Here is a 44,437-nt window from a genome sequence, read left to right as displayed (position 1 = left end):
AAGACTTAATCTAAAAGGAAAGAGTCCGGTACAGTACCGAACTCTTTCATATAATAATATTGTTTAATTTTGTCTAAACTTTGGGGTGCAGTCTACTTCGAGAAATTGAGCGACCGGATTTTTTTATGTCATTTGGAGAGGGTAGCTTCTAGTGCCTTAGCCACCATTTGTAAAACCTTATTTACCAAAAGAGATAATCGTAATGCCATTCTTAACAAAAAAATGTTGACAAAGGTTCCGAAATCACGATTTTATTATTCTTCAATCGTTCTGAAAGTAAGATTCACTCTTGGGGTTTTCACTTTGGTGGTTGGCGGAAGTCTGTGCAGCCAGTTTTCCTGTGTTGTCCCTTTCATGATCAAAAGACTTCCGTTTTCGAGGAATATTTCCACTTTCTCTTTGGTGGTTTTATGTTTAAATAAAAACTTTCTTTCTGCACCGAAAGTCAGGGATGCAATGGCTCCGTGTTTTTTAAGATCCTTTTCTCCGTCGCTGTGGTAGGCCATTCCTTCGCTTCCGTCATGGTATAAATTGAGAAGGCAGGAATTGTATGTTTCTCCGGAAACTTCCTCACACTTTTTCTTCAGTTCGAGTAATTCCGGAGTCCAGAATTTTGCATATTTTGTCCGTTTTGAATAGGTATATTCAAAGGCTTTTTCTCCGAACCAGGCTACTTTTCTCTTCGTTAAAATTAATTTTCCAAAGATCACTGCTTCATCATTTTCCCATGGGATTTGATTGAGTAGATAATCATAAAAGAAATCTGATCTTTCTTTGTTAAATACTGTTCCGTAATAATGGACTGTTCCGTCATTCGGAAGAATATTCAAAGGATATTCTGATATTTCTTCAAACAGGTTATTCATGATTTTGAGTTTGTAAAAAGTATGAATGAGTCATTAGATTTTATAATTACAGTTTTATTTAAACCACAAAAGTCGCAAAAGTTTTTAACACTTAAGTTTTTTAAGTTATTATTAAAACGTTGAATAAAGCGCACTTAAGTTTTTTTGAAAATCAGAGATTTTATTCAGTACTCATCTTTCTAAATATATGTATTTTCTGTTTTATAAATAAAAAACATCCAATCAGCCTTTAGCCAAAACTTAAATCTGATATTCATATAAACGAAAGCTAAAAAACTCCAGGTTATATTTTGTGAACTTTTTTACTTAAAAATATTCAACTTTTAAAATAAAACGTAACGCTTTTGTGACTTTTGTGGTTTAAATAATAATTAAAGCAAAATAGAATTTTCAGAGTAAATATGGGAACTTTCCCAGCCTACCATTAGCTGCTTCCTTTCACTTCCCCATCGGTAGCCACCCAGATTTCCTGTAGATTGTATCACCCGGTGACAGGGAATAAGAAAAGCAACAGGATTACTTCCAATCGCTGTTCCCACCGCTCTGGACGCTTTCGGATTTCCAACCTTTTGTGCCAGACTGCCATAGGTAGAGAGCTTTCCCATTGGGATAGAAAGCAGACTTTCCCAAACTTTAAGCTGGAAATCTGTTCCTTTTAAATGAAGTTTAATCATGCTGAGTTTCGTCCAGTCTTTATCAAATATAGAGAGTGCATTTTTTTGAAGAGTATCCTGTCTTTCAAAAAAAGAAGCATTGGGAAAAGTATGTATTAAATTTCCCAATGCTGTTTGTTTATCGTCTTCAAAAGCCATGTAGCAGATCCCTTTTTCAGTAGATGCTGCCATTACAGATCCAAAAGGACTGTTGGAAAAACTGTAGTTGATGTTCAGGCTTTTTCCGCCGTTTTTATATTCCGCCGGAGACATTCCTTCAATGTTCACAAAGAGGTCATGAAGCCTGCTTGTGCTGGAAAGTCCCGTCTCGTAGGCGGTATCAGATAAAGTTGCTTTGTCTTCCTTCAGTAAATTTTTAGCATGTTCAAGACTGATGAACTGTAAAAATTTCTTCGGACTTGTTCCTGCCCATTCCGTGAATATCTTCTGAAAGTGAGCCGGACTTAAGTGAATATTCTCTGCCACTTCCTCCAAACCTGGCTGAAGCCTGAAATTGTCCTGGATATACGCTATCGCTTTGGCAATTCTGTTGTAATCGATCTGACTTTGTGCGGACATACTATTTCTTTTTTACCTCACAAATTTCCGAAGAATACAGGGCAGAAAAAATCTGATTCTTGCGGAATTTTAGTTGTTGTTGTTATAAATATGGTTGTAAGCAAGCATTTTGTAGTATAACTTAGCCGCTAAGAAAGCAGTTGGCTTCGCCATCGGAGAATCCATTAATTCTACGATATCAAAGGCTACCACATTACATTTTTCAAATACTTTTCTCAATAATTCCAATGTAGGATACCACTGAAGACCGCCTGGCTCAGGCGTCCCTGTAGATGGAGCAATAGAAGGATCGAAAGCATCAAGGTCAATCGTGATATACACATTTCCTGAAACTTTTTCCAAAACATCATTCACCCAGTTGTCATTGTTTGCGATCTCATGGGCGAAAAACACTCTTCCTTCCGGCAGATATTCCGCTTCTTCAGCATCCATAGAACGGATTCCCACCTGAACTAAGTTATGCTTCTGATTCGCTTCAAAAACCGCACAGGCATGGTTAGAAGTAGAACCATGGAATTCAGGACGTAAGTCGGTGTGGGCATCCAGCTGAAGAACAGTAAGGTTTTCAAACTTCTCTCCTACGGCACGGATAGAACCGATAGATACAGAATGTTCTCCTCCAAAAAGGGTAAATACTTTTCCTTCGTTGTTCAAAAGCTCTTTTGTTTTTTGGTATACCGCTTCTGTCATTGCTTCAGGGCTTGAGTTTTCAGAAATTTCTCCTGCCAGATATACTCCGTCAAGGAAAGGCTCCGTTCCTGTTTCAATATCATAAAGCTCCATATTTTCGGAAGCATCAAGGAATAATTCCGGGCCTTTATCAGCTCCTTTTCCCCAAGTTGAAGTTCCATCGTAAGGAACGGTTACCAGCATTACTTTAGAGTTCTCTAACGTTGCATTTTCTTCAGGAATTCCTGCGTATGTTCTCATGTTTTATTTAAAAATTTAAATGATTTAAAGATTGAAATATTCGGGGCAAAGATACGAAATACTGTTTGAGTTGAATTATGAGTTATGAGTTATTAATTATTAGTTATTAGTTTCGGGGTGCAGGATCCGGGTTTGTGAGTTTGAGAGTAAGAGGGTTTGAGGCTTTTAGAGTTTCAAACTGATTGTCAGTTGCTGGTTAGTAGTAATTAAGCTGATGAATTATCATCTGATGTCTTGTGTCTGAAATCTAAAATCTTGATTCTTGACTCCCCTCCTCTTTCCCCTTTCAAACCAATTCCCTACTTTTGTAAAAAACAAAATATGCCTTTAAAAGCTGTTCTTTTCGATATGGACGGGGTTATTGTAGATACGGAACCACTTCACAGAAAAGCTTATTTTAAAACGTTTAACGAACTGGAAATTAGTGTTTCTGAAGAATTATACACCTCTTTTACCGGAGCTTCCACAAAAAGAGTGGCTGAAACGCTGATCCAGAAATATAATTTAGCCCATTCCTACGAAGACATTGCCGCGATCAAAAGAGCTCATTTTAAAGATTATTTTGATAATGATGATGAGTTTGATCTTATTCCGGGAGTAAGAGAATTGATCAAACATTACCATGAGAACGGAATTAAGCTTATTCTCGCTTCCTCGGCGACGATGGTTACCATCAACATGGTTTTTGAAAAGTTTGGTCTTGAGCAGTATTTCAGTGGAAAAATTAGCGGTGCAGCTTTGAAAGAGTCGAAACCTCATCCGGAGGTATTTCTTTTAGCATCAGAAATGGCAGAAGAGCCTGTTACAAACTGTATGGTGATTGAAGACTCTACGAACGGAATTCTGGCGGCAAGCAGAGCAGAAATTTTCTGTGCTGCCTACAGAAGTCCACATTCAAAAAATCAGGATTATACCTTAGCGGACATTGTCGTTTCAGATTATGAAGAACTGGAACTGGATAAGCTTTCAAAATATTTTTAAATGAAAAAAGCTCTCAAAATTTGAGAGCTTTTATCTTTATATTTTGGTCTTATCATCTGAAGCGAAGAGAAGAGAAGATTCTTAATGGTTCTTAATCCTTAATAAAAAACTTAATGGTTAAAAATTAAAACATTAAGAGACAATTGAGTTGTTAAGATCATTAAGTTGAGATGGCTTTGTCACTTCGTTCCTCGTAATGACAGTAGTTTTATTTGTACCCTAAGATTTTCAAAATATCTTCCGGTTCCTGTTTCTCACGGAAAACTTCATACTGAAGCTCACCGTTTTCATCTTTCTGGATCAGGACGTGTCTTGGCTGAGGCATCAGACAGTGGTGAACACCTCCGTACCCTCCAATTGTTTCCTGGTACGCTCCAGTATGGAAAAATCCGATATACAGAGGTTTTGTATCACTGAAAACAGGCAGATAAATGGCATTTGTATGCTGTTCAGAATTATAATAATCGTCAGAATCACAGGTCAGTCCACCCAGGAACACCCTTTCATAGGTATCTTCCCATCTGTTCAATGGAAGCATAATGAAGTGTCTGGAGATTGCCCATGTATCAGGAAGTGTAGTCATGAATGAAGAATCAATCATATTCCACTTTTCTCTGTCGTTCTGACGTTTCTGAGAAATGATCTTGTAAAGGTTTGCCCCACTTTCTCCAACCGTAAAACTTCCGAATTCCGTATAAATATTAGGTTCTTCCACTCCTTCCTCTTCACAGAACTTTTTGATCTGAGAAACGATTTCTTCAACCATATACTGATAGTCGTACTCGAAGTTTAAAGAAGTTTTGATAGGGAAACCTCCACCAATGTTCAGTGAATCCACTTCCGGAGCAATTTTCTTCAAACGTGCATATACGCGAAGACATTTGTACAATTCATTCCAGTAATACGCAGTGTCTTTGATCCCGGTATTAATGAAGAAATGAAGCATTTTCAGTCTCGCATTCGGGTGCTCCGCGATCTTCTGGCTGTAATAAGGAATAATATCTCTATATCCGATCCCTAACCTTGAGGTATAGAATTCAAATTTAGGTTCTTCCTCTGAAGCAATTCTGATCCCGATATCGAATGTGGTATCAATACTTTCTGTAAGCTTATCCAGCTCACGGTAGTTATCCAGGATCGGGGTAATATTTTCAAAACCACTGTTAATCATCTCGGAAATTTTCGCCAGATAATCGTCAGTCTTGAATCCATTACAGATGACCTCAATATTTTTATCTACTTTACCTTTCCCATATAGAGATTTGACAATATCCATGTCGTATGCTGAAGAAGTTTCGATAGAAATATCATTCTTTAGAGCTTCTTCAAGCACAAAATTGAAATGACTGGATTTTGTACAGTAGCAGTAGGTATAATTCTTTTTATATTCGGCTTTCTCAAAAGCTTCCCTAAACCAGCTTTTCGCCTTTTGGATATTTTGAGAAATTCTTGGCAGGTAGCTAATTTTTAGCGGGGTGCCAAATTTTTCAACGACTTCCATTAAAGGAACATCGTGAAATAACAAATTGTTCTCAGAAACATTAAATTCCTCTGTAGGAAAATACAATGTCTGATCAATAAGTTCCGAGTACTTTATTTTCATTTCTTGACAAGTGAATTACGAAATGCAAAATTGCTAAAAAAGTTTGATTTTTAAGCGTTAAATTTATTATAAATTTAAAAATGACATCCTGTAAAAACCTCTACAGATTATTGATTCGTGAACTTCTTAACATATTCCTCCCTCATATTTTGTGAAATACCCAGAACCTGTTGAATATAAGCATTCGTTGAGCCATATTTCTTATTGATTTCATCAAAGGCTGCATCCAGGTAAGCAGGTTCCACCCAACTTAATTTTTCCAAAACTTTGATATCCATTTTAGGATATAGAAAATGCAGATTATCTGCCAGTTTCAGCCTTTTAACAACCAGTTTACTCCTGTAATTATTGGATAAAAGGTAGTCATTGTAAATAGTGGCCTTATCAAATTTTAAAATCGTTAAAATTAAAGCCGTAGTAATTCCTGTTCTGTCTTTTCCGGCAGTACAGTGATAAAGAACCGGATGATCGGACTCCAGAATTTCAGTAATTATTTTTTTGATTACTTCAGGGTTCTCCGTAACGTATTCGCGGTAGAAATCAATCATTCTTTTATCCGCATCAGCACCATTTACTTTTCCTTTTAAAACAAGCTTTTTTGCCTTAGTAAGCTGATCTCCTTCATCTTTAAAAGCCGAATATTTTTTATATATAATATCAGTGGGAAGCTGGTCGGGTTTATCAGATATTTCTTTTGAATTTCTAAGATCAATCACCTCTTTTATTCCCAGATTTTCCAATTTTTTGAATGATTTTCTCTTGAGTTGATGAAGATGTCCGCTTCTGTAGAATATCCCTTCTTTTAAGGTCCGGCCCTCAGAATTTTTGATATTTCCTACCGTCCGAAAATTATTTACTTTTTTGATTTCAATAGGATTTCCGGTTTCACTTTTTCCATATTCAGGTTTCATAAAATCCTGTGTTTTACAGGAAGAAACACAAAATATTGCGATGAGCAGGACTGGTATTTTTATGAATTGTTTCAATATATTGAGGGGTATTCTATTTCATTAATTCCTACAAAAAACAACAGATCTCCGGATTCATACTGAATGGAAACCTCATCTTCAACCGCAAAATTCCTGGTTCCGATTCTTGAAGTGATGCTTAGACTTGCATGGGTTAATGGCCAGTTTAATCCTGTTGTGGTCATATTTCCGACAGAGGGAAAAGGATACAATGAAATCATTTTATTTTTAACGCCTTTCAGCTTAAAATTGTTCGGAACAAAATAATATTCTGAAAATTCGTCATAGAATTTAAGATTCATTTTATCTTTAAAAGCATAAGCAACCGTTAGATTTCCTAAAAAATGATCCTGTTCACCTCCGCTTCCTCCAAAAACATCAACATTGGTAAAGCCTTTTTCCAGAATAATTTCCAGAGCTTTATGAAAGTCTGTTTTATCCTGATCCAAAGTCAAAATAAATTTATCCTCATAAACACTTTCATCCGATCCCGAATGGGAATCAAAATCACCGGAAATAAAATCCAGCTTGTCTAAAGGAAAACCTAACTGCTTCAAGTAATGAAAAGCACCGTCAGTACAGGCAATCAAACCATATTGATCGGGATCCGGAAGGTTTTTTGGGTGATCTCCATTGATAAAAAGTAATACTTTATCTCTCATTCGGATTCCAGTATTCTTCAGGTTCGTTGTTGATTTTTGAAATATATCTTGCCAAAACAAAAAGGTAATCAGATAGTCTGTTCAGGTATTTGATCAGTTCAGGACGTACTTCTTCAGATTCGTTTAAGAATACAAGGGAACGTTCTGCTCTTCTGCAGATGGTTCTTGCCGCATGTAAAAATGTTGCCGGTTTTCCACCGCCTGGAAGAATAAAATATTGAAGAGGCTCCAGCTTATCTTCAAAAGCATCCATCCAATTTTCCAGTTCTTCAATCTCCGTATCTGAAATAACCAATGGCAGACGGGATTTTCCGTTGGCCAACATTAATTTATCCACCGGTGTAGCAGCTTCTGAACCTACGGTAAACAGATCAAACTGGATTTTTTTCAACTGCCTCAAAACGTCTTCATCCTCAATATGACTTTTAGAAATACCAATGAATGAATTAAGCTCATCTATATTTCCGTAGCTGTCAACTCTGGCACTGGCTTTGGAAACTCTTGTACCACCATATAAAGCGGTCTGTCCTTTATCTCCTGTTTTAGTATAAATTTTCATCGTACTAAAATACTTTATTTTGTACAATGTAAAAAGTAAAATGTAGGAATGATTTATAGTTTTATCTCCGTACAGTTATAGCCCTATTATTGATTGAATGAGAGAATCCTTCGACTGCGCTCAGGATGACATAGCTAATACTATCTGTTTTTATTACACGTTGTCATTTCAGGTGTCAACTGAAGATTTACAAATGCAGTTCACGAAGGATATTTTTAATTTCATTTCACCACGGATTGCACAGATGTAAATTTTTAGATGTTACGAATAGGTTTTGGCCAGAGCCGAATTGATGTGACTATTTTTCTAAACGGGATGTATCCCATTCGTATTGAATTTACATAGATTTAATCAAAAAAAAATGACCGGATAAATCCGGCCACTCACAAATTATTTATTTACCTCTACGTATTGTATGATGGTCTGGTTTTTTGGGTTATAGATTATCGTACTGTTGTTGGGAAACCTTTTCAGTTTATAATATTCTATATCTTTATCATTTTTAATATCTTCCACAAAGCTGGTGTCAAAAGTATTTTCAGGAAGAAATTTGGAGACAAAACTTATTTTGTCAATGATGCTTTGTCCGTCTATTTTACGGGCGGTTTTATCTGATCGGTTTTCATCGGTAGTGGGTTGCTTCTCAAGAAAAGGAAGCAATATGGCGATGTCTGATTTGTATTTAAAAATATATCCTTCGGAACCGTTCGGAAATTTAAATTTCTTTCCGGTCTCTTCTGCAACGACAGATTTTCCTCCATCAGGGAATACCTGATTAAATTTCACGTCCTGAGAATTGGTTAAAGAATTAATGGATTCACTCACCGTTTTCTTCACGGTCTCTTCCACTGCCTGTTGAGCTTTCTGCTGCACCGTTTCTGTGGTTTTCTGAACAGTCTGATCTATTTTCTCTTCAATCTTACTGCATGACATTAATAGAAAAACAGGAATAACAGGCAAAATATACTTCTTCATTTTGAGATTTTAATAACGTTGCATTCTTTTTAATGATGCAATTTAACATTTAAACGAGAAACACAGGTTTATATTTTAGCAAAGAAAAAAATTTTTTTTCACCTTCAAAAATCCTACTGACAAACTGTTGTCATCCTCCCATCTTACCTTTGTATCAACAATAACACATTAAAACAATACCATTATGACAACGACAACAACAGCCACAAAACAGTTTATGACTTCTGACCAATTATTGGAGCACTGGCAAGGGCACAGAAACCTGACAAGAAGAGTAATAGAAGCTTTCCCTGAAAAAGAATTATTTGAATTTTCTATAGGCGGAATGAGGCCTTTCGCAAAACTGGCAGGAGAACTGATCGGCATTGGAGGATCCGCTTTAAAAGGAATTGTTGAAAAGAATATGGAAGCTTACAATGAAGATGGTTTCAGCCCGAAAACAAAAGAAGATATTTTGAAAAAATGGGATGAAGAAACTGAAGTGATCAACCATTATTTCAACCAGATCACTGAAGAGCGTATGCAGGAAACTTTCAATCTATTCGGACAGTACGAATTTCCGGTGTATCAGAACATCCTTTATTTTGTAGATAATGAAATTCACCACAGAGGCCAGGGATATACCTATCTGAGAGCTTTAGGAATTGAACCTCCTTTTTTTTGGGAGAGATTTTAGGATCATTAATGCCTTTACTCAGACTGAAAATGATGATTCAATTCAGACAAAAATTGGAAACCACAGAATTACAGAACACATCATTTCCATTTTCCATTTATTAAATAGAGATAACCGGATTTTGCTGTTTTTATTTTTTTTTGCTAATTAGTTGAATTAAAATTTTCTTTATTCAAATCATATCAATTTCCAAAACTCCGGCTTCACGAATGTGAAGCCGGAGTTTTATTTTCTATTCCATCTTTTTGGAAATTTCTGAGGCCAGATTTCTGAGTTTCGTTTTTAAGGATTCCGGTTCTAAAACGGTTGCATAATCTGCAAAAGTAATCACCCAGCGCGGAAAACCTTCGTCTATCCATTCTGTATCAAAGATCATTTCGATCCCGTTTTCGGTTTCAGTTTCTTCAATAAACCCGTAGTATCTTCTGGAATTCACAATATGCCCTATTATTTTTTTGTCAACTAAAAGCCTTACTCTTGTTTTCTCTCCGTTGGAATATCTTCTGTAATCATTAATTTGTCCGTATTCCTGTGAAAATAAGGTCTGAGTTTTGAAGATCTGCAGTATTCTGTCGACCCGGAACTGTCTGAAATCTTTTCTCAGCGTACAGAAAGCCATGATATACCAGTAATTGAATTCAAAGAAAACACCCACTGCTTCCACTGTTCTGTTCGTTACGGTAGAATCAACGGTTTTATATTCAATAACCAGCTGCGTTTTATCGGCAATACTTTCCAGAATTGTGGGAATCACATTTTTAACCGTGTCACCAGGCTGAGTGTGATCATTAAAAACATGAATCTGTTTTTCAATATTCTGAATCAGATTTTTATCTGAATGCCGAAGTACCGACCGTACTTTTTCCATCGCGGTCTGATAATGATTTCCAAGACTTTGGTGGGAAAATTTCTGCATCAGTTTTTCGGCCGTGATAAAGCTCAGTACTTCTTCTTTTGTAAACATAATGGGTGAAAGTTTGTATCCATCCATCAGGGAATAACCGCTGCCCGCTTCGCCTATGATGGGAATTCCGGCATTTTCAAGAGTTTTCACATCACGATAGATCGTCCGGATGCTGACATCAAACTTGGCGGCAAGATCCTGTGCTCTTACGATCGGTTTTGATTGTAATTGAGTGAGAATTGCCGTTACTCTGTCCAGTTTTTTTAGATAGTGATCGTTCATATTGCCAGGACAAATCTATCAATCTTTTTTGATCTGTAAAATATAAATTTTTCTGCTTTTATGATATATACGGCTCACCATACAAAGAATAACAAAATCTCATCTTTACCTTGCTGAAAACCTTTGATTTTCTTCTCTTAAAACAGTTTAATATTTAAATCTGTGCGTCCTGGCTTCTAAAACCTTGCAAAAACAGAAAAACTAAAATTAATTATCTTTAAAAGAATTCACCAGTTTGTCAAGATTTAAACTTCTCGCAGATGCATCAAAAATCTCCCGGTAGGTGCCATTCATCTGAACTAATTCATCATGGGTTCCGTTTTCCACTACCCTTCCTTTTTTCATCACATAAATGGTGTCGGAATCCAGAATCTGGGAAAGGGAATGAGAAATAATGACTACAGTACGGCCTTCTTTAATGGCATCAAGGGAGTTTTTGATCTGTTCTGTAGCAATAGCATCCAGACTGGCTGTTGGCTCATCCAGGAAAATGATCGGTGGATTTTTAAGGAATAGCCTCGCAATGGCAATTCTTTGCTGCTGCCCTCCGGAAAGCTGGGTAGCATCATGCTGATAGCCATCCGCGAGATCCATGATCTGCTCATGGAGATAGGCTTTTCTGGACGCTTCCTGAATTTCCTCAAAACTCGCATTCATATCACTGTAACGGATATTATCTTCTATACTTCCCTGAAAAATATGGTTTCTCTGAAGCACGAGACCAAGGTCATTTCTAAGAAAAGTATTATCAAAATCATTTAAATGAACTCCGTCCAGAAGAATTTTTCCGGAATCAGGAAGATAAAATTTGCAAAGAAGATTGATTACCGTAGATTTTCCAGCCCCACTTAATCCTACCAATGCTGTGGTTTTCCCATTTTCTATTTTCATAGAAATATCATGAAGAGCATGGGTTCCGTTCGGATAGCTAAAGTTGACATTTTTCAGTTCAAAATTACCTTTGATCTGTTTTTCCACATAGGTTCCGTTCTGCTCTTTTTCGTCATCTGCATTCAGGATTTCAAAGTATCCTTCAGCATAAATCATCGCGTCATTCATATCATCATAGATTCTGTGCAACTGACGGATAGGAGCCGAAATATTGTTGAAAAGCATAATGTGAAGCATGATTGCCCCTATGGTCATCTTCTGATCCAATACAAGGTAAACGGTCAAAAGAATAATTAAAACCACTCCAAACTGCTCAATAAATGTTTTTAAACCGTCATAAATAAAGTTGGTTTTTCTTGTGAACATCTGGCTTTCCATCAGCTCCATCTGTAGATCATACTGCTTTTTACCTTCAAATTTTTCCCGTACAAAACTCTTGATTACCATGATGGAATTGATCAGATTCAGCAATCCCGAAGTTTTTCGTTCCCTCTGATTTCTGAGCTGGCGACGAACTCCTCCCAATTTTTTTGCCTGAAGAGAACTGATATAAAAATAAATCGGAACAATGATCGTAGAAACCAATCCCACATATACATTCTGCATGTACATAATGATCAGAGCAATAATCGCATTGGAAAAAAGAGGCAAAATATCAATAAAAAAGTTTTGTACCAGCTTCGTTAAACTTTCAATACCCCGATCTATCCGGATCTGCAATTTTCCGGATTCGTGATTCTCATCATTGAAATAGGCGACTCTATACGACAGAATCTTGTCGATGGCAGACTGTGCCAGAACAGAACTTACATTGATCCTTATTTTTTCACCATAAAATTTCTGTCCGAAGTTGATGAAAATATTGAGCAGCTCTTTTCCCAGTAAAATAATCGAGATCACCACCAAAATATGAATACCTTCCGACATCGGATGCGGAAGATGGGTAAGATTGGTTACCTCATCTACCGTATATTTTAATACAAGAGGGTTAACCTGTGCTGCAAGAGCTCCTAAAAAAGTAAGAAACAACGTCCAGTAGATCATGGGACGGTAAGGTCTGATAAATGGAACCAGCTGTTTATACACTCCAAATAAAGTGACTGTTCTGTTAAAAGGTTTTGCCATACAAGTTATTTAAACTAAAAAACGTACCGTTTCTGAGAGAAAAGGTACGCTTAATTCTATTTTTCAGCAAATACTTTTAGAGTATCTGTGGTTTTTATCCTTCGTAAAAATAAGTGGTAAGATAATGCAGTTCAGGTTGGCTTACCGCTTTAGATTCTGCTTCAGCCTGTTCCAGAGTATACTGAGAGGTCAGTTCTTTTCTTTGGAAAACAAAAGAATTATTAGCATTCTTGTCTACCACTTCATTGAAAATATGTTCAATTTCAGAATTGGCAAGTGATGCGAAACTGGAATCCTCGATACCGTACATCAGTCTAAGATCGTCAAACTGCCCGAAGTTTTCATCTACAAATCCCTGAAGCTGTGCTTTTGAGTCAAAATTACCTGCCCAGATATTATAAATATATTTCTTCTTTTTCGGTTTGTCTAAAATACTCTGATAGACAAAGTTTTCTCCAAGATAGGCCTCTCTTACCTGAGGATCGTTGGCGAGATCTTCCGGAAGTCCTTCTTTCAGGATATTCCCTTCAAACATGATGTAGGTTTTATTGGTAATAGCTAACGTCTGCTGAACGTTGTGGTCGGTGATCAGGATCCCGATATTTTTGTCGACCAGACTTCTTACAATCTTTTGAATATCCTCTACCGCAATCGGGTCTACCCCTGCGAAAGGTTCATCCAGGAGAATAAAGTTCGGGCTGGTAGCCAGACAGCGTGCAATTTCCGTTCTACGTCTTTCCCCACCGGAAAGAAGATCACCACGGTTTTTACGCACGTGCTGCAATGAAAATTCTTCGATCAGCTCATCACATTTGATCTGCTGTTCACGTCTCGAAAGTTTGGTGAGCTGTAAAACACCCATGATATTTTCTTCTACCGACAACTTTCTGAAAATAGAAGCTTCCTGCGCCAGATAACCGATTCCCTTTTGAGCACGACGATACATCGCATCGGTAGTGATTTCCTGTTTATCAAGAAAGATTTTCCCTGAAGTAGGCTTAACCAATCCCACAATCATATAAAAGGAAGTAGTCTTTCCTGCTCCGTTTGGACCAAGCAAACCAACAATTTCTCCCTGTTCAACCTGTACAGAAACTCCTTTTACTACTTTTTTAGGACCGTATTCTTTGATTAAGTTTTCTCCTCGTAAAATCATAGGAGCAAAGATAAAGTTTTTTTGAATTCAAATTTTAGATTATACATTCTATCCAATGTTTTTTGAATGAATGACTTTTATTTTTAGTATTGATTGATAAAACAGGCTTCGCAATGTTGAAAACGGATCAACCTCTTTTCACTGAAAAAAGCCGAAAATTTAGACCTCTATTCTGTAACTCCCATTCATTTTTTACGACCTATCAGAAAATTATTTTACTCATCACAAACAAATTAGCAATGGAAAATTACGGGTATACCAAAACAGAAAATGGCCAGAATCAGCAAAACAATGGTCCTTACCGTTCAGAAAAGAGAATTCCGGCCGCTTTATTAGGAATTCTTGTGGGTTGGCTGGCTTTAAATAAATTTTATCTCGGGTATAAAAAGGAGGCTCTAATTCAGCTGGGTCTGAATATTATTACTTGTGGTGCCGCTTCTGTTATTCCTTTTATTGAGGGTATTTTATATCTTTTTATGAGTGACAAGCAGTTTGATGATACGTATGTGTACGGGAAAAAAGGATGGTTGTAAACCTTTATTATTTTATTTCCTACTTTTATTCCATCAAATCAAGAATTAAGTTATTATGGAAAATAATCAAGACCTGACCGATCTTCTTGCACTGGACCTGGGTGTCAATATTGTGAACAGAAGGCCTTATGCCAAGGAAGTTTTCAAATGGCAGGATATGGATCTTCTTCCCCACTCATCCGCAGACACCTTGCTCTGTGAGATTTTTGAATGGAACGGACGAAACTGGAGAACTACCGAAAACAACCTCATCGGATTTCTGTTTTCCGGAGATCTCCTCAATACCGTAAAGCAGCAGCTGATGAATACCCCAAAACATCCTGCTCTCATCCCGGATTTTGAATTTACAAAAGACAGCATGGAGGAATACGGCCTGTCGCTTCCTTCTTTATTCAACATTGGAGTGAATGGGAATATCAACAATGCAAAAAGCTTTTCTGTACGGGTTAACGGCGTTACAAAATCGCGGGTGACGAACATTGACTCTCCGGGAATTGAAATTCTGAGAAGCTATTCTCAGTTTACTCAGGACCAATCTAAAACGTACCGAAAGAATATCAAGTTCAATTATCTGAGTACTTCGCTGTTTTATGCAGAAAGTGTAGAAATCTTTCTTGAAAAAGAATCAGGTGTAGGACTGGATGTCAGTTTCCAAACGACCAATGTGGAGGTGGATGCCAAAATAGATACGGATACGAAGAAACATTTTGTATTAAAATATTCTGGAAATCAGGCTCCTTTTGCTGCGAAATTTACGAAAGGAAAAGATTTCAACATCATGTAATCCATATTTATTATCCTTTTATTAATAAAATATTTTGCCAAGAAAAACACCTCAATTACAATGAGGTGCTTTTTGTTTTATGATGGTATGATCTTTATTTATTTAAAATCATGGCTGCTTCCTTGGCAAAATAGGTAAAGATCAGATCTGCTCCGGCTCTCTTGAAGCAGGTAAGACTTTCAATAATGGTTTTATCATTATCCAGCCAACCGTTCTGTGCAGCTGCTTTTACCATGGCATATTCTCCGCTTACGTTGTAAACTGCTATCGGAAGATCAATCGCTTCACGGATCTTGGAAACAATATCCAGATAAGGAAGTCCCGGTTTGATCATAATAATATCAGCACCTTCATCAATATCTTTATACACTTCATTTAAAGCTTCACGGGAATTGTGGAAATCCATCTGATACGTTTTTTTATCTTTAGGAATTTCCATATTGTCTTTCGGTGCACTGTCCAGAGCACTTCTGAACGGACCGTAGAAAGAACTCGCATATTTTGCGGAATAGCTCAAAATTCCCACGTCTGTAAATCCGCTTTCTTCCAACGCTTCACGGATCGCCAATACTCTTCCGTCCATCATATCACTGGGTGCCACAATGTCAGCTCCTGCTTCGGCATGGGATACAGACATTCTTGCCAAAGCATCATTGGTCGCATCATTCATGATTTTTCCGTTTTCGATGATTCCGTCGTGTCCGTAAATGGAATAAGGGTCTAAAGCGACATCAGGCATGACAATCATTGCCGGAACTGCATCCTTGATTGCTTTGATGGTCTGCTGCATCAATCCGTCTTTGTTCCAAGCTTCTTTTCCGGTATTGTCTTTCAAATGTTCTGACACTTTCATGTACAGATTGACCGATTTTACTCCTAAAGAAAATAATTCTTTACATTCCTTCACCGTCAGATCTATACTCCTCCTGAAGATCCCCGGCATAGACGGGATCGCTTCCTGCTGGTTTTCGCCCTCCATTACGAAGATCGGCATTACAAAATCATCAGTTGTAAGGATATTTTCTCTTACTAAACTTCTGATAGATTCATTAACTCTAAGCCTTCTATTTCTTGAATGTATCATTTTGGAATACTTTTTGAATAAGTTTCCACAAATTTACTACAACTTATATAAAAAACTATTGTATAGAATTGTAGAATTGTTTATTTTTGTTTTAATACATTCGAGAAATTATAATTTGATGAAAAAACTTTTACTTTTATTTCTATTTACAGGCGCTTTCGTTGGGTTTTCCAACAATATGCAAGCACAGCTGAGAGAGCCGGGTTCCATCACACAGAAGTCTGATGACGGTGTATTGGTGGCTTATCCAAATCCAGCAAAAGATTTCCTTCTGATCAAGGCCAAAGATGCTGCTTTAAAGATCAAAAGTGTAACCTTTTATTCAATTCTGGGAACACAGGTAGCCAATTATTCTGTCAACATGAATTCCGGAGAGATTAATATTGAAAAATTAAAACCCGGGAAATATCTGATTCGCTATATTTTAAGCGATAATACCCAAAAGGTGACTCAAATTGTAAAACAATAAATATTTAATCCTGATAATCATCAGGATTTTTTCTTTTACAGCAGTTCTACCCTATTATTTATGTAACTTTAAGGACTTTTTTATACTCATTGTAAAAACAATTTAATGCTTAAAGCTGAACATATCAGAAAGACCTATAGTGCCGGGAATAAAGTAGCATTGGATGATTTCAGCATCCATGTACCTCAAGGCAGTATTTATGGTCTTCTTGGCCCGAACGGAGCCGGAAAAACTTCTTTTATCCGTATCATCAACCAAATTACACAGGCTGATTCCGGAGATGTCTTCATCAATGGGAACAAGCTGAATCCAAGCCACATCAGAGATATAGGTTATATGCCTGAAGAAAGGGGTTTATACAAAAATATGACCGTGGGGGATCAGATCCTTTATTTCGGGGAACTGAAAGGAATGACCAAAAGCGATGCTTTACAGGAAGCCAAAAAATGGTTTGAAAAGCTGAATATCGATCAATGGTGGAAAAAGAAACTTTCAGAGCTTTCAAAAGGGATGGCACAAAAGATCCAGTTTGTAGTTACTGTCCTTCACCGTCCGCATCTTCTGATTCTCGATGAGCCTTTTTCAGGTTTTGACCCTGTGAATGCGAACTTAATTAAAGATCAGATTATCGATCTTAAAAATAACGGAACCACCATCATCCTTTCTACTCACCGAATGGAAAGTGTAGAAGAAATGTGTGACTATGTGGCGCTGATTAACCATTCTAAAAAAATCATCGACGGAAGGGTTTTTGACGTAAGAGAAAAATTCAAGAAAAATATTTTCGGCGTTACTCTTTCTGAGGTAGATGAAGCTCAATTTAACAGTTTCAAAAGCAGGTATGATATTTTTAATTTTTCTAATGAAAATAATCTGGTTTCTTTTGATCTCAAAAATGAAAGCGGACAAAATGAAATCCTTCTGGATCTTGTCAACATAGGAAAAGTGAGATCATTCGACGAGAGAATTCCGAGCATGAATGAAGTGTTTATTAATGCCGTAAGTAATCATTCTTAATTTTATGAACAATATTTTTTTAATCACAAAAAGGGAATTTCTTACTCAGGTTAAGAAAAAATCCTTCATTATATTAACGCTGCTCGCTCCTCTGTTACTTGTTGGATTTGGAGCTGTCATTGGATTGATGTTTAAAGCTAATGAATCACACAGCATCATTGAGGTTGTTGATAAAAGCGGGCTTTTTAAAGACCATCTGAAATCTAATGACAAACTGAACTATGTATTTGTTTCGGCTGCGGATGAGAAATCAAAGATCAATAATCTGAAAGACAATGAGTCACTGGATGGCATTCTGATCCTTCCAGAACTTAAGGATCATGATTACAACGGATTGGAAAACAGCACAAGACTGATTGTCAATGCAAAGATGGGCTTTGATACGAAGCAGAAGATTGTTTCGGATATTACGGAAGTCATCAAGAAAGAAAAAATCAAACAACTTGGAATCCAGGAAGCACAGCTGAACAGTCTTGATAAAAGCTTTACTTTAAAAACGATTAATGTTTCCAATAACAATAAAGAAGATTCGGACCTTGCTTTTGGAGTAAAAAGCGGCTTGAGTATTCTTTTAATGTATGTGACCTTTATGTTCATCATTATTTACGGAGTAAGGGTGATGAGAAGTGTTCTGGAGGAGAAGAATAACCGTGTGGTAGAAATCATTATTTCTTCTGTTAAACCTTTTGAGCTGATGATGGGGAAAATATTAGGGGTAACTCTGGTAGCTTTGACGCAGTTTCTGATCTGGATCTCGATGTCGGTGGTAGGAGCATTGGTTTTAAATACGGGGTTTTCATCTTTTCAGAAGAATATTCCGGGAGGTAATGAAGAACTTGCCAGTAAGCTGGACGTCGCACAGATCGCAACTCAGATCTCGCACAGTTTATTAGAACTGAATTTTCCGTTGATTATCTTTGTTTTCATTGTATTTTTCCTTTTAGGATATATTTTCTACAGTTCAATATATGCAGCCATCGGTTCTGCGGTTGATAATGAAACAGAGACCCAGCAGTTCACTTTATTTGCGATTTTACCGCTTACTCTGGGGATGTACGGGAGTTTTTCATTAATGAACAATCCTGACGGTCCTTTGGGCTTCTGGCTGTCTATTATTCCATTTACATCACCGGTTGCCATGATTGCCAGAATACCTTTCGGTGTTCCTGCGTGGCAGATTGCTCTGTCTATTGTACTGCTATTGGCTACTACTATTTTCATGATCTTCTTAGCTGGAAAAATTTACCGTGTAGGCATTCTAATGTATGGTAATAAAGCGACTTTAAAAGAGATCTGGAAGTGGATCAGAGGATAAGTCTAAAAGTTCTTTTGTCTTGAAACAAAGTGAACCAAAAGTTCAAGGCTGGAATCTTCCGCTAAAAATTAAAACTTGCTCCTAAAATTCCCAAAACTCGTGCGGATTTACTGGTGCTTCTTCCACTCAATATTCTACCCGCACTCAAACAGTGGTAATTTTTTAACGGATCAAGATTTAATTTTTTTAACGCTACAGCTTCCTAGGCCACTATAGATAGATTTACTGACAAATTTTAGTCATATAAAACAAAAATCCCGGAAAATTCAATTTCCGGGATTTTTTATCGTTGAATAACGAGTTATTCTATTTGAAAATATAGCTTAAGCTCAAGCTCATTACCTGCTCAGACTTGCCTTTAGTGGTACCACCCTTTTCTTTAGCAAGATCAGGATAGGTATCTGAAAGACCAAGATCATATTTAAGAGTGAGTTCCAGTTGTCTCTTATAACTATAGCCTACTCCTAATCCAAGGGCGAAATTAAAGCTTGCTGCTTTACCGCTTACTGAAGGATATAAAGGATCGGTAACATCCGGATCATAATAGGGTCTTCCTACCGGTGCGTTTTTAACATTCTGATTCATCAGAAAGTTAAATCTAGGACCGATCATTCCAAAGAATTCTGATTCAGCTTCAGAAAAATATCCTTTAAAATAGACAGGTACGCTCAGATAATTGTTACCATATACAGCATCATAACCATCTTTTCCTTTAGCATCTTTATCTTTTCCGGTTTCTCCTGCACCGTAATACACGACTTCCGGTTGTATATAGAACTGGTTTGCTTTTCCTACCGGGATAAGAGCTAAAGCTCCACCCTGAAAGGCGTATCTGGGACCAGAAGGGTTATGGGCATTTCTTACTCTGGAATAGTTACCTCCTGCCGTGACACCGAATCTTGTATTAGAAAAGTCGATTTGGGCAAACGACAGAGTTGAAAGGGCCAATGCTGAGGTTAATAAAAGTTTTTTCATATGTTTTGTTTTTGTATAGCTATTATCCTAGAACTTTTGCAACAGTAACACCGATATCAGCTGGAGAATCTACAACGTTGATTCCGTTTTCTCTCATGATCTCCATTTTTGCCTGAGCTGTATCTTCATCACCTCCTACGATAGCCCCTGCGTGTCCCATTGTTCTACCTTTAGGAGCAGTTTGTCCAGCAATAAATCCTACGACTGGCTTAGTAGATCCACTAGCTTTGTACCATCTTGCCGCTTCAGCTTCCAGTCCACCACCAATTTCACCGATCATTACTACCGCTTCAGTTTCAGGGTCATTGATAAATAATTCAAGAGCTTCTCTTGTAGTTGTTCCAATAATTGGGTCACCACCGATACCGATTGCTGTAGAAACACCGTAACCGGCTTTTACTACCTGATCAGCAGCTTCGTAAGTAAGAGTACCTGATTTTGAAACGATACCTACTTTACCTTTTTTGAAAACGAATCCTGGCATAATACCAATTTTAGCTTCTTCAGAAGTAATAATTCCCGGACAGTTTGGACCGATTAGTCTGCAGTCTCTGTCAGCGATGTAAGATTTTACTTTCACCATATCCGCTACAGGAATACCTTCAGTAATACATACAATCACTTTGATCCCAGCTTCAGCAGCTTCCATGATCGCATCTGCAGCAAATGCAGGTGGTACGAAAATGATACTTACGTTTGCTCCAGCTTTTTCAACAGCGTCAGCTACTGTATTAAATACAGGCTTTCCTAAGTGCTCAGTTCCTCCTTTTCCTGGAGTTACCCCTCCTACTACGTTGGTTCCGTATTCAATCATCTGACCAGCGTGGAAAGTACCTTCGTTCCCTGTAAATCCTTGTACAATTACTTTAGAATCTTTGTTTACTAAAATTGACATTTTATTGATGTTTTAATTTATTTAAATATTTTATTAATGCTCACAAATTTACTTATTTTTCTTTGATTTTGGACAAAACCAAGAGAATTGTTTATTTGAGATTTCTCAGCTTTACTTCTTTTTTCAGATAGCCTTTAAAATCCTCTGCAAACATACCGATATAGGTCCCTTTTTTAAGATCTCTGTTCACTCCGGTTTTACCAAGAAGAACAGATCCACCCTCAATTGTATTACCGGAAGCGATGCCGACTTGTCCCCAAAGAGTCACTTCGTCACCGATGATACAGCAGCCAGCAATTCCTACCTGAGAGGCAATTAAACATTTTTTTCCGATCACCGTATCGTGTCCGATCTGAATCTGATTATCTAAAACCGACCCTTCTCCGATGACCGTTGAATCGGTAACCCCCCTGTCGATCGTACAGTTATTTCCGATCTCTACATTGTTTTCAACAACCACATTTCCCACAGAAATCAGACGGTCAAAATTTCCGTTTAGTTTTCTGTAATAGAAAGCATCACCTCCCAAAACAGTTCCTGACTGAATGATGACATTATCGCCGATTTCGGTTCTGTCGCCGATCACCACATTAGGAAAGATAAGGCTGTTTTTTCCAATCTTCACATTATTTCCAATGACTGCAGAAGAGTGGATTTTGGTCCCTTCTCCTATTTCAACATCATGGAGTTCTTCCGTGAAATTATATATTCTCGTAAAGTGAGTATTAATCTTATTGAAGTCTCTGAAAGGATCATTAGAAACCAAAAGAGCTTTTCCTTCCGGACAATCTACCTTTTTGTCGATCAAAATAATGGTAGCGGCAGAATTCAGTGCTTTATCGTAATATTTCGGATGGTTGACAAAAACAATATCACCTGGTTTTACCATGTGAATCTCATTGGTTCCCAATACTTCAAAGTCTTCCGGACCAACAAATTCCGAGCCTATTAGATCGGCAATCGATTTGAGCTTTTGCGGAGAATGGAATCTCATAACAATGGATTTTTCTTATAAAAACAAAATTCGGACTGCTAATGCAAACCGAATTTATGTAAATTTTAATTATTATTTTACTCTTTCCAAGTAGCTACCGTCTTCAGTATTTACTTTGATCTTATCTCCCGGCTCGATGAACAAAGGAACATTTACTCTTGCTCCTGTTTCAACGATGGCATTTTTAAGAGCATTCGTTGCTGTATTTCCTTTGATACCCGGATCAGCTTCAATTACTTCCAGATACACAGACTGAGGAAGTTCGGCAGAAAGTGGAGTTTCGTCAACTTCTTTCAGAATGATCGTTACTTCTTCACCAGCTTTCATAAACTGAGCGTTTTCGATCATTTCTTTATCTAAGTATAGCTGAGAGAAATCATCATTATTCATGAAGTGGAACCCATTCTCATCATCATAAAGATACTGGAATTTTCTGGTGATTACTTTTACTTCATCAATTTTGTGTCCAGCAGAGAAGGTATTATCAAGTACTTTTCCGTTGGTTACTGATTTTAGTTTTGTTCTTACGAAAGCTGGTCCTTTCCCAGGCTTTACGTGCATAAATTCAACTACTTTGAAAATATCATTGCTAAATTCGATGCAAAGTCCTTTTCTTATATCGTTACTTGTTGCCATTAATTTATGTTATCTTTTATTTTTAGTTTTTATGAGGGCCTATTTAATTTGCCTCTTTTTTTAATTGCTTTCCTTACTGGTTCCGTATCCTTTTACAATACCTCTCGGAGAGTTTTGGATAAACTGAAGGATTTCGTCTCTTTCAGCCGTTGGAAGCATCTCTTTTTCAATAAATGCCAAGGCCTGTGAAACGTTCATCTTCATCTGGAAAATAGCTCTGTATATTTTTTGAATTTCAAAGATTTTCTCGTTGGAGTATCCTCTTCTTCGTAATCCTACGGAATTGATCCCCGCATAAGAAATCGGGTCTCTAGCTACTTTTACGTAAGGTGGAATATCTTTTCTGATCAGAGATCCTCCGGAGATCATGGTATGCTTTCCGATTTTGCCAAACTGCTGTACTGCGGATAATCCTCCCATTACGGTAAAATCACCTATTTCTACATGTCCTGCAATACCACATCCGTTAGCAATGATGACATTATCTCCAATGATACAGTCATGTGCAATGTGAGAAGTTGCCATAATAAGGCAATTGCTGCCGACTCTGGTAAATCCTAACGCTTTGGTTCCTCTGTTGACCGTGACACATTCTCTCAAAGTGGTATTATCACCAATAATGGTTTGTGTGTCTTCCCCGTCAAATTTCAGATCCTGAGGGATGGCAGAGATGACGGTTCCCGGAAAAATTTTACAATCTTTTCCTATTCTTGCTCCATCCATGATGGTAACATTCGGTCCGATCCAGGTTCCTTCTCCTATTTCCACGTCCCCTGCAATTGTAGTAAAAGGTTCTACAATAACATTTTTGCTGATTTTTGCGCGTTTATCTACGGCGGCTAATTGATGAATCATTTAATCAACTTTATTTTTTGCAACTTGAGCCATTAACTCTGCTTCTACCACCACGGTACCTCCTACATATCCATAACCCTGCATATGTACAATTCCTCTTCTGATGGGTTCTATCAATTCAATTTTGAAAATAATAGTATCCCCCGGAACTACTTTTTTCTTGAATTTCACTTTATCTATTTTGATAAAATACGTAGAATAGTTTTCCGGATCCGGAACACTTGCCAATACAAGAATTCCTCCCGTCTGTGCCAAAGCTTCTACCTGAAGTACTCCAGGCATTACAGGCTCCTTAGGGAAATGTCCTACAAAGAAAGGCTCATTCATCGTTACATTTTTCAAACCTACCACATGAGAATCTGAAAGTTCAAGAATTTTGTCAATCAATAGGAACGGTGGTCTATGAGGCATAAGACGCATGATCCCGTTGATATCAAAAACAGGTTCTTTGGTAAGGTCAAAATCTGGCACGTTTTTCTTTTTCTGAAGTTTCCACTGGCGGTTCAGTTTTTTCGCAAACTGGGTATTTACATAATGCCCTGGCTTGTTTGCAATGACTTTACCTTTTATTTTTACACCAGCCAAAGCCAGATCCCCCACTACATCAAGTAGTTTATGTCTCGCTGCTTCGTTTGGATAGTTTAAGGTAAGATTGTCAAGAATACCGTTCGGTCTGATAGAAACATTATCTTTTCCGAAGGCTTTCTTTAATTTCTCAGTGGTTTCCGGAGTAAGATCCTTATCCACATATACGATTGCATTAGAAATATCTCCTCCTCTGATCAATCCGTGATCCAACAACATTTCAAGCTCATGTAAAAAGCTGAATGTTCTTGCAGAAGAAATTTCGTCCTTGAATTCTGAAATATTTTTAAGAGTGGCATTTTGGGTGCCTAAAACTTTGGTTCCAAAGTCTACCATCGTAGTCACTTCGTAAGTATCGGAAGGAATAATGGTAATTTCTGATCCTGAAGCAGGATCTGAGTAGCTCAACACTTCTTTGATCACCAAATATTCTCTGGCTATATTCTGCTCTACGATCCCTACACTTTCAATAGCCTCAACAAAGAATTTTGATGATCCATCTAAAATTGGAGGTTCTGAAGCATCCATTTCGAGAACAGCGTTATCTACATCACAGCCTACTAATGCAGCCAACAGGTGCTCACAGGTAGTAATTTTCACGCCCAGTTTCTCTAATGTTGTTCCTCTTTCTGTTGCTACTACATAATTAACATCAGCTTCTACCTGAGGACTTCCCTCTAGATCTGTTCTTACGAACACAAAACCTGTATTTTCTTTAGCAGGTTTAATGGTAAGTTTTACTTCTTTACCTGTATGAAGGCCAATTCCGGAAAGCGTTACTTCTTTCTGGAGTGTTTTTTGCATATCACTCATTAGTTTTATCTTTTGAGGTATCCTCAAGATTATTTATTCTTCGTACGATTTCAGTAAAGTTTCTGAAATGTACATAGTTTCTAAGATAGTCGTTATAATTTATTGCCGGAGATCCGTAAAGTGTATCTCTGTCACTTACGTTTGAATTCACACCGCTCTGCGCCTGAATTTTAACCTGGTTACCAATTTTGATATGGCCTACCACGCCAACCTGACCTCCGATCTGATTCCAGTCTCCGATCGTAGTAGATCCTGCAATTCCGGCCTGAGCCGCAATAACGTTGTTTTGCCCTATTTTTACATTATGGGCAATCTGGATCAGATTATCGATCTTCGTTCCTTTTCCGATGATGGTAGAGCCGATTGTGGCTCTGTCAATGCTGCAATTTGAGCCGATTTCTACGTCGTCTTCGATAATCACGTTACCAAGCTGAGGGATTTTTTTGAATCCTTCTGCGGTATGCTGAAAACCAAATCCGTCGCCTCCCACCACCGTATTGGAGTGGATCACACAGTTGTCACCAATAATGCAGTAATCATAAATCCTTGCGCCACTGTCTATTTTACAGTTTTTACCAATTTTTACACCTTTACCGATATACACATGTGGATAAATCTGTGATCCTTCTCCAATCTTAGCCTTCTCCGAAACATAAGTAAATGCCCCTATATAGACTTTTTCTCCGATCACCGCAGTATCATGAATAGAAGAACCGGTCTCGATTCCCTCTTTTCTGCCCTGCATTTCCTGATACAGATTCATTAAGATCTGGAAAGAAAGGTATGCATCCTTTACAACAATTAAGGTAGGATTGTAATTATCTTTATCAATAAGTTTTTCCGAAACAATAATAACGGAGCATTTAGAGGTATCTAAAAAATGAGAAAATCGATCCTGTGCTATAAAAGAAAGATGCCCTGATTCACCATTCTCAATTGGTGAAACCCCTGTAATAACCGTGCTTTCGTCGCCTATTATTTGTCCGTCAATAAAACTTGCAATTTGCGAAGCTGTAAATTCCATATTCTGCAAAGATAAGAAATTCTATAATTCGCAAACATTTTTTGCTTTTCGGAACGTGAATTTTAATATTATTTAAGAAATTATCTGGGAAATATCTCTTGGAAAGGTAAGAATATACCTGGCTGTCTTATGCACCATAAGCCCCGATAAAAGCTGGTCCTGGGACTCTTCAAGCCTGATCTTCTGACCATCTTTCTGAAGAAGATAAATGGGTTGCTTTTCGGTATCGTAAGGCAGTAATTTTCTTTTAATCTCGTGTACAAGCTCCTTTCCATTATCAATTCCGAAAAATTCGTTAGTTTTTTTTATTTTTTCTTCAACAAATTCCGGATCAAAAGGACGCGTTGAAATAACGGTTTTCGGAAGATTTCTCTGAATTACAGATTTGCACCAATAAGAAAGAATAAAGTCTTCTGAATTCTGCCAGGATTTCATCGCATGAATTATATCATTATCATCAAGCTGGTTAAACCGATAAATATCCTCATCGGTGGCTGAACTTTTTGCCCGGTGCAGAAAATACTTCAGATTCTCCCCTGCAGGCAGAGCCATCCCCTTGGAAACCAGATATTTAGCTCGTTCGAGAATTTTAACCAAAAGAAATTCCGCCAATGCCGAGGTCTTATGATAATACACCTGCCAGTACATAAACATTCTTGCAGTCAGGAAATTTTCAATAGAATATACTCCTTTCGCATCAATCACAAGTTCGCCTTCACCACAAACATTCATCATCGAAATAATTCTCTGGGTATTAATATTTCCTTCGGAAACACCAGTGAAAAAGCTATCTCTGTTCAGGTAGTCAAGCCTGTCCACATCCAGTTGAGATGAAATCAGCTGATTAAAGAACTTCCGGTGGTATTTACCCTGAAACATTTCGATCGCTACTGAGAGCTGGCCATCAAATTCTTCATTTAATTTATTCATCAACAAAAGAGAAAGTTTTTCGTGATGCCAGTCGTCCATGAGCATATTTTCCAGTGCGTGGGAAAACGGCCCGTGCCCGATATCGTGCATCAGAATAGCAAGCATGGCTCCTTTTTCTTCTTCTTCAGTGATCTTAATTCCTTTCTGCCGCAGAGTTTCCAATGCGGTAAACATCAGATGCATTGCTCCCAGTGCGTGGTGAAATCTCGTATGCGTGGCACCAGGAAAGATCAGATTCAGAAGCCCGGTCTGCCCGATTCTTCTGAGCCTTTGAAAATAGGGATGCTCAATAACGTCAAATAAAATTTCGTGTGGGATTCTGATGAAACCATGAACAGGGTCGTTGATGATTTTTAGCTTGTTCTGCATTTGAAAGGTAGATATTAGTAAACAAAGTTAGGGATTTTAAATTTTAGCATTATTTAATTTTCGTTCATAATCCTCTCTAAACTCAATTGAAAGAAGAAAAAACACAGAATTACACCGATTATCTCATTTAATTTGATTATATTCAATTTCACAAACCGCACAGTAATTATTGATCAATACCCACCTTAATTACTTCTTGCAACCCATTAAACTATGAGTGACAAAAAATTTAATATCGCTATTCTTATTGATGGTGATAATGCACAAGCCAAGTTATTAAAAGAAACCATTGAAGAGGTTTCAAAATATGGTAAGGCTACCATCAGAAGGATTTATGGAGACTGGACCTCTCAAAGTATGAATTCGTGGAAAGATCTTGTCAATCTTTACTCTATCAATCCCATTCAGAAATTCTCTTATACCAGTGGAAAAAACTCAACAGATGGAGCCATGATTATTGATGCCATGGATATTTTGCACGGAAAAAGTGTTGAAGGTTTCTGTATTGTTTCAAGTGACAGCGATTACACCGGTTTAGCCAAAAGAATCCGTGAGGAAGGACTTTTCGTGATGGGTATAGGAGAGAAAAAAACACCAGAAGCTTTTGTAAAATCCTGCGACATCTTTACTTATACTGAAAACATCACTCCTAAAGTTAAAAAAGAATCAAAAGCTGAAAGCCACAAAATAAAGGAAAATAAAACTGAAGAAACGGTAAAAAAAGAGGCTGTAAGTCCTAAAGTTCATGAGTTTCAAAACTTCTTATCCCGGAAAGATGAAGAAACGATTTCAAAAGCATTTGAAATCTCTGCTAACGAGAACGACATGGCTTTTATCTCAACACTCGGTACCAATATCAGAAAGATCGATCCGAGTTTTGATTCAAGAACCTACGGATATTCTACTTTATCCAAATTATTTGATGATCTGCCATATTTTGAAGTAGTGAGAAATGAGACCAATCATCCGCTGCTGAAAAGAAAATAAGTTCATCAGAATTAAGATAAAATACAAAAGTCCATTTTTTTTAAAAAATAATAGGTACTCATCTTTTATGGTATTTTTTATACCCGTAATCTGTATTAAGCTTTGCGTGATATGGGTTTTACATTTACCTTTGATCGCTTTAATCAACTAGTATCCTTAATGAAAAGTTTATTCATTATCATCCTATCCTTTTTAAGTTTCAACTTTTCTGCACAGGCTTTATCTGAAACTCAGAAACTCGAATCGCTTTGTAAAGTCTGGGGATTTTTAAAATATTACCATCCTCATGTGGCAAAAGGGGATTTTGACTGGGACAGACAACTTATCCAAAAAATTGACGAGCTTGATCAGATTGATGATAAAGTTCAACTGAATGAATTGTATTCTAAATGGATCAGCAGTCTTGGGAAAGTTGATGATTGTAAGAAATGCTTAATACCAAGCAGAGAGAAAGTCTATTTTTTGAGAAACTTTGATCTCACATGGATCAACGACAGGCATCTATTCGATGAGAAGGTAAGCCGTGAACTCCTTTTTATTCAAAACAACAGAAATCTTGAGAGTAATCACTACTTTGGAATTGGCGGAAAAAAGGTTTATTTCAAAAATGAAAATTCTTACGGTTCAAAATTCACATCCAAACAAACGAGTCTTCTGGAGCTTTTCAGATACTGGAATCTGGTAGAGTATTTTTTTCCATACAAATATCAGACTGATCAGAACTGGAATGATGTTTTAAAAGAAATGATCCCGAAATTCACAGAGATTGCCAATGATGAAGATTATCATCTGACTCTTGCGGAGCTGGTGACAAAAGTGGATGACTCCCATGCCTTTTTATATTCTCCTATCATTAATACCTATCAGCATGGAAGAAGAAAAGTTCCGGTGGAATATATTTATGCGGAGGGAAAACTGGTCGTAACTAAAATCATTCATCATACATTGAATGAAGAAAGGGCCTTAAAGACCGGAGACGTAATTTATGATATCAATGGCAGGACGATTCCTCAGATGGTCAATAGTTTAGGGAAATATATTCCCGCCTCTAATTCATGGGGAAAAATCAACAAGGTAAAAAATCTTTTCCTTTTCAGTAATAATGATTCTATTGCATTAAAAATAGAGCGCGACGGGCAGAACCTGAGTATGACCGTTCCAACTTATCTTCTCAAGGATATCATCCCTGAAAAGCCGTCAGTTCGAAAAAAATGGGAGTTTCTGGATTCTGACCATAAGATAGGTTACGTCAATATGGGCATCATTGAAAGAAGTGATCTGGATGATATGTATAAAGATTTAAAATCGACCACCTCCATCATTTTCGACCTGAGAAATTACCCTAAACTGACTATTTTCCCCCTAAGCAAAATGATTCTTCCTGAAAAATCAATTTATTATCAATTTAATTTCCCGGAGACGGATTATTTGAGTAAATTTTATAGCGCTAAAAATAGTATCGGCAGAAAGAATCCGGATTACTATAAGGGAAATGTAGTAGTTTTGGTGGACGAGAATACGCAAAGTCAGGCAGAAACTACAACAATGATGTTTAAACAGCATCCTAAAGCGAAAGTCATCGGAAGTAATACTTCAGGAGCAAATGGTGATATCATCCGGTTTAAAATTGCAGATCTGGACACTTGCTTTACGGGACTTGGAGCGTACTATCCTGATGGAAGAGAAACGCAAAGGATTGGAATTATCCCTGATATTGTTATAAAGCCTACAGTAAAGGGCGTACAGAAAGGAAAAGACGAAGTTCTGGAAAGAGCTTTAGATTATATAAAGACTGGTTTTTAAAGAAATTAAATATCTGCTGTGATGAAGTGAATTTTCATTTAACTAATATTTAACTTTTATTGTCTCTAATTTGTGAGAATTTAAAAGGAATTGGTCAACATTTTGATGCTATAACCATGTAAAAAAATAAATTATGTCGGAAAAGATATTATGGATAGATGATGAAATAGATTTACTCAAACCCCATATCGTATTTTTAGAAAAAAAAGGTTACCACGTAACCCCTGTCAATAACGTCAACGAGGCTCTGGAACTAATGGATTCGGAGAAATTTGCATTGACGCTTATTGATGAAAATATGCCCGGCATTTCGGGATTGGAAGCCATTCCCATGATCAAAGAGAAAGATAATGCTCTTAAAATTGTTATGGTCACAAAAAGTGAGGAGGAACATATTATGGAAGAAGCAATCGGATCACAGATTGCTGACTACATTCTTAAACCTGTAAATCCTAACCAGATCTTATTGTCATTAAAAAAGAATCTGCAGGAGGACAATCTTGTAGAACAGAAAACAATTCTTCAGTACCAGCAGGAATTCAGAAACCTGTCTATGGAACTTTCCTATATCAGAACTTATCAGGAATGGGCAGAATATTATAAGAAAATTCTGAGCTGGGAAATTAAATTTGATAAAGTAGCGGATAATGAATTTTCGGATCTTTTGCAGTCGCAGAAAGAGGAAGCAAATATTCAGTTTGCGAAGTTCATAGAAAAAAATTACGAAGGCTGGTTAACAGATTCTGAGAAGCCTTTAATGAGCCATACTCTATTTAAAGAAAAAGTAAAACCGGAAGTAGAAAAAGAAAAAGTTCTTCTCCTTATGGTCGATAATCTTCGTTTTGATCAGTGGAAAGTTATAGAACCATTATTCACAAAATATTACAATAAGATTTCAGAGGATTATTACTACAGTATTCTTCCGACGGCTACACAGTATGCAAGAAACTCATTTTTCGCTGGTCTGATGCCATCTGAGATTGAGAAACGTTTCCCTGATAAGTGGTTCAATGATAATGAAGAAGGAAATAAAAATGAATTTGAACGTGATTTTCTGGAAGACCAGATGAAAAGAATTGGTCTTGGATCTAAATCGATGAAGTATCTTAAGGTATTGAATGCTGATTTTGAAAGAAAAATCTACGATGATTTTAACCAGCATAAAAATAATGATCTTCTGGTAATCGTTTATAACTTCATTGATATCCTTTCGCATGCTAAAACGGATAATCATATTGTAGATCAGCTGATCCGTGATGATAAAACTTTCAGATCCCTTACTCTTAACTGGTTTGAAAATTCATCATTATTGAAAATTATCAAAGCTGCGGCAGAAAGTGGTTATAAACTTGTAATCACTACAGACCATGGAACGGTGTATGTAAAAAAGCCGAGCAAAGTTGTGGGGGATCGCGAGACCTCCACAAACATCCGATATAAAACAGGGAAAAGTTTAACCTACGACAGCAGTGATGTATGGGCTATTACGAATCCCGAGAAACTTTTTCTACCAAAAGGGAATTTAAGCTCGAAGTATATTTTTGCAAAAAACAATATTTTTCTGGCTTATCCTAAAAATTATAATCACTTTGTGAATTATTACAAAGAAACCTACCAGCACGGTGGCATCTCATTGGAGGAATGCATCATTCCTTTCAGTATTTTAGAACCCAAGTAGTTTTTTCTCATAGTTTATTTAAATTTTGGGTTCAGGGGCGGCAAAAATCAAATGATTTTTGCCGCTTCTTTTTTCCCGCCTCTTTTAATAATCTCAAAGACTTCATATCTTAGCAAAAAAACAATGTTTATTATTTCTCTTACGTATAAAACTTCCCTGGAAAATGTGGAACACTTTATCCGGGAACACAATGATTTTCTTGAAAAATATTACAACTCCGGACACCTGATCACTTCTGGCAGAAAAGAACCCAGAACAGGAGGAATTATTCTTGCTGATGCACATTCCAAAGAAGAAATTCAGGATATCATTAAAGAAGATCCTTTCTATAGTAATGACATAGCGGATTATGAAATCACTGAATTTATTCCATCAAAATATAACGAACATTTTAAATCTTTTATCAAAAACTCATGAAGTTAATCACCTATAATGTCAACGGAATCAGGGCGGCTTTCACAAAAGATTTTTTAGGCTGGCTGAAGACTGCTGATCCTGATATTGTCTGCATTCAGGAAAGCAAAGCAGGAAACGATCAGATCGATATTGAAAGTCTTGAAAAAATCGGTTATCATAGTTACTGGCACTCTGCGGTAAGAAAAGGCTACAGCGGGGTCGGAATCGCGTCTAAAATCAAGCCGAGTCATGTTGAATACGGATGTGGTATTGAAAGTTACGATAATGAAGGCAGGATCATCCGTGCAGATTTTGACGGCTACTCAGTAATTTCTGTTTATGTGCCTTCTGCGAGTAATATCGAAAGACTTGAATTTAAGATGCAGTTTTGTCATGATTTCCTAATCTATATAAAGGAACTCAGAAAAACGATTCCTAACCTTATTATTTCGGGAGATTTCAATATTTGCCATCAGGCTATCGATATTCATGATTCGGTGCGTTTAAAGAATGTTTCCGGCTTCCTGCCGATGGAACGGGAATGGATGACCAGCTTTATCGAAGAATGTGAACTGATTGACAGTTTCCGCTTTTTTAACAATGAACCGGACAATTACACCTGGTGGAGCTACCGACAGAATTCCAGAGCTAAAAATAAAGGCTGGAGACTTGATTATAACTTTGCCACATATACTTTAAAAGACAAGCTTTCAAGGGCCGTTATATTAAAGGAGGCCGTACATTCGGACCACTGCCCTGCGTTGCTAGAATTAAACGTCTAAATAAAAAAAGACTACAAAATAAAAAGCCAGCTGAATTCAGCTGGCTTTTTTAAATTTAAATCATAAATTTAGTCGACAATTTCATATTCCACCGGAATTGTACCATGATTGATATCTCCGATTTCGTCGAACGCAGCTTTAGAAATATCTAATGCTCTTGATGCATGGAAAGGTCCTCTATCATTAATCTTCACTATCACCTGTTTTCCATTGTTCAGATTGGTAACTTTAATATTAGTTCCAAACGGAAGCGTTCTGTTGGCAGCGGTAAACTTTGAATTACTAAAGATCTCCCCGCTAGCTGTTTTTCTACCGTTAAATTTATCGTGGTAGTACGATGCATAACTTGTTTTCTTCGCATCTAAGGCATTATTTGTAAAAGAATAAATACCTAAGGTTGAAATCATCATTATGATTACGAGAATGAATCTTTTCATCATCTTGAATTTTATTGGTTTTGACGGAGCAAAAGTATAAGGAATGTTGTAAAGTCCCTACTCCGTATGTTAAAAACCGTTAACGAAAACAAAATTATATGTTAACGAAGCTTGTAACTCCCTATTAACAGGGGTTTTAAACCACACTGTTAAAAAACGTTAAAAAAACAAGCTAAAAGTTAACATAATTAACTTATTACCAAAAAAATTCAAAAACAGAATTATAAAACTCGTTGAATGTCAATAATTTACGTAAATCATAAAAATCTTATAATGCAGATGAAATGATTTAAAAAATTAAAATTTTTAAGATGCTTAAGGTAGAGAACAGGCTTGGTAGAAGTTATTTAAGGCCGTTTATATCATCACTCGTAATTATTTTAACATCACTATTTAACATTAAATCCAAATACTACCTGATATTCTTTATTTACAACTACAATAATTGATCTCTATTTCAAAAGCTATCTTCTTCATTATAATCAAATTGAATACCAAATCGATTTTGTAGCCGCTAAAATATTATCCTAATTTAGCCTTGTTCTTACTTTCGGATTTGATTCCACATATTATCAAAAAAAAAAACCAATGATTGCTCATTGGTTTAAATTATATAAATAAGTATTGATCTTATTTTAAGTATTCTATTACATAGTCATAAGTCCCTGAAGGATATACGACTGACATGCTTGGTGAACCAGTAATAGCATTTCCTGCAGTGGTTGCTAATGTATAAGAATATAAACTTCTGTCATAAACAGTGTTTGTACCAGCCTTATAAATAGTGATACCATACAATGCAGTCATCCCTGTAGGAGCAGGAATATCAACAGCTGTAGAGCTTCCTGTAGCGGTAAACTGTCCTTTGATTGCGTATACCTGAGCATTGTTTACTAAGGTATTCGTTGCTACTTCAGAATTCGTAAAGTTTACTTTAGGGTTTCCTGCAATTGGCAACCAACGACCACCAGCCGTAGTATAATTACCAGGACCTGCGGTAGGATTAGAGAAATAGTAGAATCCAGGAGTTACCGCCTGAGCTCCGACACCAGATCCTGTAGCAGGAGTATTACCTGTCCCTGAATTATAAACGATCATACCGTCATATCCTGTAGGAAAGTTAAGTGCTCCGGTAGTTGGAGTTACAAATGTAAAAGTTGTAAGGTTTGTACGTGGAAATGCAAGACCTTTACCGGAATTAGTACTTCCCGAAAATCCATTAGCAGAAGCGTCAAGAAAAACTGACTGTCCTCCAACTGTGGAACTAACAGCATTGTTAGATCTGATCTGAGCGAATGTGCTACTTGTACCTGAAACGATGGCAAGTAAAATTGTTGTTATATAGAGTTTCATAACTTTGTTCTTAAATTATTAATCTGATAATTGAAATTCCCTTATTAGAAACCGTTGAAAGTATACCAGTTAGTACCATCGCATATATAAGTCAATGTACCACCTGCCTGGATTGGTGAAACGGTTGCAGACGAATGTGCTCCTGTAACACTAAAACCAGTTCCATTTGGAGTAGTATCAATGAAAGAGATAGTTTTTCCGTTAGTTTTGGTTAAGATACTTAAATCAAAAGTAGTATTTGAAGTAACAAGTATAGCATTACCTAAATCTGCATCGGAAATAGTACCAGCAGTCTGAGCTCTAACCGTCATACCAACTGGAGCAGCGCCCCCACCAAAAGGCTTCCATTCAGGAACTACATTATCAAAATAATAAAATCCTGCACCAGTAATTTTAGCCTTTCTAGAGCCAGTACCGGTACCTGAAGTAATGTACACTATGGCACCATTTTGTGGAGCACCATAGGTACCTGACGTGTTGTCTTTAGCAGATAGCTCTGCAGCTGTCATACGAGGGACTAATAAGGCATCAGGTCTGGCATTATCAGTAGTATTGGCTACTACGTCTAACGTTGCGGAAGGTGTAGTCGTGTTAATACCTACACGTCCCTGCTGAGCCTTGGAAACTGCCGAAAGGCCAACGAGCATTGTCGCTGTTAATAAAAATTTTTTCATAAGTTTTTAAAGATTTAAATTACATTATTTCCCATCAATATTTTCCAAAATGGAAAATGCATCTCAACTTGTGCTTCTTTTTTAAACTGAACATTTTCCAGTCTAATGGATAGGCAACTGATTGAAGCATTTGATTTTAAAACATTGCTTATTGCGCAAATTTAAGACATAATTTTCGAATTTATTCATTTTATGTAAAAAAAATAATAGACTTTTATCTACAAAAACAATAAAGCATTGTAAATCAGAATTATCGATAATTTAACAACTGAACTAATTGTGTTAAATTTTATTAATATTTTTAATTATCTGCGGAAAGTATGCAAATAATACAATTTTGATAAGAGGCACATTATCAGACTAATTCCCCATATAAGTCGAACTCTTCAGCAGAAGTTATTTTCACCTCTGCAAACTCTCCGATAGAGATATAGGTTTCTTCAGCAGATACAAGAACTGTGTTGTCAACATCCGGCGAATCGTACTCTGTCCTTCCGATAAAATAATTGCCCTCTTTTCTGTCAAATACACACTTGAACGTTTTACCAATCTTCTCCTGATTCTTCTCCCAGGAAATCTGTGACTGAAGCTCCATGATTTCTTCCACTCTTGCTTCTTTCACTTCCTGTGGTACATCATCTTCCAAAACATAAGCACCGGTATTCTCTTCGTGAGAATAGGTAAAGCATCCCAATCTGTCAAACTTCTGTTCTTTTACCCAGTCTTTCAACTCCTGGAATCTCTCCTGAGTTTCTCCCGGATAACCTACGATCAAAGTAGTTCTAATTGCCATGTCCGGAACTTTTTCTCTAAACTTGGCTAATAATGCATCGGTTTTTTCGTGGGTTGTTCCTCTTTTCATAGATTTCAACAAATCGGAGTTGATATGCTGAAGGGGAATGTCTATATAGTTACATACTTTGGGCTCTTCACGGATGATATCGAGAACATCTTCCGGAAAACCACTTGGGAAAGCATAATGAAGACGGATCCATTCAATACCGTCAACTTTCACCAGCTCTTTTAAAAGCTCGCCAAGGGCACGCTTTTTATAAATATCAAGACCGTAGTACGTAAGATCCTGTGCTATAAGAATAATTTCTTTAGTTCCTTTCTTGGCCAATTTTTGAGTTTCCAGGACCAATTTTTCAATAGGTGTAGAAACGTGCCCTCCTCTCATTAATGGGATTGCACAGAAAGAGCAAGGTCTGTCACAGCCTTCTGAAATTTTAAGGTACGCATAATGTTTGGGAGTTGTTGTCAATCTCTCTCCTACCAGTTCATGTTTGTAATCTGCACCAAGATGCTTCAACAGAATAGGGAGATCTCTAGTTCCAAAATACTGATCTACATCCGGTATTTCTCTGATAAGATCCGGCTTATATCTTTCTGAAAGGCAACCTGTAACAAAAACCTTTTCGACTTCCCCTCTGTTTTTAGCTTCTACATAATCAAGGATGGTATTAATGGACTCTTCTTTTGCATTGTCAATAAAACCGCATGTATTGATCACTACAATATCTCCACGGTCTTCATGAACCACCTCTTTACCATTGGCTTTCAGCTGGCTCATTAATACTTCAGAATCGTATACATTCTTGGAGCATCCAAGTGTAACCACATTGATTTTCTTCTTCCCTACAGATTTTGTGCGCATCGTTTTGATTTTGAGTGTGCAAAGATACAAAATTATAAAAGAGTAAGGCTTAAAAAAGAAAACCACTTTATAAAAGTGGTTTTCAATGTTTTATTTAAAAATTACGTTCAGAAAATTTTGGAAGAGATTCGTCTTTTTCGGAAAGCTTGATAACTTCTTGTGGTAATTTCCAATCAATATTAAGATCCGTATCATTCCATATAACACTTCCTTCAGAATCTTTATGATAAAAATTATCACATTTATATGAAAAAATGGCTGTCTCGCTCAAAACAGAAAAGCCATGTCCAAATCCTCGTGGAACATACAACTGGAATTTATTTTCGGGAGTAAGTTCAATTCCAAACCATTTTCCGAATGTTGGAGAATCTTCTCTAAGATCTACTGCCACATCCCAAACTTTGCCTTCCAAACATGAAACTAATTTCGCCTGTGCATGTTCACCCTTCTGAAGATGAACACCACGCAGAACGCCGTAAGAAGATTTGGAAATATTGTCTTGCACAAAATGTCCATTCATGCCTGTTAATTCTTCAAACTTCTTTTCATTAAATTTTTCAAAGAAGTATCCTCTTTCATCTTCGAAAATTGTTGGTTCAATGATATAACAATCTTTTAAGGGTGTTTCTTTTATTTTCATTTTTGGTATTTATAAATTATATTCCTTTTTTAAACTCCATTTTAATCCTAAATAAATTCCTCCTGTGGGAATAAATATAATCAAAATAATAGCCCAAACCGGAAATTGTGAGTTAATTAAAAATATATTAATTACTAATTGACAAGCTGCATAAACAGAACTTACCAATAAATGAGAGACTTTTTTTTCATTGGCAAAAAGCTGATAGAGATGTCTTCTGTGTGCTTCAAAAATATTTTCTTTTAAAGAGATTCTTTCAATGATGGTAAGAACCACTTCTATTCCATAAATAGCAAGTAACAAAATGTATTTGTAGTCCCCTGTTCTCATTACGAGTAACGTAATTAGTCCGATCACCCAAAAACCTATTCCCATACTTCCGACATCACCTGCAAAACATTTCGCTTTTTTTCTAAAATTAAAAAAAAGAAAAACAATACATGCCATAATCGGATACAATATAAAGTTTTCGTCTGTAAATTGAATAATCTCTTTGTTGATATACGCTAAGGAAGTAAGAGTTACAATACTATAAAGTCCTGTCATTCCATTGATACCATCCATAAAATTATAAGCATTCAGTGTTCCGATTATAATCACGAACAGTATAGGCCATACCCAAAATGGCATCAAGGTAAAAGCTCCTGTAAAATATAGAAGCAAAATAACTGAAACCAAGTGAACTGAAAGCCTAATTTTATTTGACAAAGTTTTAATATCATCAATAAAGCTAATGATACATATAGCCAAAAGTCCTAATCCAAAAGACCAGTAATTTTGAATTACCTCGTTGAAATTGAACAAACAAAAAACAATAAATGAAATAGGAAAAATAATTCCACCTCCTCTTAAGGTAATTTGTGTATGCGCACTTCTATGATTGGGTTTATCTATAATATTATATTTATCGGCTATTTTGAAATATAACAGTATGATAATAAATAACGTAACAACAATAATTATATATTCCATAATTATATTTTAAAATTTTCAATTACATTAGAGGGTGAAAAATTTAATTGTTCTTTTATCTTTTCATTTGAAAAAGTAAGAGAATCTGTTATTTTCTTTAATTTATTTGAATTTATTGGAAATCTACTTCCTAATACATCTCCAACAATAGCTATTAATTTCGCGAAAAATTTAGGAATATTATGTGGGGATTTTTTATGAAGTAGTTCCGCAACTCTACACGAAACATCTTTAAAAGTTGGGTGCATATTATCACATACATTATATATACCTCCCATATTTACTATAGTTAGTTCAGTAAGCTTTGCAAAATCTTCAACCCAAAAAATGCTTTTTTTTGCATTTCCATCTGAAATATTAAAGTATCTTCCCTTTTTTATTGCCCTAATCATATCTCTTAAATTTCCTGGAGCACTAGGTCCTGCAATTAGAGATGGCCTAAAAATGAATAATTTCACTCCATTTCTTTTACACCATTCACTAAGAAATTCTTCTGCTTTAATTTTGCTTTTAGCATAAGCAGTAGCACCTTCTAGTGGAAAATCTTCACTAATATTGTAACCATCTTCTCTTCCATATACAGCTACAGTACTTATAAAAATAAAAATTTCAGGTAACTTTTTTTCTAATGCTTGACAAATATTTTTAGTCCCTTCATAATTTACATTATAAAATTGATTTTCTTCTTCTCTTGTTTTTGGAATTGAATGAGCTTTACCAGCTGCGTGAAAAACAATATTAAAGCTTTCATCAAATGCGGGAAGCTTTTCTCTAATATCTCTTATAAAGTCTGCATCATGTGTACCTAAAGTTTTTATGTTAAATGATTTTTCACGTAGCAAAGGAATAACATTCTTTCCTACAAAGCCATTACAGCCGGTGAATAAAAGTTTCATAATATTTGTTTTTCTATAATATCCCAAACTTTAGTCTGTTCAAAGTTTTCAACAATAAAATTTCTTCCTTTTTTTCCAAACTCTCTTTGTTTATCAGAGTTTTGAATAAAAAATTCAAAACTTTGATAAATAGCCTCAGCATTAATTGATGTTATAATACCTGTTTCTCCTTCAATAATTGCTTCTTTACATCCAGTTGCATTCGTCGTTATAATTGGCAATTCCATAGATGACGCTTCTAATATAACAGTAGGAAATCCTTCTCGATAAGAAGGCAAGATAAAAACATTCATTGTGGCATAGTATATCGCTACATCTTCAACTTCTCCTACATGAATGATTGAGTCGTCATTGAGGATAATTTCAATAGATTTATCCGATATTTGATCTCTTTCTTCTATTGGGCCTACAAGCATCAATTTTACATTATTATATTTTTTAGAAAAATCATACCATGCCTCAATTAACTCGTTAATCCCCTTATCTCGTACAATTCTTCCTATGAATCCAAAAACAATGTCACTGTCATAAATATTAAGCTTACTTTTTAATACTTTAACTTCTAAATAATTAATTTTATTAGGATTAAATCGATTATCGCAATCAACCCCACTACAAGTCCCCATTCCGAGAATTATATTTTTAGACTTTTTATTTAATTTATCCGAAATACTTTTTTCTTTAATTCCATTGCTAACGCAAACCACCTTATTTGCAATTCCGCCTGAAAGCTTTTCAATCTTTTTTAATAATTGTTTTTTTAATCCCTTGCTAGTTTCATAGACTAAACCATGTCTAAAATAAATTTTATTCTTTACCCCTGCAAGTAATGCAGCAATCATAGCTATCATTCCTCCTTTCGGTGTATGTCCTATTACTACATTAATATTGTTTTCTAAAATAAATTTCCTGAGTTTAAAGATCGCTCTTACATCCTCAAAAGGAGTTATAGCTCTATTAATTTGCAACCCAAAACTCTCAAAATCATATTTTACTGATAAATCTTGTAGATTTTCTGAAGGTGAACAGGCCACAAAAAATTTATAATTTTGTTTACTCTTATTAAAGTACTTAAATTGTTCTCCTAAAAAATAAGAGATAGAAAACGGCACTGACACTACGTGTAAAACTTTTTTTTCCATTTTTTATGTGTTAAATAAAATTACCAAAATTCACAATTTTATTTATATTATTCTTTGAATATTATAAGTTGATTTAATTTATCCACCTATGGTTACTTAGTATATATTCCAGATTTTTATAATTTACTATGATCATATTACCTACAAGATCGCAACTATTCACTTTATACTAATTATCAAGAAATATCTACACTATCTTTTTTCCAAATTTTTCAATAAAAACTTGGTCTTATGCAATAATAATATTAAATATTGGATAGATATATAGCTTTCTTTTAAGCTATATATTGAATAATTACAAAATAATAGAAAATTTTCATCATTTTAAACACTTATCCTAAATTATAAATAAATGAAAATCTTATCCAGTAAATTACTAAAATTATAACAACAATCCACTTAAAATTACTCGTCATATATCTTGTACTTCCTATAGCAATTATGTTACCAAAAAAAAGAACATTTGGTATTCTAATTAAAACCATATTGTCTAATGTGTATACATAAGATACAAATGTTAATAATGAAACAAAATACAAAAAGTCGCCTTTCAATTTACTAATATAAAATGTGACTAATAAGTATAATGAAAACAAAGGAAGGAAATAACCTGTTTTAAAATTTTTAAAAGCATTTTCGGTAACATATACTGTAAGTTGTCCAGGAAGTAAAGAATTTGATAAGTATTCCAGGTTCGGTATATAAATTTTTATTATTATTATAAATATCAAAAAAAAATAATAGAACCATCTTTTTGTTTTATACAATTCCCATAATATAATAACTCCAATACACATTAGAGCTATATTATGGAATGCCACACCTAATAAAAAAAACAAGCCTGAATAAAAATATTTTTTTTTAATATACATCATTATACATAATAACATAAATGATGTTGCCATAGCGTCACGTATTTGAGACAGTTCTCGTAAGTAAAAAAACAATACAAAATAAACGAGTATAGAACTAAAAGGAAATCTTGTGAATCTGTATAATAAATAAGACTTGATTCCAAATGAAATTATTGCACAAAAAATAAGAAATGGTCTAAATCCTAAACCACTAAATACTTTATTTAATAATAAGTATCCTATTTCTTTTATTCTGCCAGAATAGTGAAATAAAATATCATTATAAGTCATCTCTCCAATCTCTCTGAAAAAGGCTTGATACATTGCACTATCATTATCCCTTCCTATCTCTCTCCACCCCACTATGTATATCAACAGGAGCACAACTGCTATAAAGATATTTTTTTTATACTTCTTATATATTAGAGACTTATAAAATATAGTCTCCAAAATAGTAGTACATAGTAATAGAATAAAAATTATCTGCACAATAATTTATTGATTATTTATCTGATCATAAAGATTAAGCAACTTTTGAATAGTCTTATCAAGACTATAACTTTTACTTTTTTCAATCCCAGCATTAGAAATTCTATTATATAACTCTGGGCTTAATATTAGGTCCAAGATATTTTTTTTCAAATCTTCAACATTTTCTGTTTTGAAAAGAATCCCACCTCCTCTAACTACGTTATTTAATCCACTTACATCTGAAGCAATCATTGGAGTTCCACTTGCCATAGCTTCAACGGCAGCAAGACCAAAACCTTCCCAATAAGAACTAAGGATGGCTATATCACTCATTTTATACAACGGATAAATATCTGATCTAAAACCTAAAAAATTCACCCTACTTTTTAAATCTAATTTTTCTACTAGATCTTCTAATTTTGCTCTCCTATTACCGTCACCTACTAATATAAGTTTATAATCATCAGGTAATACTTTTAAAGTTTTTATAACAGTATCCTGATCCTTTCCTTCCCTAAAAGCAGCTACCATTATTAACAATTTATCACTTTCCGCATAACCAAATTCTATTCTTTTTACTTCATTTGCAATCTTTATTTTCTCTATATTAACTCCATTCTCAATGATAATTAATTTAACAGAGTCTAAATTTAATTTTGATTCTAATTGTTCCTTTACTTCGGGAGTAATACAAATAACTTTTTGATAATATGAATATATAAATCTTTCTATAGGTCTTAGAATATTTTTATTTAAACGCTTATTACTAGTGCTATGTTCTGTAAAAACAAATTTAGTATTATTGAATGACAACATCTTTGCTAATGCAACAAAATACATCGAAGGAAATAAATGTACATGAACAATGTCATATTTTGATAAATAGAAAATAATTTTAAAGATATATAGGGGATTATAATATGAATTCCCTAATGAAAATATTCTGCACAGTTTTTGTCTTTCTAGCTCTTCATAAAAAGATGTTTTTTTACCATTTAGTAATAATACATCTACATCATTTGCATTTTGAACCAAAAATGGTACTATATCCACAATTAATTTTTCTGCTCCTCCACCTTCGAGACTATTAATAATATGAAGTATTTTCAAAATTTTGTATTTTTACACAAAAGTATTAAAAAAAATGATTAAAATTATTATTACCCTCTTCTATATTTGTGTATTTGGTACTGCTTTAGCCTGCAATAATAAAAAAGAAGTTAAAATAAATTACCCTCTTGAACGAATTTTTTTTTTAAAAGATTATGCGAAATTTGATTCTATAAAAATTGATAATGATACTATTAATGGAAGTTTCTTTGGTATTAAAGCTGACTTTAATGGCAAAAAGGGGACAGATAATAGAAAAGCACTACAAATAGCACTAGATTACTGTTCTAAAAATAAAAAAATATTGACTTTACCCAAAGGAAAGATATTATTAAATTCATTCGGTATCAGCGATGCGGCAAGAGCTCATGGTAATATTATAGATCTACGCTCTGAAACAGTAATTATCGGTACAGATTCTGAATTCGTTATAGGAGATTTTTTTGACGATAAAAATTTTGTTGTATTTTCAGGTTTTAATACGGTAGATCCTTTGAAATTCACAGAAATTGAAAACATCACATTTAAAAATATTACTATAGATTTTAACGCTGCTACTTCGTATATGAAAACTGGTTATCGTCTGAGGAAAGGGATCGAATTTGGTCATACAAAAAACGGATACCTTACAGAATCTATTTTTAAAAATGGTGATCTCAGCTGTGCAGTAGCGTCAGGCTACGGAAGCAAAAATATAAGTTCAAACATAAAAATTTATAATAATAAATTTTTAGATCTAGTCAAGTCCGAAAAAAATGAAGATCACACCTCTGTCTATATAAATTCGCAATTTTCAGAAGTTTATGATAATGAATTCGCTAACACCTCTACATATTCGAAATTAATGGCCTGTGCTGCAGAACTTCATAATTCTAACACAAAGTTTTATAACAATACAATTTCAGGATATACACGAATGATGTTTATAGCTGCAATGGAAAAAGAAAATTATAATATAACAAATATAAATGTATACAATAATGTAGCAAGTATAACTAATGCAGCAATTTATCTATGGTTAGATAAAGATACAACAATTAAAAATCTACTTATCGAAGATAATAAAATAACGAATACACATGTAAAAGGGTATTCGATGCTTTATAATGGAACCCAAGGATTATTGGCTGATTCTAACAATAACAGCAATACCAAAATACAAAATATGATCGTAAGAAATAATAGTATTCATATTAAAAGTACAATCATAAAAGGAAGAGCAGTAAAGTATGCTACTCATCATCAATTTGTTGATCAAAATAATAATTGTAATGGTTGCGATGACGGCAGTAATTATAAGAATTAATGTAGTGTTTTTCACTTGAAGACTTTTCCTTTGTAGTGTCTCACTAACTGTGTAAGTTGAAAAGTTATTGTGGAAAATTTTGAGCCTTTATGAAGCCTTTCCCTTTTTCAAACAGTTAATAAATATAAAATACACTCTAATACACTAAAACTTCTTTAGCATACAGCCAAGGACTAAGTCCATTTAACGAT

Annotated in this window: 42 protein-coding genes and 1 pseudogene; 13 read left to right on the top strand and 30 right to left on the bottom strand. The window is 35.5% G+C overall.

Annotated elements, in window-relative coordinates:
- Positions 1-254 precede the first annotated feature (254 nt).
- From BUC06_RS22050 to speB, 3 genes are all read right to left on the bottom strand, one after another.
- Positions 255-866, bottom strand: coding sequence for an alpha-ketoglutarate-dependent dioxygenase AlkB family protein (locus BUC06_RS22050; RefSeq protein WP_073336594.1), 612 nt, complete (start codon positions 864-866; stop codon positions 255-257).
- A 371-nt stretch (positions 867-1,237) separates the two neighbouring features.
- A complete protein-coding gene (locus BUC06_RS22045; RefSeq protein WP_073336592.1) occupies positions 1,238-2,098 on the bottom strand; it encodes a bifunctional helix-turn-helix domain-containing protein/methylated-DNA--[protein]-cysteine S-methyltransferase in 861 nt (286 codons plus the stop codon).
- Between the two features lie 69 nt (positions 2,099-2,167).
- Positions 2,168-3,028, bottom strand: a complete 861-nt coding sequence (gene speB / locus BUC06_RS22040; RefSeq protein ID WP_073336590.1) for an agmatinase — start codon at positions 3,026-3,028, stop codon at positions 2,168-2,170.
- A gap of 321 nt (positions 3,029-3,349) precedes the next feature.
- On the opposite strand from speB, the gene BUC06_RS22035 reads away from it, so the two are divergent.
- On the top strand, positions 3,350-4,009 hold the full coding sequence (locus BUC06_RS22035; RefSeq protein WP_073336588.1) for an HAD family hydrolase: 660 nt from the start codon (positions 3,350-3,352) through the stop codon (positions 4,007-4,009).
- Positions 4,010-4,217: 208 nt separating this feature from the next.
- On the opposite strand, the gene BUC06_RS22030 is transcribed toward BUC06_RS22035, so the two are convergent.
- From BUC06_RS22030 to BUC06_RS22010, 5 genes are all read right to left on the bottom strand, one after another.
- Positions 4,218-5,612, bottom strand: coding sequence for a type III PLP-dependent enzyme domain-containing protein (locus BUC06_RS22030; protein WP_034731926.1), 1,395 nt, complete (start codon positions 5,610-5,612; stop codon positions 4,218-4,220).
- 107 nt (positions 5,613-5,719) lie between these two features.
- A complete protein-coding gene (locus BUC06_RS22025) occupies positions 5,720-6,523 on the bottom strand; it encodes a tyrosine-protein phosphatase (protein WP_083564164.1) in 804 nt (267 codons plus the stop codon).
- A 71-nt stretch (positions 6,524-6,594) separates the two neighbouring features.
- Complete coding sequence (locus tag BUC06_RS22020; RefSeq protein ID WP_073336584.1) at positions 6,595-7,242, bottom strand: thiamine diphosphokinase; 648 nt, start codon at positions 7,240-7,242, stop codon at positions 6,595-6,597.
- Positions 7,232-7,801 (bottom strand): cob(I)yrinic acid a,c-diamide adenosyltransferase, encoded by a 570-nt coding sequence (locus BUC06_RS22015; protein ID WP_073336582.1) that lies wholly within the window; start codon positions 7,799-7,801, stop codon positions 7,232-7,234. The genes BUC06_RS22020 and BUC06_RS22015 overlap by 11 nt, the downstream gene beginning before the upstream one ends.
- A 390-nt stretch (positions 7,802-8,191) precedes the next feature.
- On the bottom strand, positions 8,192-8,776 hold the full coding sequence (locus BUC06_RS22010; RefSeq protein WP_123878860.1) for a hypothetical protein: 585 nt from the start codon (positions 8,774-8,776) through the stop codon (positions 8,192-8,194).
- 184 nt (positions 8,777-8,960) lie between these two features.
- Between BUC06_RS22010 and BUC06_RS22005 the strand changes: the two genes are divergently transcribed.
- Entirely contained in the window at positions 8,961-9,452 is a 492-nt protein-coding gene (locus tag BUC06_RS22005; RefSeq protein WP_073336578.1) for a DinB family protein, read from the top strand.
- Between the two features lie 232 nt (positions 9,453-9,684).
- Here the strand turns inward: BUC06_RS22005 and BUC06_RS22000 are convergent, their stop codons facing one another.
- From BUC06_RS22000 to lptB, 3 genes and pseudogenes are all read right to left on the bottom strand, one after another.
- Complete coding sequence (locus BUC06_RS22000) at positions 9,685-10,638, bottom strand: helix-turn-helix transcriptional regulator (protein ID WP_073336576.1); 954 nt, start codon at positions 10,636-10,638, stop codon at positions 9,685-9,687.
- Positions 10,639-10,845: 207 nt separating this feature from the next.
- Entirely contained in the window at positions 10,846-12,573 is a 1,728-nt protein-coding gene (locus BUC06_RS21995) for an ABC transporter ATP-binding protein (protein WP_073336600.1), read from the bottom strand.
- A 511-nt stretch (positions 12,574-13,084) separates the two neighbouring features.
- Positions 13,085-13,810: pseudogene (gene lptB / locus BUC06_RS21990) on the bottom strand (LPS export ABC transporter ATP-binding protein); the annotation flags it as partial.
- 239 nt (positions 13,811-14,049) lie between these two features.
- Here lptB and BUC06_RS21985 point away from each other — a divergent pair.
- The gene (locus tag BUC06_RS21985; RefSeq protein ID WP_073336598.1) at positions 14,050-14,343 is read left to right on the top strand and encodes a TM2 domain-containing protein; all 294 of its coding nucleotides are present in this window, start codon (positions 14,050-14,052) and stop codon (positions 14,341-14,343) included.
- Positions 14,344-14,398: 55 nt separating this feature from the next.
- Positions 14,399-15,127: a hypothetical protein gene (locus BUC06_RS21980; protein ID WP_073336572.1), complete on the top strand. Its 729-nt coding sequence runs from the start codon at positions 14,399-14,401 to the stop codon at positions 15,125-15,127.
- A 94-nt stretch (positions 15,128-15,221) separates the two neighbouring features.
- Here BUC06_RS21980 and hemB read toward each other — a convergent pair whose 3' ends face one another.
- On the bottom strand, positions 15,222-16,211 hold the full coding sequence (gene hemB / locus BUC06_RS21975) for a porphobilinogen synthase (RefSeq protein WP_073336570.1): 990 nt from the start codon (positions 16,209-16,211) through the stop codon (positions 15,222-15,224).
- Positions 16,212-16,329: 118 nt separating this feature from the next.
- On the opposite strand from hemB, the gene BUC06_RS21970 reads away from it, so the two are divergent.
- The 3 genes from BUC06_RS21970 (at position 16,330) to BUC06_RS21960 (ending at position 19,012) form a co-directional block, all read left to right on the top strand.
- Positions 16,330-16,680 carry a T9SS type A sorting domain-containing protein gene (locus tag BUC06_RS21970; protein ID WP_073336568.1) on the top strand — a complete coding sequence of 117 codons (351 nt, stop codon included), beginning with the start codon at positions 16,330-16,332 and terminating at the stop codon, positions 16,678-16,680.
- Positions 16,681-16,785: 105 nt separating this feature from the next.
- Positions 16,786-17,697 carry an ABC transporter ATP-binding protein gene (locus BUC06_RS21965; RefSeq protein WP_073336566.1) on the top strand — a complete coding sequence of 304 codons (912 nt, stop codon included), beginning with the start codon at positions 16,786-16,788 and terminating at the stop codon, positions 17,695-17,697.
- Positions 17,698-17,701: 4 nt separating this feature from the next.
- Complete coding sequence (locus tag BUC06_RS21960; RefSeq protein ID WP_073336564.1) at positions 17,702-19,012, top strand: ABC transporter permease; 1,311 nt, start codon at positions 17,702-17,704, stop codon at positions 19,010-19,012.
- A gap of 306 nt (positions 19,013-19,318) precedes the next feature.
- Here the strand turns inward: BUC06_RS21960 and BUC06_RS21955 are convergent, their stop codons facing one another.
- The 8 genes from BUC06_RS21955 to BUC06_RS21920 form a co-directional block, all read right to left on the bottom strand.
- A complete protein-coding gene (locus tag BUC06_RS21955; protein ID WP_073336562.1) occupies positions 19,319-19,987 on the bottom strand; it encodes a porin family protein in 669 nt (222 codons plus the stop codon).
- Between the two features lie 22 nt (positions 19,988-20,009).
- Positions 20,010-20,882: a succinate--CoA ligase subunit alpha gene (sucD, locus tag BUC06_RS21950; RefSeq protein WP_073336560.1), complete on the bottom strand. Its 873-nt coding sequence runs from the start codon at positions 20,880-20,882 to the stop codon at positions 20,010-20,012.
- A gap of 91 nt (positions 20,883-20,973) precedes the next feature.
- The gene (locus tag BUC06_RS21945; protein ID WP_073336558.1) at positions 20,974-21,876 is read right to left on the bottom strand and encodes an LpxD N-terminal domain-containing protein; all 903 of its coding nucleotides are present in this window, start codon (positions 21,874-21,876) and stop codon (positions 20,974-20,976) included.
- Between the two features lie 72 nt (positions 21,877-21,948).
- On the bottom strand, positions 21,949-22,512 hold the full coding sequence (efp, locus tag BUC06_RS21940) for an elongation factor P (protein WP_073336557.1): 564 nt from the start codon (positions 22,510-22,512) through the stop codon (positions 21,949-21,951).
- 60 nt (positions 22,513-22,572) lie between these two features.
- On the bottom strand, positions 22,573-23,367 hold the full coding sequence (lpxA, locus tag BUC06_RS21935) for an acyl-ACP--UDP-N-acetylglucosamine O-acyltransferase (RefSeq protein WP_073336555.1): 795 nt from the start codon (positions 23,365-23,367) through the stop codon (positions 22,573-22,575).
- Positions 23,368-24,765, bottom strand: a complete 1,398-nt coding sequence (locus BUC06_RS21930) for a bifunctional UDP-3-O-[3-hydroxymyristoyl] N-acetylglucosamine deacetylase/3-hydroxyacyl-ACP dehydratase (protein ID WP_073336553.1) — start codon at positions 24,763-24,765, stop codon at positions 23,368-23,370.
- The gene (gene lpxD / locus BUC06_RS21925; protein ID WP_073336551.1) at positions 24,758-25,789 is read right to left on the bottom strand and encodes a UDP-3-O-(3-hydroxymyristoyl)glucosamine N-acyltransferase; all 1,032 of its coding nucleotides are present in this window, start codon (positions 25,787-25,789) and stop codon (positions 24,758-24,760) included. The genes BUC06_RS21930 and lpxD overlap by 8 nt, the downstream gene beginning before the upstream one ends.
- A 72-nt stretch (positions 25,790-25,861) precedes the next feature.
- Positions 25,862-27,088, bottom strand: coding sequence for an HD domain-containing protein (locus tag BUC06_RS21920; protein WP_073336549.1), 1,227 nt, complete (start codon positions 27,086-27,088; stop codon positions 25,862-25,864).
- 213 nt (positions 27,089-27,301) lie between these two features.
- On the opposite strand from BUC06_RS21920, the gene BUC06_RS21915 reads away from it, so the two are divergent.
- From BUC06_RS21915 to BUC06_RS21895, 5 genes are all read left to right on the top strand, one after another.
- Positions 27,302-28,075 (top strand): NYN domain-containing protein, encoded by a 774-nt coding sequence (locus BUC06_RS21915; RefSeq protein ID WP_073336547.1) that lies wholly within the window; start codon positions 27,302-27,304, stop codon positions 28,073-28,075.
- Between the two features lie 159 nt (positions 28,076-28,234).
- Positions 28,235-29,878, top strand: a complete 1,644-nt coding sequence (locus BUC06_RS21910) for a S41 family peptidase (protein ID WP_073336545.1) — start codon at positions 28,235-28,237, stop codon at positions 29,876-29,878.
- A 133-nt stretch (positions 29,879-30,011) separates the two neighbouring features.
- Positions 30,012-31,556 (top strand): T9SS response regulator signal transducer PorX, encoded by a 1,545-nt coding sequence (gene porX, locus BUC06_RS21905; protein ID WP_073336544.1) that lies wholly within the window; start codon positions 30,012-30,014, stop codon positions 31,554-31,556.
- 123 nt (positions 31,557-31,679) lie between these two features.
- Positions 31,680-31,973: a YciI family protein gene (locus BUC06_RS21900; protein WP_073336596.1), complete on the top strand. Its 294-nt coding sequence runs from the start codon at positions 31,680-31,682 to the stop codon at positions 31,971-31,973.
- Positions 31,970-32,734, top strand: coding sequence for an exodeoxyribonuclease III (locus BUC06_RS21895; RefSeq protein ID WP_073336542.1), 765 nt, complete (start codon positions 31,970-31,972; stop codon positions 32,732-32,734). The genes BUC06_RS21900 and BUC06_RS21895 overlap by 4 nt, the downstream gene beginning before the upstream one ends.
- Before the next feature lie 68 nt (positions 32,735-32,802).
- On the opposite strand, the gene BUC06_RS21890 is transcribed toward BUC06_RS21895, so the two are convergent.
- The 10 genes from BUC06_RS21890 to BUC06_RS21845 all read right to left on the bottom strand — a co-directional run bounded on the left by BUC06_RS21890 (position 32,803) and on the right by BUC06_RS21845 (position 42,940).
- Complete coding sequence (locus BUC06_RS21890) at positions 32,803-33,174, bottom strand: septal ring lytic transglycosylase RlpA family protein (RefSeq protein ID WP_073336540.1); 372 nt, start codon at positions 33,172-33,174, stop codon at positions 32,803-32,805.
- A 627-nt stretch (positions 33,175-33,801) separates the two neighbouring features.
- On the bottom strand, positions 33,802-34,524 hold the full coding sequence (locus tag BUC06_RS21885) for a hypothetical protein (protein WP_073336538.1): 723 nt from the start codon (positions 34,522-34,524) through the stop codon (positions 33,802-33,804).
- Positions 34,525-34,568: 44 nt separating this feature from the next.
- Entirely contained in the window at positions 34,569-35,198 is a 630-nt protein-coding gene (locus BUC06_RS21880) for a hypothetical protein (protein WP_073336536.1), read from the bottom strand.
- A 355-nt stretch (positions 35,199-35,553) separates the two neighbouring features.
- Positions 35,554-36,855, bottom strand: a complete 1,302-nt coding sequence (rimO, locus tag BUC06_RS21875) for a 30S ribosomal protein S12 methylthiotransferase RimO (protein WP_073336535.1) — start codon at positions 36,853-36,855, stop codon at positions 35,554-35,556.
- Positions 36,856-36,949: 94 nt separating this feature from the next.
- Positions 36,950-37,495: a dTDP-4-dehydrorhamnose 3,5-epimerase gene (gene rfbC / locus BUC06_RS21870; RefSeq protein WP_073336534.1), complete on the bottom strand. Its 546-nt coding sequence runs from the start codon at positions 37,493-37,495 to the stop codon at positions 36,950-36,952.
- A gap of 9 nt (positions 37,496-37,504) precedes the next feature.
- Positions 37,505-38,467 (bottom strand): MraY family glycosyltransferase, encoded by a 963-nt coding sequence (locus tag BUC06_RS21865; protein WP_073336533.1) that lies wholly within the window; start codon positions 38,465-38,467, stop codon positions 37,505-37,507.
- 2 nt (positions 38,468-38,469) lie between these two features.
- Complete coding sequence (locus BUC06_RS21860) at positions 38,470-39,363, bottom strand: NAD-dependent epimerase/dehydratase family protein (protein WP_073336531.1); 894 nt, start codon at positions 39,361-39,363, stop codon at positions 38,470-38,472.
- Positions 39,360-40,505: a glycosyltransferase family 4 protein gene (locus BUC06_RS21855; RefSeq protein ID WP_073336529.1), complete on the bottom strand. Its 1,146-nt coding sequence runs from the start codon at positions 40,503-40,505 to the stop codon at positions 39,360-39,362. The genes BUC06_RS21860 and BUC06_RS21855 overlap by 4 nt, the downstream gene beginning before the upstream one ends.
- A 332-nt stretch (positions 40,506-40,837) precedes the next feature.
- Positions 40,838-41,848, bottom strand: a complete 1,011-nt coding sequence (locus BUC06_RS24460; RefSeq protein ID WP_394363689.1) for an EpsG family protein — start codon at positions 41,846-41,848, stop codon at positions 40,838-40,840.
- 6 nt (positions 41,849-41,854) lie between these two features.
- Positions 41,855-42,940 carry a glycosyltransferase family 4 protein gene (locus BUC06_RS21845; RefSeq protein ID WP_073336525.1) on the bottom strand — a complete coding sequence of 362 codons (1,086 nt, stop codon included), beginning with the start codon at positions 42,938-42,940 and terminating at the stop codon, positions 41,855-41,857.
- Between the two features lie 34 nt (positions 42,941-42,974).
- On the opposite strand from BUC06_RS21845, the gene BUC06_RS21840 reads away from it, so the two are divergent.
- Positions 42,975-44,246 (top strand): hypothetical protein, encoded by a 1,272-nt coding sequence (locus BUC06_RS21840; RefSeq protein WP_073336523.1) that lies wholly within the window; start codon positions 42,975-42,977, stop codon positions 44,244-44,246.
- Positions 44,247-44,437 lie beyond the last annotated feature (191 nt).

This window comes from Chryseobacterium carnipullorum (assembly GCF_900142785.1).
Taxonomy (GTDB): domain Bacteria; phylum Bacteroidota; class Bacteroidia; order Flavobacteriales; family Weeksellaceae; genus Chryseobacterium; species Chryseobacterium carnipullorum.
Note: the sequence above shows the minus strand (reverse complement) of the source record. Positions and strands in the feature narration are given on the sequence as shown.

Bases quoted from the DNA above. Each gene is read 5' to 3' on its own strand.
- BUC06_RS22050 (WP_073336594.1), bottom strand. From the start codon at position 866: ATGAATAACCTGTTTGAAGAAATATCAGAATATCCTTTGAATATTCTT.
- BUC06_RS22045 (WP_073336592.1), bottom strand. From the start codon at position 2,098: ATGTCCGCACAAAGTCAGATCGATTACAACAGAATTGCCAAAGCGATA.
- speB (WP_073336590.1), bottom strand. From the start codon at position 3,028: ATGAGAACATACGCAGGAATTCCTGAAGAAAATGCAACGTTAGAGAAC.
- BUC06_RS22035 (WP_073336588.1), top strand. From the start codon at position 3,350: ATGCCTTTAAAAGCTGTTCTTTTCGATATGGACGGGGTTATTGTAGAT.
- BUC06_RS22030 (WP_034731926.1), bottom strand. From the start codon at position 5,612: ATGAAAATAAAGTACTCGGAACTTATTGATCAGACATTGTATTTTCCT.
- BUC06_RS22025 (WP_083564164.1), bottom strand. From the start codon at position 6,523: ATGAAACCTGAATATGGAAAAAGTGAAACCGGAAATCCTATTGAAATC.
- BUC06_RS22020 (WP_073336584.1), bottom strand. From the start codon at position 7,242: ATGAGAGATAAAGTATTACTTTTTATCAATGGAGATCACCCAAAAAAC.
- BUC06_RS22015 (WP_073336582.1), bottom strand. From the start codon at position 7,801: ATGAAAATTTATACTAAAACAGGAGATAAAGGACAGACCGCTTTATAT.
- BUC06_RS22010 (WP_123878860.1), bottom strand. From the start codon at position 8,776: ATGAAGAAGTATATTTTGCCTGTTATTCCTGTTTTTCTATTAATGTCA.
- BUC06_RS22005 (WP_073336578.1), top strand. From the start codon at position 8,961: ATGACAACGACAACAACAGCCACAAAACAGTTTATGACTTCTGACCAA.
- BUC06_RS22000 (WP_073336576.1), bottom strand. From the start codon at position 10,638: ATGAACGATCACTATCTAAAAAAACTGGACAGAGTAACGGCAATTCTC.
- BUC06_RS21995 (WP_073336600.1), bottom strand. From the start codon at position 12,573: ATGATCTACTGGACGTTGTTTCTTACTTTTTTAGGAGCTCTTGCAGCA.
- BUC06_RS21985 (WP_073336598.1), top strand. From the start codon at position 14,050: ATGGAAAATTACGGGTATACCAAAACAGAAAATGGCCAGAATCAGCAA.
- BUC06_RS21980 (WP_073336572.1), top strand. From the start codon at position 14,399: ATGGAAAATAATCAAGACCTGACCGATCTTCTTGCACTGGACCTGGGT.
- hemB (WP_073336570.1), bottom strand. From the start codon at position 16,211: ATGATACATTCAAGAAATAGAAGGCTTAGAGTTAATGAATCTATCAGA.
- BUC06_RS21970 (WP_073336568.1), top strand. From the start codon at position 16,330: ATGAAAAAACTTTTACTTTTATTTCTATTTACAGGCGCTTTCGTTGGG.
- BUC06_RS21965 (WP_073336566.1), top strand. From the start codon at position 16,786: ATGCTTAAAGCTGAACATATCAGAAAGACCTATAGTGCCGGGAATAAA.
- BUC06_RS21960 (WP_073336564.1), top strand. From the start codon at position 17,702: ATGAACAATATTTTTTTAATCACAAAAAGGGAATTTCTTACTCAGGTT.
- BUC06_RS21955 (WP_073336562.1), bottom strand. From the start codon at position 19,987: ATGAAAAAACTTTTATTAACCTCAGCATTGGCCCTTTCAACTCTGTCG.
- sucD (WP_073336560.1), bottom strand. From the start codon at position 20,882: ATGTCAATTTTAGTAAACAAAGATTCTAAAGTAATTGTACAAGGATTT.
- BUC06_RS21945 (WP_073336558.1), bottom strand. From the start codon at position 21,876: ATGAGATTCCATTCTCCGCAAAAGCTCAAATCGATTGCCGATCTAATA.
- efp (WP_073336557.1), bottom strand. From the start codon at position 22,512: ATGGCAACAAGTAACGATATAAGAAAAGGACTTTGCATCGAATTTAGC.
- lpxA (WP_073336555.1), bottom strand. From the start codon at position 23,367: ATGATTCATCAATTAGCCGCCGTAGATAAACGCGCAAAAATCAGCAAA.
- BUC06_RS21930 (WP_073336553.1), bottom strand. From the start codon at position 24,765: ATGAGTGATATGCAAAAAACACTCCAGAAAGAAGTAACGCTTTCCGGA.
- lpxD (WP_073336551.1), bottom strand. From the start codon at position 25,789: ATGGAATTTACAGCTTCGCAAATTGCAAGTTTTATTGACGGACAAATA.
- BUC06_RS21920 (WP_073336549.1), bottom strand. From the start codon at position 27,088: ATGCAGAACAAGCTAAAAATCATCAACGACCCTGTTCATGGTTTCATC.
- BUC06_RS21915 (WP_073336547.1), top strand. From the start codon at position 27,302: ATGAGTGACAAAAAATTTAATATCGCTATTCTTATTGATGGTGATAAT.
- BUC06_RS21910 (WP_073336545.1), top strand. From the start codon at position 28,235: ATGAAAAGTTTATTCATTATCATCCTATCCTTTTTAAGTTTCAACTTT.
- porX (WP_073336544.1), top strand. From the start codon at position 30,012: ATGTCGGAAAAGATATTATGGATAGATGATGAAATAGATTTACTCAAA.
- BUC06_RS21900 (WP_073336596.1), top strand. From the start codon at position 31,680: ATGTTTATTATTTCTCTTACGTATAAAACTTCCCTGGAAAATGTGGAA.
- BUC06_RS21895 (WP_073336542.1), top strand. From the start codon at position 31,970: ATGAAGTTAATCACCTATAATGTCAACGGAATCAGGGCGGCTTTCACA.
- BUC06_RS21890 (WP_073336540.1), bottom strand. From the start codon at position 33,174: ATGATGAAAAGATTCATTCTCGTAATCATAATGATGATTTCAACCTTA.
- BUC06_RS21885 (WP_073336538.1), bottom strand. From the start codon at position 34,524: ATGAAACTCTATATAACAACAATTTTACTTGCCATCGTTTCAGGTACA.
- BUC06_RS21880 (WP_073336536.1), bottom strand. From the start codon at position 35,198: ATGAAAAAATTTTTATTAACAGCGACAATGCTCGTTGGCCTTTCGGCA.
- rimO (WP_073336535.1), bottom strand. From the start codon at position 36,855: ATGCGCACAAAATCTGTAGGGAAGAAGAAAATCAATGTGGTTACACTT.
- rfbC (WP_073336534.1), bottom strand. From the start codon at position 37,495: ATGAAAATAAAAGAAACACCCTTAAAAGATTGTTATATCATTGAACCA.
- BUC06_RS21865 (WP_073336533.1), bottom strand. From the start codon at position 38,467: ATGGAATATATAATTATTGTTGTTACGTTATTTATTATCATACTGTTA.
- BUC06_RS21860 (WP_073336531.1), bottom strand. From the start codon at position 39,363: ATGAAACTTTTATTCACCGGCTGTAATGGCTTTGTAGGAAAGAATGTT.
- BUC06_RS21855 (WP_073336529.1), bottom strand. From the start codon at position 40,505: ATGGAAAAAAAAGTTTTACACGTAGTGTCAGTGCCGTTTTCTATCTCT.
- BUC06_RS21840 (WP_073336523.1), top strand. From the start codon at position 42,975: ATGATTAAAATTATTATTACCCTCTTCTATATTTGTGTATTTGGTACT.